Genomic DNA, 57,671 nt, shown 5'->3' with positions numbered 1-57,671 from the left:
TTCATCAATTTTTACTCGACCGACGATTTTAACAATGGCGAATACAAAGGTTATAAAATGGATATGCACCAAATGGCTAAACAGTTATTCCGTGAAAGTGCAGAACCTATCATGAATATTCCTGATGTATTGCAGTCAAGCAACTTGGGCTATGAGGCATATTACAAACCCGCTATTGGCTTGAAAATTTTGAGAGAACAAGTTTTAGGAAAAGATAGATTTGACTATGCGTTCAAAGAATATATCAAACGTTGGGCTTTTAAACACCCTACTCCTTATGACTTTTTCAAAACAATGGAAGATGCCTCTGGCGAAGATTTAAGCTGGTTTTGGAGAGGTTGGTTCTATGAAACTTGGAAATTAGACCAAGCCGTAAAAGATGTTCAGTATATTGAACAAGATCCTAAAAACGGTGCTGTTATCACTATTGAAAATCTTGAAAAGCTAGCAATGCCTGTCGAGGTCGAATTAGAAATGGTTGGCGGTACTAAAGAACGTATCAAACTTCCTGTTGAAATCTGGCAAAGAGGTAACTCTTGGACATTTAAAACCTCAACAACTTTGCCTTTTAAATCAGTGAGCATCGACCCAGACCATGTTCTTCCTGATTTCAACTCAAAAAATAATGTTTGGAAACCTTTGAACATAAAGGCTCAGAAACCAAATTAAGCAATAGCTAATCATGCTATATATTTTTAAAATATGAGTCATCCTGAATTTTTAGGATTGGGATTATTCTCCATAATTTTCATCAAAAAGCGGTCGAAAAATATTTTTCGACCGCTTTTTTGATGCTATTATACTAGATTTTATTCAGCTCAAGACGCAATCATTGCGTCTCTACTACTAGAATACAAATTGTAACATAATCACTCATCCGCTCAATCACTAAATTAGGGATGACTCATGGTTTTATTTGTGCCCTTACCTCATTTTTAAAGCATTTGTACAAAAAGTATTGCTATTTTCTCTAACTTCAACGATTCAGAATCTAATAATTTACCTCCCTTTTCAAATGAACAATCTAGATTGGCTAGCAATAGCTCAAAAACTCCAGTCAATTGCCCAAGCAGGTATTTTTTATGCAGCAGACAAACCTTATGACCTTGAGCGTTATCAAGAAATTTCTGATTTAAGCGTAAAAATCCTAGAGAAACTAACGGATGAACCTGTTGAAAAAATCATTAACCTATTTGCAAGCGAACGAGATGGTTATCAAACTCCTAAAGTGGATATTCGTGCTGTGGTATTCAATGAAGAGGGTAAGATTTTGATGGCTAAAGAAACAGTGGACGGTAAATGGTCTTTGCCTGGTGGCTGGGGCGACGTAGGATATACTCCATTTGAAGTAGCTGAAAAAGAAGCTTGGGAAGAAACTGGACTTAAAGTAAAAGCTGTGAAATTATTAGGCGTTTTTGATAAAAGAAATCATGCTCATCCTCCGCAAGCTTGGTATGTTTACAAGTTATTTATTTTATGCGAAATCATCGGTGGAGAACTAAATGCACATACACAAGAAACATCAGCAGTAGAGTTTTTTGATAGGAACAACATCCCTCCTCTTTCGGTAGACCGCGTTGTAGAAAGTCAAATTGCTAAAATGTTTGAGTACTACGACTACCCAGAACTACCTATTTATTGCGATTAGTGCATATCATTCCTAATTGAGTGAATGAGTGCTTATTCTTTAAATCTACATTTTAACAGTAGAGATAGAGACGCAATGCTTGCGTCTTAAGCCGAATCATAGCTAGCATGATAGTATCAAAAAAGCGGTCGAAAAAATATTTTCCGACCGCTTTTTTGATGAAAACTTGGAGAATAATCCTAGTTCCAATATTCAGGATAACGAATCTTTATATTTACGCTGTTATTTAGTACTAATAACAGGCACTTCTACCTGCACTAATGAACTAACTGTTGCACCTTTCGTAATAGCTGGCTCCCAATTAGGCATTTTGTTTAATGCGTCCAACACTAGTCCTGTTGTATTTATATCAGAAGCTTTCATAAGTTTGAAACGCTCAGTACGTCCATCTTTACGAACTACAAACTGTACAACAACCTTATCTTGTTTTTCAGCATCTGATAGCTTTTTAGAGGTTTTAAGTGTCTTATCTAAGTATTTCAAGAAAGACTCTGCTCCCCCTGGAAATACAGCGATTTGATCAGGTTTTGTAAAAACTGAATCGCTGTAGGCTTCTTCTTCCAACAAAGAAAGCACACGCATTCCTCTAGAATTATATTGTTTTTTCTCTTCCTCAGTTAAGGTCACCTCTGGAACAGCCTCTTTCACGACATACTCATATAACCCTCCTTCTGCTTTAGAGCTACTTGCACCGCTAACGGCAACAGACTTAGGCTCTTCTACTTTCGGTGCTGTTTTTGGTAAAACAATTGTTTCTTTAACCTTTGCTTTTTTATCCATAATTGAACGCAAAGCATCCTCATCATCCTCATCGTTTTCGTCATCGTATGAGACATCCGTAATGATGTAATCACGATTAGAGGAGCTAAGCTTCAAATCTGGGGTTTCGGATTTTACCGATTCGACTAAAGCAAACGATGATAACAATGAAGAAACTGACAATAAAACAGATACATCGCTTACACTCATGTAAGGATTGGCAGGTAACACAAAAGCTTGATTGGCGGGTAGCTTTAATGTAAACTTACTACTGTTTTTCTTTGAGGATTGAGCAAATGTATTGGCGGTATAAATGCTTAAAATACTTAGGACTAAGAGATACTTTCTTTTCATTTTTTTAAATAAATAGTCTTAACGTGTGGGTAATACATCTATACGTACAAATTTTATGCCATTCGACCATGAGGTTTATGAAATAAAAAAGGTGAAGCAAGCTTCACCCTTAAATCGTACTCAAATCTTTACTTAACTCATTATCAAGGATATTGTAATTTTATCACTGTATCCTTTTTAAAATATCGTTGTATGGTAACATCTAAGCTTCCTTCTTTTTTGATTAAGGTATTTTTAGGACTAACTTTATCCCAAAAGTCACCTTTCTCTTCAAACAAATCTATTACCTTTTTTTCCTTGGTGCTATCATTAACTACTTCGGTTATTTCGATTAAATAATGGATTCGTGCCGAATCAATTACGTTGGCCCATTTTTTGGTAATTTTACCATTCCAAGCCATCTGTTTAATATCGCCAGCTCCTGTAACAGGTCTATTTTTGCCACTGCTTGTTAAATAATCAATCCCATAAACCACCAGCACAACTAGAAAAATCAAAGGTGTGATTTTGCCATTTAGAGGATTTTTCTCTTGACCAGCCGAACTATTGCCTGATCCGCCCATCAAATCTCCAAAGAAAGGCATTTTTAACTTTTGACGAGGTGGACGACGGCGTTGAGGAGTTTGTTCCATGATATTCAATAACTTACCTATTCAAAAAGGCGTTTTAAATGATTTCTAAAATATGACAAATCGTTTTATTATGCAATATTAATTATAACGAAATTGTTTTTAAAAGGTTCTAATGAACTAAATTTGTAAGTAATTAATTTTCTGTAGGAATACCAATAGGAATTTACAGGCTTTGTGTTTGAAAAAATACCCTATTTTAAAACCTCATTTAATAATCTCTAAAGATTAACGAATACGAACAAAATGATAAATTATTTAACCAAGGCTGTTACAAAATTCTTTGGTACTAAGTCAGAGCGTGACATCAAAGAATTAATGCCAATTGTAGAAAACGTCAAAGTTGAATTCGCCAAACTTTCTAATTTGACGGACAATCAACTTCGTCAAAAAACAGTTGACCTTAAAGCTCTTATTCAAGAGCGCTTAGCCAGATATGATGCTGAAATTTCTGATTTCAAGTTAGAAATTGAAGGTAATCCTGAAATGTCGGTTGATGTTAAAGAAAATATCTTTAATCAAATCGATAAGTTGGAAGTTGATCGTAACAAATCGTTAGAAGTAGTTTTGATGGAAATTCTTCCTCAAGCATTTGCGATTGTAAAAGAAACGGCTAGAAGATATACGGAAAACAAAAAACTTGAGGTTACTGCAACTCCTTATGATATTGAGATGGCTAGCCGAAAGAAAAACGTTGAGATTGTTGGAGACACCGCCATTTGGCATAACAAATGGATGGCCGCTGGTAACGAAATCGAGTGGAATATGATTCACTACGATGTACAGTTGATCGGTGGTATTGTATTGCACCAAGGTAAAATTGCCGAAATGGCAACTGGGGAAGGTAAAACGTTGGTTTCTACGCTACCTTCATTCTTGAATGCTTTGGCTGGACGTGGCGTACACCTTGTAACCGTTAACGACTACCTTGCTAAACGTGACTCTGAGTGGAATGCGCCATTGTTTGAATTCCACCAAATTACGGTTGACTGTATTGACAAGCACGAACCAAATACAGATGCTCGTCGTAAAGCATATTTGGCAGATATTACGTATGGTACAAACAACGAGTTTGGTTTTGACTATCTACGTGACAACATGGCTCGTAGCCCAGAAGAACAAGTTCAACGCAAGCACCACTATGCCATGGTCGATGAGGTTGACTCCGTTTTGATTGATGATGCTCGTACTCCATTGATTATCAGTGGACCAATGGCTCGTGGAGATGAACAAGATTTCGAAATTTTCAATCCATTAGTAGCTCGTTTGGTTGATCAACAAAAACGTATCGTTCAGGAGTTATTGGTAGAATCGAAAAAATTAATTGCAGCAGGAAAGAAAAAAGAAGGTGGTTTGTCATTATTCCGTGCTTTCCGTGGTTTGCCAAAGAGCCGTCCGTTGATTAAATTCTTGGGAGAGGTTGGTGTGAAGCAAATCATGCAAGAAACAGAATCTATCTACCTTGCTGAAAACCAGAAGTTAATGCCTGAAGCAGATGCTCCATTGATGTTTACTATCGAAGAGAAAAATAATCAGGTAGAACTTACGGAAAAAGGTCTTGAATTCATGGCAAGATTGATTGACGATGCAAACTTCTTCGTTATTCCTGATTTGTCTGTTGATTTGAATACCATAGAGAAAGATGCAGAATTGAACGAGCATGACCGCTTGGTTAAAAAAGAGGCTTTGATTCGTGATTACTCAGCAAAAACTCAACGTATCCATACAGTAAACCAATTGCTCAAAGCTTATACTTTATTCGAAAAAGATGCTGAATATATCATCGATGAAGGTAAAGTGAAAATTGTAGATGAGCAAACAGGTCGTATCATGGACGGTCGTCGTTACTCTGATGGTTTGCACCAAGCAATCGAAGCAAAAGAAAATGTTAATATCGAAGATGCTACACAGACTTACGCTACGATTACTTTACAAAACTACTTCCGTATGTATCACAAACTTTGTGGTATGACGGGTACTGCCGAAACAGAAGCAGGTGAGTTTTGGACAATCTATAAATTGGATGTTGTAACAATTCCTACGAACAGAAAGATCTCTCGTAATGACCACGAAGATAAAGTTTACAAAACTGTTCGTGAAAAATACAATGCAGTAGCTCAAGAAATTCAAGAAATGGTAGAAGCTGGTCGCCCTGTACTAGTTGGTACTACTTCTGTCGAAAACTCTGAGTTATTGAGCCGTATGCTTACGATTCGTAAGATTCAGCATAACGTCCTCAACGCCAAACACCATGCTCGTGAAGCCGAAATCGTTGCTGAAGCAGGTCAAGCAAGCAAAGTGACTATTGCAACAAACATGGCTGGTCGTGGTACAGACATTAAGTTATCGCCTGAAGCTAAGACTTCTGGTGGTTTGGCTATTATTGGTACAGAACGCCATGAATCTCGTCGTGTCGACCGTCAGTTGAGAGGTCGTGCGGGTCGTCAAGGTGACGTAGGTTCATCTCAATTCTTCTTATCGTTGGACGATGACTTGATGCGTAAATTTGGTTCAGACCGTATTGCTAAAGTGATGGACCGAATGGGTATGGAAGAAGGTGAGGTAATCCAACACTCTATGATTACTTCGTCAGTAGAACGTGCTCAGAAAAAAGTAGAAGAAAATAACTTTGGTATTCGTAAGCGTTTGTTGGAATACGATGACGTAATGAACTACCAACGTAATGCTATCTATAAACGTCGTCAGAATGCTTTGTTTGGAGAACGTTTGTCATTGGATATTGCCAACACAACGTTTGACGTTTGTTCAGATATTATCCAAAACAATATTTCTTACGATGAAGTAGAGCTTCGTGTTATTGATATTTTGGGAATGGAGCCTCCATTCGATCGTGAGGAGTTTGCCAAGTTGAATACTCAACAGCGTACAAATCGCTTGTACGATGCAGCAGAGAAACACTATAACGCCAAAAATAAAGCGCTAGCAGAAAAAGTTATTGACTTTGCTCAAGAAGCTTTATCTCAAGGCTATCAAGGTATTCAAGTACCTATCACAAATGGCGTATTGGTAACAGGTGTCTTTGCTGATGCCAACGAAACGCTTGCTACAAATGGTAAAAAGGTTATCTCTGAAATGGAGAAATTCATTGCATTAAGCCTTATTGACCAAGAGTGGAAAGAGCACCTTCGTGATATGGATGACTTGAAACAATCAGTACAAAATGCAGTATTTGAACAAAAAGATCCATTATTGATTTACAAATTCGAAGCTGTTAAATTGTTCGAACGTTTCTTGAGTCGTATCAACGTAGACACTGTTAGCTTCTTAATGAAGGCCGACATGCCTGATTTTCAGCAAGCAGTAGAACAACCTGTGGTACAACAAGCACCAGCTCCACAACCAAAGCTACAAACACAAAAAGATGAGGCTATTTCATCATTAGTAGGTGGTTTGGCTGGTACTTTAGATTCAGGTCTTGATTATATTGATCCAAGCGCAGGTCAGCATGTTGAGAAAGTTGCTCCAAGACAAGCCATCAAAATTGCTGATCGCAATCAAAGAGTAACCGTTCAATATCAAGATGGTTCAATTAAGGAAAATGTAAAATACAAAACTGTTGAGCAAGATGTAGAGAAAGGCATAGCAGTTGTGATTGCATAACAAAAACAAAAAACGCCCGCAAAACGGGCGTTTTTTTGTAAATTAACCATTTTTATATTAAAATCTATATCAAAGAATCCCTTCAACAGGATTTTGAAATCGTAAATATTTTACAAAGGTATATTTTTTTCTACACGATTCAATCATATTATAGATTTTCGCACTTTATAACCGTTTAATCTATTTAATCCCCTAATTGAGCAATTTAAAAGTACTATTGCCCTTAGTATTAAATTATATTTAGTATTTTTGGATTCTATTAATACTTATAAGCATATATATCTTCCAATCAATTACGTTATCGATTGAAATACGTCGATAAGCGTACCTAATATACTTTTATACAACCACGTCACTTTTTAAACCTTCGTTAATAATAGTGAGTCAATTATTACTATTGGATACATTCAGCTCTGATGCAGGAGATTTAACTGTATTTGAAAAAATTCTTCCTGGACACATAAGACGCGTGTTTTATATTCAGGGAAAGGAAGACTCTGTCCGTGGGGGACATCGTCACAAAGAAACTTGGCAAGCCTTAGTATGTATATCTGGAAGTTGTCGTGTTCTCAATGACAACGGCCTTAAACAAGAAGAATTCTTACTAGATTCGCCTCAAAAATGTTTAGTCTTAGCACCAGAGGATTGGCACGTAATGGACCAGTTTTCTAGTGACGCTATCCTATTGGTCTTGGCCAATAAATTTTATGATAAAGATGACTACATTTATGAACCTTACCCACAATCGACAATTACACTTTTATGATTATCCCTTTTTTGAGTCTACAAAGTACCAATAAGCCTTATCATGATGATTTAAAAAGGATTTTCTCGGAAAAGCTTGAAAAAGGTTGGTTTATCTTAGGTCAAGAGTTAGTTGAGTTTGAAAATCGTTTTGCCTCTTATTGTGAAACCAATTTCTGCCTAGGTGTAGCCAATGGTTTAGATGCTCTTACCATTATCCTCAAAGCCTGTAAATATCCTCCACAATCTGAAATCATTGTACCTGCTAATACTTACATTGCTACGATTTTGGCTGTAATCAATGCTGGTCTAAAGCCTGTATTAGTCGAACCATCCCAGGAGACCTATCTGATTGACCCCAATCAAATAGAACTAGCTATTACAACCAATACTAGGGCTATCATGCTTACGCATTTGTATGGAAAATGTTGTGAGATGACAGCTATTCAAGCTATTGCAGAAAAATATCAATTACACATCTTTGAAGATGCAGCGCAAGCTCATGGAGCTACCTATTTAGGCGTAAAAGCAGGCAATTTAGGTGATGCAGCAGGTTTTAGTTTTTATCCTTCCAAAAACCTTGGAGCATTGGGAGATGGTGGTGCGATTACTTGCAATAGTGAATCGCTTGCTCAAGCTTATCGACAACTTCGAAATTATGGTTCATCTCAAAAATATGTCTTTGATGAAGTTGGACTCAATAGTCGTTTAGATGAAATACAAGCTGCTTTTCTATCTCTTAAACTAGAACATTTGGATGGAGAAAATCTGTATCGTCAAAAAACTGCTCGCCATTATCTAGAACAAATTCAAAACCCTTCAATTGTCCTTCCTCCATCTAATTCAATCGATGAGGATGCATGGCATTTATTTGTGATTAGAACATCCAATAGGGACAAATTTCGTTCCTATTTAGCAGAGAATGGTATCGGAACCGACATACATTATCCCATTCCTCCACACAAACAAAAGGCACTTTCAGAATTTAATCATCTCAGTTTCCCGATTACAGAAAAGATTCATCAAGAAGTACTCAGTATTCCTTTAAACCCTACTTTGCAAGAATTAGAAATTGAGTACATTATCGAAAAAATCAATAATTTTAAAGGTTAGAGAGCATTCTCTTGAAATCTTTCCTAAAAAGTTATCATCCTTTCATTTAAGATATGCTATTATCAGTTGTAATTCCTGTCTATAAAGGAGCGCAATCTATTGGTTCGTTGGTAAGTAAATTACATGAAACCTTACAAAGCGTTTCATTCGAAGTTGTTCTTGTAAACGACGGAAGTCCTGATAATTCTGAGGAAGTTTGTGCTGCATTGGCGCTCCGTTATCCGAGAGTAAGCTTTATTTCTTTACGTAGAAATTTTGGGGAATTTAATGCGGTAATCTGTGGGCTTAACCATACGAAAGGGCATTTTGCTGTAATCATTGATGACGATTTCCAGAACCCTCCTAGTGAAATACTAAAACTTTTACAGAAAGCTCAATCTGATAATCTAGATGTGGTTTATAGTTATTACGAAGATAAAAAGCATCATTATTTTCGCAATATTGGCAGCTGGCTAGTCAATCAAATGACAACATACCTTTTCGGAAAACCTAAAGATTTGTACTTGTCTAGCTTTAAACTTATTAAAAAAGAAGTGGTAACCGAAATCTGTAAATACACAGGACCTTACCCTTATATCGATGCATTAATTTTTCGGGTAACCAAAAATGTTGGTCGTGTTTTGGTTGAGCATCATGCACGAACCGAAGGACAATCCAGTTATACCGTTCAAAAATTAGTCGCATTATTCCTATCCATTCTTTTTGGGTACTCACTTTTACCTGTTAGAATCATCCTGAGCACTGGACTTATCACTCTCGGGTTAAGTTTTATACTTCTTTTGATACAACTTCTTGGTTTTATTGATTGTAGTGCCACTTTTTATGCCATTTCTATTTTAGGAAGTATTCAGATTACTGGACTAGGAATTATTGGCGAATATGTTGCCAAAGGCTTTTTGACCCAAAATAATCATCCACAATTTGTCATAAAATCAAAACATATCAACCATGCTGAATAGTAGTCACGAAGAATACAAAATGATGTTTGAGGTGGAGGAAAAACTCTGGTGGTATCAAACGCTACATCAAAGGGTATTGGAAGGTATTGTCGAGAATTTTGGACAAAATAAGGAAATTCAGATATTAGATGTTGGTGCTGGTACAGGAGGATTATTAACCTTTCTCCAAAGACAAGGATATACGAATATTCAAGGTATAGATTATTCGGAATCGTCTCTAAGTTTTTGTCAACAGCGTGGCTTAAACGTTCAGAAAATGAATGCTGCCGAATTGGGTAATCATTTTCCCAATGAATCTTTTGATGTAATTGTTTGCAATGATGTCGTATATTGTCTTGACTCAGAGGCTATTAAAAGTACTTTAGCGGGGATTGCAAAATTACTTCGACCGAAAGGCGTTTTTTTAACAAATAACAATGCCTTTGATATGTTCTTCGGGACTCATGATATCGCTGTGGGAGGTAAACATCGTTTTACCAAATCTACGTATGCACAGTATTTGCCAGCCACTCTAACCATAGAGAAACATACCTATTGGCCATTTTTTTTATCTCCACTCATCTTGGCAGTACGTAAGTTACAACAACTACAACTTAAATTAAATTTGATTGATAAAACTCAAATTGTATCAGATGTGTCTCTTCCCAATGCAGGCATCAATCAATTGTTTTATCAGTGTTCAAGGATAGAAAGAAGGCTATTCGATTCAACTCCGTTTGGTAGCTCACTATTCTTGACTATCAAAAAGTAATTATTTTTTCAAAAGGTATTTATCAAAAAAGCCATCTTTTTTCAAACAATACTCTTTAATTGCCGTAGAGTCGCCATAAGCACTTTCCTGAAAAGAGAGCATTGAGGTATAATTATTTATAAAAGGTTTTGCAATCGTAGTTTGAGGCTTACTTGGAGATATTGCTAAACCGAAATTACGTATCGAATGTAGCCCTCCTAATAAAATGTATATGGCTAAAAAATAAACGGTCCATTTCTTTTTTTTCCAATAATACATAATCCAAATACTGATACAACAAGACATGATAGTAAACGCTGGTATCACACCACGAATGTTCAAATCATTGTAGAGTCCTACTCGATAAATACCAAATATCATAATTAAACACATACACCCATAGATTAATGGGCTCCACTCGAATGGCTCTGTTCGAATAAAACAATACCAAATACCTACATTTGCGAGCACATAGATGGCATAGTAAACTATCCATAATGAACTGCCCGCTTGCCAAATAAAGCCTGTATTTCCGCTATTCACTCCTTCGGTACTGATGAAGTAAATCATAAGAGGTAGGAAAGCTGTCACTAACCCTATCATTCCGAATAATTCAGGCAGCCTCTCTTGAAGGAAAAGTGTCTGGAAGTCTTTTAAAAAAAGAATTAATACAAAAGGAAATAAACCGATACTCGCTAAAGGACTCCAATACATGGTTGAAAGTAGCATTAATAAGAGCTCAGGTCGGTTAATTTTCTTGCTTAAAAACGCCTCTAAAATAAAACAAGCCCCCAATACAGCGGGTAAAGTATGTTGAGGAGCCCAAGCCCAGTTATCTTCAAATTTGGAAAGCACAAGATAAAAATCGTTGATAAGAATAAAATAGTGCGGAAATACCTCTCGATGCCATCCTATCAAATCAATCAAGGCATATATTATCCAAGCATTTGGAAATATTATGACTAATACGACCAATAAACCTCCGTTCTTTTTTACAAAAGTGCTTATCCACAATAACGCAAAAAATAAACCTAAAACACTCCATGCCAAAGCAAAATAGCGGGCACTCTCCAAAGAGAACCATTTTGCAAGCTGCGCTACGGGTAGATAATATCCTAGATAATAGCACATGTGTACTTTGTAGTGAGCATAATACAAAGGCCAATCATGCTGAATCAAATCATAATATTTGAAATTATTAGCAACAAAGTCAGACTCTTGTCTCTTAAACTCTCCTATCCCTAATAATACATTCACACCTATGGCTAAAGCCAATATCCCCACGATATGAGCCCAACCATAATACTGAGCAGACACTTCTCTAATATCATTTGTTACATCTTTTTTCACATACCAAAAGAAATAGGTAATCATCAAGATACTAGCACTTAGCCCAACACTAAGATTGACCCAAGTCAATAAAAACAAGATGGATGGAATAAGAAGATAGATAAGCGAAGCGTACTTTAAGGTTCGAATCAAGTTCATAAGCAGGTAAAGAAGGCAAAGAAAAGGGCCTCTTCGGCCCTTCCAATTTTATAATAATACAATTTCGTCGGCATTGGCTACCTCAAAATTTTGGGTTTTGAGATTCTGTGCAATCACTAAAGATGACTCTCTCGCTCTTGCAATAGCTATTACGTTTGTAGCTTGGTCTAAGATTTCAAAAACTTCTCCTCTTTCAAATTCTCCATCAACTTCAGTTATACCAACCGCTAGTAAACTTTTTCGTTTGTTTAGCGCTTCTACAGCGCCTGCATCTATTACGACATTACCAGAAATAATACTTCCACTGCCTAGCCATTTTTGGCGAGCCGTCAAGCTAGCTTCTTGAGGTGCAAACACCGTTCCTATCTTTTCAGCAACCGCCTCGATAATCCCATTTGGCTTGTTCATCCCAAAAATTACCACTTTGATTCCCATGCGGGTAGCCAAACGGGTATAATTCAGTTTTGAAACCATACCTCCCAATCCTAAAGCAGACTTATCAGTATCTACAAACCCTAAGACCTTCTCATCAATTTGTTCAACAAAACGAATAATCTGTTTTTGGTCATCTAGTAAGCCCCCCACAGATGTACAAAGCAACAAAGCTGAAGCACCAAAACCTGTGGCGATTAATGTAGCCAATTCGTCATTATCAGAAAACTTCAACTCCAAATTACTTACTACGTCATTTTCATTGGCAATCGGAATAATGCCGTTATCCCACAACTCTTGATAGGTCTCTTTCAGTTGTAAAAACTGATTACGATTGGCAAAATGTTGTCGCTCGCAAAGGCTTTGAGCAATGGCAATGTCATATTGAGAAAAATAATTGGTGTATTTGGCCAACAACAAAGGATTACCAATAGCTGCCGCAGCCTTGCGCTCGGTGATTGTTCCTTTATATTCTTTGATAAAGCCTTTTCCTGCTCCTACTGCACCTGAGGATACTAATACGATATGATAATCCTGATGAAGAATTGCTACTTGTCGAGCAATTTCTTGCAAAACAGCCTCGTTCAATTCTCCACTTTTATGCGTAATGGAGGCTGTTCCAAATTTGATAACTAAAACTGGTTTTGACATTTTATATAAATTCTATCATACTGGGGTTAACAGAACAATGCGTTCTCATAATAACTGTTGACAGTTATACCACAAAGATAGAGGAATGAAAAAACAAAAGAATCATAAGCCTTGATTTTCATATCTCTCAACTCATTATCCTTCTGTCTGATTTGGGTCAAAATAAATACTAGGAGTGTCAGGGACGAAACTTCTAGGCTGTTGGATTCCCTTTCGTAGCAACAATAAATAATCTGCTCTAGGAATTTCAATAGCGCCATATCTTTTCACATTATCGTTGATAAACTGTGTATCGAGCAACTCATATTGTTGCTTTCGCAGATTTTCAATTAAATAGTGAAAAGCCACTTTCGAAGAATTAGGTTCTAGATAAAACATAGATTCACCAAAATACACTCCTCCTATTGCTACACCATAAAGCCCGCCGACAAGTCTGTCACCTATATAAGCCTCCACAGAATGAGCCATGCCCATTCGATGCAAATCACAATATGCCTGTATGATTTCTTCCGAAATCCATGTTTCAGGCTCGCCATTACGTGGTAGGGCACAATGGCGCATCACCGCTTCAAAATCTCGATTGATATGAATCTCAAACAAATTCTTATTCAAAATTGGTCGTAAAGACTTTGCGGGTTTATAGGTGTCGATAGGAATAATGGCACGTGGGTCTGGCGAATACCAATACAAAGAGCCGTCGGTATCGGCCATTGGGAATATGCCATTCATGTATCCATACATCAAATCTTCCGCTGTTAATTCATCCATTTTTAATATTTATCAATTGGCAAATCAAAGTGTTTTTCAGTGACAGAATAGATTTTTTTTCTAAAATTCTCCAGTAATTTCACTCAAATGCCTCTAGTTTATTAGTGCCTCTCAAATCAATTTTAGGGAATTATTAGCATATTTCCAAACTCAAACCTTTTAAGCTATTAATGGGTAGCTATAAGTATAAATACTCCCAAAAAACATTCAATAAGTCCAATAAATGGTACTCAATAGAGATGTGTAGTATTAAATTTTCAAACTATTAAAAAAAAATCTTGCATCTTACATTTTGTTTTGGTAAACTTTGCACGATTTTTAGTTTTAATACTTACAAAAAAATAACAGGTCGTCCTAAATTTAGTAAAAAAACACTTGAGCTTTCAAGCGATTTTCACACAACCTTACAATACCATAGTGAAAAACCTTTTTTTACATATCATCGTTGAGCCTACTGCGTTACCACGCAGGCGACCATTCTTTTTTAGGGTTTGACCCTAACTCTTCCTTTGCTTGCCTATGTGGCAGGTTATCTCATTATCTAGTTTATTTTCTGTTTTTATCGAATTAACTCCTTGAACCGTAGCAGGTTAACGCTATCGCTATCATTCAATGAATCAATATAAAGTTCAGGTCGCATCCGCTGAACACTTACATCTGGCTGAGGCTATTTGCCTTGAAATGGAAGAATCCGCTAAAGCTCGCGGAACAGGAATCGCTAAGCGTTCTCCACAATATTTACGTGATAAAATCAACGAAGGAAAGGCTATCATCGCTATCGATGATAACGGCGCTTTTGTTGGCTTTTGCTATATCGAAACTTGGGAGCACGGTAAATTCGTAGCAAACTCAGGTTTGATTGTAAAGCCCGAATGGCGTAAATATGGTGTTGCTAAGGCTGTAAAAGCCAAAGCATTTGAGTTGTCTCGTAGCAAATATCCTGATGCCAAAATCATTGGTATTACTACCTCGTTGGCAGTAATGAAAATTAACTCAGAATTGGGTTATGAGCCTACCACCTTCAGCGAACTGCCTGTTGACGATGCCTTCTGGAAAGGTTGTCAGTCATGTGTCAACTATGATGTACTTTCTCGTACCGACCGTAAGCATTGCTTGTGTACAGGGATGATTTTTGACCCAGAATGGGAGAAAAAAGCTAAGCAACGTGAAGCTGAAACCCTTGTCACAAGTGAATCTGAGCCTGCACGTGGCAATTGGGATTTCTTGAAAGATGTAAAAGTACTTGAACGTTTACTTTCTATTAAAGAAAAAATGTTCTTGAAAATGGCAGAAAGAAGCAAAGAACGTAAGTTAAGAAGAGGTATTGCCTAATAAAAAGCCAAAATCAAGCATTAATTGAAGTGTATCTTGATCATATAAACAACCAGAAAGTAAGGTACTGTTAAGCCATTCTTTCGAAATAAAAAAATGAGTAAACCAAAAGTATTATTAGCATTTTCAGGAGGCCTTGATACCTCTTTTTGCGTGAAATATCTTTCAGAAGACCGTGGTTATGAAGTACATTCTGCCTTGGTAAACACAGGAGGTTTTTCGGCAGAAGAATTGAAAGACATTGAAGAAAAAGCCTACGGATTGGGCGTGGTATCACACGTAACATTAGATGTAGTTGAAAAATACTACAATGATTGTATTCGCTATATGGTATTTGGTAATGTATTGAAAAACAATACTTATCCATTATCAGTATCTGCCGAACGTGTTTTCCAAGCTACTGCCGTGGCAGAGTATGCTAACCAAATTGGTGCCAAAGCCATTGCTCACGGAAGTACAGGCGCAGGCAACGACCAAGTACGTTTTGACGTTGTATTCAGAATTTTATCTCCAGAGGTAGAAATCATCACTCCTATTCGTGACCTTAAACTGTCGCGCGAAGCCGAAATCGAATACCTTAAAGAAAAAGGTGTGGTAAGAGAATGGCATAAAGCGGCTTACTCAATCAATAAAGGATTGTGGGGAACATCAGTTGGAGGGAAAGAAACACTTACTTCAAATGGATATTTGCCAGAGGAAGCTTGGCCAACACAAGTAACCAAATCAGGTGAAGAAACTGTAAAATTACATTTCGAGAAAGGTGAATTAGTAGGTCTTAACGGTGAAACATTATCACCAGTTGAAGCCATAGTTAAGCTTAATGAAATTGCTGCTCCTTATGGTATTGGTCGTGATATTCACGTGGGAGATACAATCATTGGTATCAAAGGTCGTGTAGGTTTCGAAGCAGCAGCACCATTGTTGATTATCAAAGCTCATCACTTGCTTGAAAAACATACCTTAACGAAGCAACAACTTTACTGGAAACAAAATATTGCTGAAATGTATGGCACTATGCTACACGAAGGGCAATTCTTGGAGCCAGTAATGCGTAACTTCGAAACATTCTTGGCAGATACCCAAGATAACGTTTCGGGTGTTGTTGAAATTCATTTGGCACCATACCGTTACTTTGTAGTAGGTATCGAATCACAGTATGACTTAATGTCTTCTGTATTTGGTTCTTATGGTGAAATGAATAATGCTTGGACAGGTGATGATGTCCGAGGATTCTCTAAAATTGTGTCGAATCAAACAATGATTCACCGTAAAGTTACAGACTTAGCCCAACAGCAATAAGAATATTTGTTTTACTTCATGCGACAAATTTTCGTGTTTAGCTTGGGCTACACACGAAAATTTGTCGCATTTTTTTATCATATAAAAAACATGATTAAAGTAGGAATTATCGGTGGTGCAGGATATACAGGTGGAGAGTTACTCAGAATTTTAATCAATCACCCAGAAGTAGAAATTACCTTTGTGAACTCAAAGTCTCAAGCTGGAAAACCTGTTTATGCTACGCACACAGATTTGTTAGGCGATACCGAATTGGTATTTACGGACGAATTGCATACTAATATCGATGTAGCATTTCTTTGTTCAGGACACGGTGAGTCGAAAAAGTTTTTGGAAGCTAATCCTGCCTTTAAGGAAATTAGCATTATCGACCTAAGCACAGACTATCGTGACCAATCTGAAGGATTTGTTTATGGTTTGGCAGAATTACAAAGAGACAAAATTAAAGGTGCCAAGCATATTGCGAACCCTGGCTGCTTTGCGACTTCTATCGAATTGGCCTTGTTACCATTAGCTTCAGCAGGATTAATTCAAGATGCTATTCATATCTCAGCAGTAACTGGCTCTACAGGTGCAGGACAGTCGTTGTCGGCAACAAGCCATTTCTCTTGGCGTAACAACAATATTTCTATTTATAAGGCTTTCACCCATCAGCACTTGACTGAAATTGGCATGACGCTCAATGAACTTCAAGCTGATTTTGATCAGCCTATTAATTTTATTCCGTACCGTGGCAACTTTACTAGAGGTATCATGGCAAACGTTTATACAAAGTTTGAGGGTACTTTAGCTGAAGCGAAAGAATTGTATAAAAACTACTATGCCAATCATTCTTTCACCACAGTAAGCGATGCGGCAGTAGATGTAAAACAAGTAGTAAATACCAATAAATGTCTGATTCACTTAGAATTACACAATGGCAATTTATTAATTTCTAGTATCATCGACAATCTTACAAAAGGAGCATCAGGTCAGGCAGTACAAAATATGAACCTAATTTTTGGGTTACCTGAACGAACTGGTTTGGCGCTAAAAAGTGTTGGGTTCTAAGAATGTGCTTTGCTCTGACTTAGAAATTCTGGTGTAGGTTCTATTCAGACTGATTTATATCATCTTTCCAAGTCGAGTGAATGCTTAATTTTGAATTTGGAGGTTACTCATCAAAAATTTCAACGATTGAGTCATATTCTCTTTACCAACAATTTAAACAATCACTCTCTCAAAAATGAAAAAGCTAGTACTATTACTTGGGCTTATTTTACCAACACTGAGCATCGCTCAAGAAAAACAACCGTATAGTCGCAAAGGACAAGGATTTGTTTATTGGGGATACAACCGCTCCACTTATACCAAATCTGATATTACGTTTATTGGTCAAGGATACAACTTTACGTTACATGATGTAGTAGCAAAGGATGCTCCTTCTCCACTTGGGCGCGAATATTATGACCCAGCGCTTTTTTCTATTCCACAGTTCAATATTCGTGGGGGATATTTTTTTAGCGACCACTGGGCGGTATCTATCGGTTGGGACCACATGAAATATGTGATGGTCAACGACCAACAGAGTACTATTACAGGAACCATCTCGGCACAGGTATCTAACCCTGCTATTACCGTAAATCCTGCTTATGTGGGGACTTTTGACCATAAGCCAATTACAGTTAACTCAAAAGACTTTTTAACCTTTGAGCATACTGATGGCTTCAACTTTGCCAGCGTTGACCTAGACCGTTATGATAGACTTTGGAAGGCAAAAAATGGTGTACAAGGGCTTGATTGGATTGTAGGTGGTAGCGTAGGAGCATTTGTTCCCCGAAGTGATGTTCGCTTATTTACAGTAGGTAAAAACAATTATTGGAATGTTGCTGGTTATGGATTTGCCTTAAAAGCAGGTTTACAGTTTGATATTACCAAACACGTTTTCTTACGCAACGACATCAAAGGAGGTTTTTCTCGTCTAAACGACATCCGTACAACAGGTCGTGACGGCGATTATGCTAAACAAAGCATTTGGTATTTAGAAGATTATTTTGTTTTAGGCTTCACTATCGGCAAAATGAAGAAGTAAGAATGTAGACCTAGTCTATCCTCTTCTTTGCTTTTGGGAGCCATTTTCACTATCTCAAAACTCACAAAGAAATGAATCTATTCAATGTTTATCCCCTATATGATATTGAGCCTGTAAAAGCAAAAGGCAGTTATTTATGGGATAAAAATGGTCAAGAATATCTTGATTTGTACGGAGGTCATGCCGTGATTTCTATTGGTCACTCGCATCCGTACTATGTTGAGAAGCTTACAACTCAATTGAATAATATTGGTTTTTACTCTAATTCAGTAAAAATTCCTATTCAAGAAGAATTAGCAACTAAATTAGGTGAACTATCAGGTTACGAAGATTATGCCTTATTCTTGTGTAACTCAGGTGCTGAAGCTAATGAGAATGCTTTAAAAACGGCATCATTTTTCAATGGTCGTAAAAAAGTAGTAGCATTTACCAAGGCATTTCACGGACGTACCGCTGGAGCTGTGGCAGTAACCGACAATAAGGCAATTGTTGCACCAGTCAATTATTCTGAGCATGTGACTTTCTTGCCATTTAACGACATTGAAGCTTTAGAGCAAGGTGTAACAGATGAAACTTGTGCCGTTATCGTTGAAGGTATTCAAGGAGTTGGTGGTATTCAGGTAGCATCAGAAGCATTCTTGAAAGCCGCACGAGCAATTTGCGATAAAACTGGTGCCGCATTGATTCTTGATTCTGTTCAATGTGGTTATGGTCGTTCAGGTAAATTTTTCTCTCATCAGTATGCAGATGTTCATCCAGACTTAATCACTACAGCCAAAGGAATGGGCAATGGATTTCCCATCGGTGGTGTGTTGATTTCACCAAAGTTTCAAGCAAAATTTGGGATGTTGGGTACAACCTTCGGTGGCAACCATTTGGCTTGCGCAGCAGCAGTTGCAGTTTTGGACGTGATGAAGCAAGAAAACTTGATTGAAAATGCGTCAAAGATGGGTGGTTATTTAATGAGTAATCTCCAGCAAATTCAAGGGATCAAAGAGCTTAGAGGTAGAGGACTCATGATTGGTATTGAATTTGAGCAACCTGTAGATGAAATCAGGGATACGCTTTTATTTAAACACCACATATTCTGTGGCTATGCAGGAAAACACACTTTACGTTTATTACCAAGTTTAGCCTTGGGACAAACCGAGTGTGATAGATTTTTAGAAGCACTTCAAAGTGTTCTAAAATAGATATATGTAGATACTGGAAGTGAGTAGTGTAAAGCTACTTGCTTCCTGATTGAACAGGCTCTTCTTCGGAAATAATCTTATCGATAATATTCTTCCACATTTTCTCCTCTTTTTGTGATTTACTCACAAGTAATTCACGTTTCGAACTTTCTTCCCAAACGCGCTCGAGTCGTAGATACGTCAGATTATTAATTATATTTTCATTCCGCCAGAGTTTTATTTCTTGTTCTTCATCTTTGGAGGCTTGACCTTCAAAGTGTTTAACTAAAAGTATATATTTTACTCTCAACATGTGGTGCGGGATAGTCGAAGTCAGAAATAGCCAGAGAGAAAATTCCAACTTTTACAACTAACTATCTTAAGGAGTTTAATAAATAAGTTCTATAAAATAATGATACCTGCGCATAGATGGCGACTACACGATTCATTATAAAAGACTGAAAAACAGTTCGGAAGTAACAATATAAACTAAAATTAATTCATAATTATTTTATTATTCTTTAGTTAATCTGACATAAATCAGTATTAAACCTTAGATGTCTTATATTTAATCAATCTATTAAACAAAACTTTGACAATCAAACGATTAAGCTTTGTGTATTATTCAAGTAAAGCTAGGTATTTTTCTATTACTTCGGATAGGAAAATTGAACAAAAAAAAGAAAAACTCATCTATCTTATTTAAGATGCCATAAAGCTATTTTGATATTACAAAGTATTATGATTATTTTGCGGTTCTTTTGTGCAGAATATTGTATCTCGTAATTGGTGAAGAACAACTGTCCCTTTTTACTACCAACCTACGAGTCTCGTTTCACCCATTAAAGCATAACGTTTTAAAGTACTAAATATGGCATTAATTACCAAAATCAGAGAAAAATCGGGAATTGCAGCGGCAGCCATTGCCGTGAGTTTAATTCTATTCCTATTAGGGAGCGACATTTTCCAAGGCAAATCTCGCTTCTTCGGTGGGAGTAGCGACGAGGTGGGAGAAATCGCTGGAGAGTCTATCAAATTTCCAGATTTTCAGAAAAAAGTAGAAGAAGCATCTCAAGCTTATTCAGCTCAAACAGGTCGTGGACCAAGCGAGCAAGAATTAGCCATGATGCGTGAGCAAGTATGGAACCAATATCTTTTGGATTTCGCTTACGGTAAAGAATATGAAGCACTTGGACTTTCTGTTTCTCCAGAAGAACTAGTTGATATGGTTCAAGGTAACAATATTCACCCTTCAGTTAGACAACAGTTTACAAACCCACAAACTGGTCAGTTTGATAAAAACTATGTTATTCAGTTTTTGAAAAACTTGAAGTCTATGCCAGCGGCACAACAACAAGCATGGGCTAACTTTGAGAAATCATTGAGTCAAGACCGTTTGAGATCGAAGTATGAAAGCTTATTGAGATTATCGACATACACAACTAATATCGAAGCTCAAAAAGACTATCAAGCTCAAACTGCTAAAGCTGATGTTCAATATTTGTATGTTCCTTTTTATTCTATTGCTGACTCTACCATAAAAGTAACAGACAGCCAATTGGAAGAATACTTAGCAAAACACAAAGACTTGTTTAAGGGCGAAAACACTCGTTCTATCCAATATGTAACGTTCCCTGTGATTCCATCAAAGCAAGATACAGCTTCTTTCTACAACGACATCAAGCGTTTGGCGAAGGATTTAGCAGTTGCTAAAAATGACTCTGCATTTGCTATGATGAACTCAGATGTTAAGACTCCATATTTGGTTTCATTGGCAGAAGTTCCAGCAGCAGTAAAAACACAATTAGGTTCAATGATTGCAGGTGGTATCTACGGTCCATTCAAAGAAAACAATGTTTACTCTATCTACAAATATGGTGGTATCCAGAAAGATTCTTTGTTTACAGTACGTGCTAGTCATATCTTGATTCGTCCAGAAAACACAAGCGATTCGTCAAAAGCAGCAGCTCGTAAACGTGCAGAAGGTATCATGGCGCAAATCAAAGGTGGTGCAAACTTTGAAGCACTTGCTCGTTTGAATGGTATGGATGGAACTGCTCAACAAGGTGGTGACTTAGGTTTCTTCAAAAACAACGGTTCAATGGTAAAACCATTCGAAAAAGCTGTGTTTGGATTTAGTGGTGCAGGTTTGATTCCAGGTTTGATTGAAACTGACTTTGGTTTCCATATTGTAAAAGTAACTGAGCCAAAATCAAATACTCGTTACAAATTGGCCGCTATCAACCGTACTATCGCTCCTAGCCAAGCAACAATGGACGAAGTTTTACGTAAGGCTGATAACTTTGCTGCGGCAAATACAAGTGCTGAAGCATTTGATGCTGCTGTGAAGAAAGATAAAAATATCTTGATGCTTCGTGCTGAAAGAATGTTGGAAGGTTCTAGCAATGTAAATAACTTGACTAATGCTCGTGACATCGTTCGTTGGGCATTTAATGATGATACTAAAGTTGGAACGGTTTCGGATGTATTCCAAAATGACAACCAATATATCGTTGCTATTTTGACAAATAAAACGTCAAAAGACGAAGTAAAAGTTGCTGACTATCGTGACGAATTAACAGCACGTGTTAGAGCTGAATTGAAAGCAGAACAAATTATCAACAAATTGGGTGGTATTTCAGGAAGCTTGGAGCAAGTGGCACAAAAATATGGTGCAGGTGCTTTAGTTGAAACTGCTACTGATATTACTTTGGCACAAGGCGTATTGTCAAGTGCTGGTGCTGATCCAACTGCATTAGGTAAAGCATTCGGTTTGAAAGTTGGTCAAAAATCAAAGCCATTTAAAGGTGAACAAGGTGTATTTATCGTTCAAGCGGTTAAATCAACTCCTGCACCAGCAATCGCTGACTTGACTATGTATAAAAACTCTGCTCGTATGATGGCTGCTCAAAGAGCTTCTTTCTATATCAACGAGGCAATCAAAGAAAATGCTAAAGTTGTAGACAACAGAGCTAGATTCTATTAGGATTTTTTCTTTTGAAAATATTCTGAAAAGCACCTCTTTTGAGGTGCTTTTCTTGTTTTATTAGTAGCTTTGCAAGAAAATCGCCTTGGCATCGTTAAGGAAAATATGAAAAACAAAATCATTCAATTTGCACTCGCATTAGGCTTTATTATTGGCCTCAACATACTAGCTAACTATTATTTCTTTCGTCTCGACCTTACTGAAGAGGGACGATACACGATTGCCCCTGCCACAAGAAATTTATTAGAAAATCTTGAAGGAGATATCAATATCAAAGTGTATCTCACGGGCAATGATATTCCTGCGGGATTTAAACGTTTGGAAAGTGCTGTAAAAGAAACGCTTGATGAATTCAAAATTTATGGAGGTACACATATCAACTATCGTTTTATTGACTTAAATGCTGAAATAAAGGATACTAAATTGCGCAACCAAAAAATTATGGAACTTGCCCAAAAAGGTATTCCTCCAACCAACGTTGTCAACTCTGAAGACGGAAAACGCACTCAAACATTACTTTTGCCAGGTGCTATTATTACTTATCAAGATAAAGAAATAGCAACACTTTTGTTGAAAGGAAATAAAATGTCTTCTCCGCAAGAGATTCTTAATCAGTCTTATGAGGGAGTTGAATATCAATTAGCTTCTGCTATTAAAGCCTTGACTTTACAGGAAAAGAAAAAAATTGGCTTCTTTACTAACTACACATCCTTACCTGAGGTCAATCAATTGAGTATGATTGGTGCATTAAAAAAATTCTATGCCCTCTATCCTGTCGACTTACGCAATTCTCCAACGTTGGATGGACTTGATGCAATATGTATCTTGAAGCCAGACCAAGCTTTTAACGAAGAGGATAAATACAAGATTGACCAATTTATTATGAAAGGAGGCAAAGCTGTTTTCTTCGTAGACGCAGTAAAAGTAGATTCAGCATCTCGTGAAGGTAATTTGTCAACTATTAATAATCTTAATCTCGACGATTTACTTTTCAAGTATGGGGTTCGCCTAAATCACAATCTAATTAAAGATGCGCAGATGTGTGCGGCTATCCCGATGGATATTGGCAATTTTGGAGATAAATCAAATATTCAATTGGTCCCTTGGCAATACTTTCCATTGATTAATACTTTTGGAAAATCGCCTATTGTTAAAAATCTTGATGCCGTTTATACCAAGTATGTTGGTAGCCTAGATACAGTTCGTGCAGATGGTATCAACAAGACACCTCTACTTATGACTTCACAGTACACTCAGTTATTGAGTGCACCAGCAATTTTAACTTATAATTTTGCTAGTAAAGATTTGGATGCGACTCAATACAAAGGAGGTGTACAAACCGTTGGCATGTTGTTGGAAGGCAAATTTGAGTCATTGTACAAAAATCGTATTCTACCAAGTGACCCACGTGCCAGCACATTCAAAGCTAATAGTGCTACCACCAAAATTGTCGTATGCTCCGATGGAGATATTCCTGTAAATGATTTTGATCAAAAGAACAACGCTCCTCTTCCCTTAGGTTTTGATCGTTTTTCAGGAAATACCTTTGCCAATAGAGATTTTGTATTAAATACCTTCGACTATTTATTGGATGATAACGGTGTTATTTCGGCTCGAAATAAGGTAATTACACTTCGTCCGCTCGACAAGTCAGCTCTTCAAAATGAACGCCAGTATTGGCAAGTCGTTAACTTGGTTGTTCCAATGATCATCTTGATTTTGGTTGGGCTTCTCCTTAACTATTCACGTAAGAGAAAATTTGCCTAATCCAAGTTTATTTCAAGGCTTATTCGTACTTTTGTAGCATAACTAAACATGTCTTTTGAGCTTGTAAATACACATTCTTTTGAATGTTTTTTACCTAAAGACTCCAAATAAATCAATCAGCACTAATGAAATTCGTCGTATCTTCATCAGTTCTATTAAAGCAACTCTCTACGGTAAATGGCGTTATCACAAACAACCCAATTGTACCAATTTTAGAGAACTTTTTATTCCAACTCGAACACAGTCAGCTAACTGTAACAGCTTCAGATTTGCAAACAGTGATGATTACTACTCTAGAAGTAGAATCTCAAGATACTGGTGCAATCGCTGTTCCTGCACGCTTGTTACTCGATACCTTGAGAGGCTTACCAGACCAGCCAATCACTTTCAAAGTAGATACTGAGACTTTTGGAACTGAAATTATTACCGAAAACGGTCGTTATAAACTTTCTGGCGAAAACCCTATTGACTTCCCTAAGGTTCCGCAAGTAAGCAAAAGCTTATCTGTAGAAATTGGAGCGGATATATTAGGTTCGGCTATTGCCAATACCATTTTTGCTGTTTCTAGCGACGACTTGCGTCCAGCTATGACAGGGGTATATGTTCAATTAAATTCGCAATACACCAATTTTGTAGCAACAGACGGTCACCGTTTGATTCGTTACCGTCGTAGCGATATTCAGTCAGAGCAAGAGTCAAGCATGATTATTCCTCGCAAGGCCTTGAACTTATTGAAATCATCATTGCCTTCTGATGACACCGTGGTAACAGCTGACTTTAGTTCATCGAACGCATTTTTCAGCTTCAATAATATCAAAATGATTTGTCGTTTAATCGACGAGCGTTTCCCTGATTACGAAAATGCAATTCCTCAAAATAATCCAAATGTATTGACAATCAACCGTCAAGAATTGTTGGGTTCTTTGAAACGTATTTCTATTTACTCAAATAAAACTACACATCAAATTCGTTTGAAATTAGGTCATAATGACTTAGTGATTTCGGCTGAAGATTTGGATTACTCAAATGAAGCAAACGAAAAGTTGATGTGCGATTATGAAGGAGAACCAATGGAAATCGGTTTCAATGCAAAATTCTTAATCGAAATGTTGAACAACTTGAGTTCAAACATGATTTCTATTGAAATGTCAGCTCCTAATCGTGCAGGTCTTATTATCCCTGCCGAAACAAAGGAAAATGAAAATATCTTGATGTTAGTTATGCCAGTAATGTTGAATAGCTACGCATAGTTATTTAGTGAATTGTGATTGAGTGATTATTTTTAATTGAATCTCAATCACTTTACCTATTGCATAGTAGCATTATTCAATAATAAAGGACATATATTGACTGTCACTTAAAGGCGTTCGAAAACTAGTTTCGAACGCCTTTTTTGATACTATATTTCGAGTGATAACTCTTTAGAAGCAAGCATTGCGCCGCTCATATTAAAAACATTCACTCATTCATTCTCTCAATATTACACACCTAGCTAAACTGATATTGCTTAAATGGAATCTTGGTCATACGGGTACTTGTTAAACTAGCAACTGCATTGGCAATTGCTGGTGCTATAGGTCCCATAGGGGGCTCTCCTACCCCACGAGGTGTATCACCTGATGAAAGTATTGAAACTTCAATATCTGGAATATCTCGTATTTGAGCCATTTGATACTGCAAGTATTGGTTGGGCATCACTTTGCCATCTTCGATATTCAGTTCTTCAAACATGCTTGCGCTCAATCCCATCGAAATAGCTCCTTCACACTGGGCTTTTACCCCATCAGGATTGATTACTAAGCCTGGGTCTATAGCACAATACACTTTAAGGACTTTAATTGCTCCGTTTTCAATTTTAACTTCAGCAACTTGCGCCACAGGAGTATTCACATCCGTTGCACAGGCGACACCCATCGCATGACCTTCAGAAAGTACTTTTTGACCAAAGCCACTGATTTTTTGTACTTCTTTTAAAACACCAATGAGTCGTTTACCACGTTCATCTTGCTTGATATGTGCAATTCTGAAACTAATAGGATCTTGCTTTGCTTTTTTGGCTAATTCATCAATAAAAGATTCAATAGCAAAAGAATTTGCCATTAGCCCCAATCCACGCCACCAACTTGTAAAAAAGGGCAATTGGCAACGCCAATATTTTACACTGTTATTCTGAATATTTTCGTAGTGAAACAAACCTCCTCGCCAAGCACCAAAATCGGCACCCAAAACGGTAGGTGCAAAGCTTGGCACTAAACTCGAACCAAATGCCACATCTCCACTTGCAATTTGGTGTTCAATGGCTTCAATTTTACCATTATTCAGCTTAGCACTCAGTTTATGATGAGTTGGTGGTCGTAAATACCCATTCTGAAACTCTTGCTCTCTTTCGAACAATACATGAACTGACAAACCTATTTCTTGTGACAAAACTACAGCTTCATAAGCATGTGGAGTATAAAGCCTACGTCCAAAACCACCTCCCATAAAGGTTGGGTGAATATCGATATCTTCTGCTCGAATACCTGTAGCTTCTGCAATTTCATTTCTGGTATTTTTGACAGACTGAGTGCTCATTTTGACCACTACCTTTCCATCTTTGTAATACGCTGCTACACCGTTAGGCTCCATTTGGGCATGCGTGCCCAAAGGCGTATGAAACTCTAACTTTATATTATCTTCACCTTCCTCAAGACACGTCAAATCGCCATTTTCCTGTACTACAGTAAGGTCTCCTTTACCGATTTGGACAATCTCATTTACTTCTTTTTGTTGAAGCAAGGGCGTAGGACTAGTCCACTCTATCTGGAGTTTCTCTTTTGCCATCAATGCTTCATATCTACTTTTTGCCACCACAGCCACAAAGTCAGGTTGCTCGACCACTTTTATTACTCCTAAAGATTTTGAGGCTTCTTGAGCATTTACAATGCCTCTAACGGCGCCGAAATAGGGTGAGCGTACCACAACAGCGTATGCCATATCAGGAAAAGTGGCATCTATCCCAAAAATAGGCTCAGCTTTTACCTTTGCTTCCAAATCTACTCTTGGTAATGGTTTGCCTATTACCTGATACTTTTCAGGCTTTTTCAGTGTTGGCTCTGTAGCTGGCAAAGACCATTCTGAAGTTTGTGCAACAATTTGTGCATAAGACAACTTTTTACCTTGACCAATTACATGACCATTCTGAGCACTAAGACCAGAAAGTGGAATTTCTAATAAAGCAACTGCACGTTCTCGCAACATTTCACGCATCAAAGCGGCGAGCATCGACAATTGAGAAAAGGTACTCGAAATAGAATCACTCCCTCCTGTAGTATTGGGGTCTATAGGTCCATGTGAAGTTGCGCTATGCACTACCTTAATTTGGTTTACCGAAATCTCCAATTCTTCTGCTACAATCTGTGCCAAAGCCGAAAACACCCCCTGCCCCATCTCAATTTTAGGAGAATGGAATAAAACGGTATTATCTTTCTGTACTTCAAACCAATATTGTGGCTCGGTATCGGTACTGAATTGTACTAAAGCACCCTTATCTGCTTGTTCGACAAAAAAACCTCTAATTGCTTTTTTTCCTACCCAACCCAAACCTAAAGCTAGTCCTAGACCAGCTCCAGTTTTTATCAAAAAATTTCTTCTCGTTGCTTTCCACATGGTCTTTAGGCTTTTTGATTTAATTGAGCAGCTTTATGAATAGCCTTTCGCATTCGATAATATGTACCGCAACGACAGATGTTAGTGATATTATCGTCAATATCGGCATCTGTTGGATTAGGAATTCTTTGTAGTAAATCTGCCGTAGCCATCATAAATCCAGGTTGGCAATAGCCACATTGGGGCACACCTTCTTCTATCCATGCTTGTTGTACAGCGTGTAATTGCCCTTGTCCAAGCCCTTCGATCGTTACCACTTTTTTATTTTGAACTTGTGAAACTGGTATTGAGCACGAGCGAATAGCATTGCCATCAAGGTGAACGGTGCAAGCCCCACACAAGCCTTTTCCGCACCCAAACTTGGTTCCTTTTAGTTGCAGTGTATCTCGAAGTACCCAAAGCAATGGCATATCCTCTGGAACGTCCACGCTCTGGCTTTTACCATTTAAATCAAATTTCAGAAGCATCGTAAGTTTGTTGATTTTTAATAAAACAGAATAGCAAGTGACCAAATTTAAGTTCATTTTGACTAAGTTTATCGGTCAGTAATAAGTCTACAAGATAAACAATTTCAGTGCTCGGAAGTTTGGCAACCCCGTGTTTTGTACAAATTTTTGTCAAGAATATTCAAATAAGGTTCGTTTGTAGCTTTTTTTAGGTACTTGAGATAAAATTCTTGCATCAGAAACTAAAAAGGTCGATTTTCACGTTAAATTAACAAACGCTTTAAATTTCATTACGATGCTCAAATCAAGATTTTTCGCGATTGTACTTACTTTATTTACAATCCACTCTTTTGCCGAAAATAACCCTACTTCTAAATCAAAGTCTGAAGGAACTACTGGTATTCAATTTTTCAGCGGTACTTTTAAACAGGCTTTAGCTAAAGCAAAACAAGAAAAGAAATTAGTACTTGTTGACTGTTACACTACTTGGTGTGGTCCTTGTAAATATTTGAAAACAAAAGTTTTTACAGATAAAGCTCTTGGAGACTTTATGAATAGCAAATTTATCAGTGTAGCTGTTGACTATGAAAGTGCAGAAGGTGAAGCTGTTGCGCAAATGTATCCAGTAGAAGGTTATCCAACATTATTCTTCATGGATAGCAATGGAAAAGTAAAGAAAACATTACTTGGTGTGCCACAAGGAGGAGCTAAAGAAATCCTTCAGACAGCTCAAAAAGTAAAATAATATTATCCAATAACAATTGTCAAAAGTCAGCCTTCCCAAAAGCGCTGGCTTTTGTTTTTTAGGAACCATCTTTGGGTATTTATACAACAAAAAAGCGAATAGAGTATTCTATTCGCTTTTTTGTTGAGATTGAAGCTGTTTAAATGTTCACCTAGCAGGTGAATAAATCCACCTGCTAAGGGAAATTATTGGTCAAGAACAAGTCATATTGTTGACTTTAACTCAAGCATTCTTTCTTTTGCTTAAACAGCTTCGTTGAAAAGTTTCAAGTCTTAATTGACCAATCTACCTTATTTTCGACTTATTTCTCATCTTCATCTTCCAACAAACCTTCTTTTTTAGCTTGCACTTTGTAATCATGCAACTGTACAGGTTTTGCTTTTTGAGTCTTCATATTCAAGAATTCTACTAACAATGAGAAGGCAATTGCAAAATATAAATATCCTTTCGGTACTGTACCAATTTCCGAAGCAAAGATTGACACGTGAGAGCCATGAGCACTTTCTGCAATCAACATAAAGCCAATCATAATCAAAAAGGCTAACCCTAGCATTTGAATTGATGGGTGGTCATTAACAAATTTGCCTACAGGACCAGAGAAGCCCATCATAATCAAAATTGACAATACAACCGATAAAATCATTACTGGTAAGTTATGCGTCAAACCTATGGCTGTCAAAATCGAGTCGATAGAGAACACGATATTAATCAGGGCGATTTGTAAAACTACGGCTGTCAACTTATCAGCAGCACTTCCTTTTGGACGATCTACGTGGTCTTCGTTAGGGTCTCCTTCTAATTTGTGGTGAATCTCAGAAGTAGCTTTGTAAAGCAAAAACAAACCACCTACAAATAAAATCAAACTTTGTCCAGAAATACCTGCTTTAAACCAACCCCAATCGATGTGAACAAAAGGTTCTTGTAAAGAAATGATAATCGACAAACCAAATAGCAATACTACACGGAAAATCATGGCTAATAACAAACCGATATTACGAGCTTTGGGCTGATCTTTTACCGCTAATTTGTTTGCAGCAATCGAAATAAAGATAATGTTGTCGATACCGAGTACAATTTCAAGAAATGTAAGTGTAATTAAACTGATGATAGCATCTGGACTTAATAGTTGTTGTATCATTTTTAAAAAGTTGGTTTAAGAAATTATTATTTAAAATTCTCCTCGAACAAAACAAGGAGTGATTGTCTGTTCTTGTTGTTACAAATCTATTAGGTTTTGTGAATTAAAAAAATCTTCTTTTCTATAGAAGGAAAGTTTTGCTTACAAGCCATTATTTTTATCGGTTTATTGGTAAAATTTGTTTATTAAATGGTTTCAGACGTTTTTTTGAAAATATTTTATTTTTCGTTCTACCTTTTAGAGGTAAAAGAAGAGGATTAAATACAATTTTTCTCTAAAAATTACGAATTTCAGAAAAGTCGAGTAGTTTTTTTGAAAAAAATGTAAAATTTTTTCATCATTTAACTCTCTGATAACAAAAACGTTACTAAAAACTTTTAAAAAAATGTGATTTTTTTTCGCAAAAGGACTTGCATAATACATTTCAACAGCGTAATTTTGCACCACGTTAAACGCAACAACAACGACACAAAGTAAAATGGTTTCATAGCTCAGCTGGTTCAGAGCACCTGCCTTACAAGCAGGGGGTCCTAGGTTCGAATCCTAGTGGGACCACCACTTTATTTTCATTTTAGGTTTCATAGCTCAGCTGGTTCAGAGCACCTGCCTTACAAGCAGGGGGTCCTAGGTTCGAATCCTAGTGGGACCACAAAAAAGCCCTCTTACGAAAGTTTGAGGGCTTTTTTATTGTTGTACAAATCAAAGAGCAAAGACCTTTTACCTTTGCTCCTAGTGATTTCATTCATTTCTCACTTACTTTGATTCACCTTTCAAGTTCCAAATTTTTAATTTTCTTACGTAAGATTTACCACTTTCCGTAAAAATCGAAAGTACTTTCCCTTTTTCGGATGGAAAAATTAAATCCGTTATTGTAGTTAGCCCATCATTAGCAAATACTTCGACAGACATTCTATCTACTAAAATTTGCAATTTTAACACTCCATCTTTCAATTCATAATTGGCCTGTTCAACACTCGGAAATTGAGGATGATGTTTTACCGAAGATTTAAGTCTATCCAAAACCAAGCTCTTCTTTTTAACATCATAATATACTTTTGTTTCAAGCTTGTTCTTTTTATTATCCAAAGAGTCTACTTCTTGTGCAATTTTAAAACCTACTTTACTAGCAGATTTTACTTCTATTTCAGCCTCAATCAAATAAGCATTATCCGCAAATAAGGTTCCTCCACTCAATTCTATTGAATTTTTAATCTTGAAATTTTCTTTTTCGAAAGAATACTGCTTCTCCAAAAACTTCGAAGAAATCACAGGTGCTTGAACCAGTCTCAATCCACCTGAGGTATTTCTCAAAGACAACTTTCTAGGAATCGTCATTTGTCCTCGCCAAGGGAAGGTGGGGTTATCACCTGTATAATTTAGGTTAGTCATCCATGCTACCAAAGTTGCTTGTTCTTTGGGTAATCCGTTGTAGGGAATACCTGCATACACATCTTTCCCGTAGTCAACATGCATAGCCTGTTGGGGAGCATTGAGGTTGGTGAAAGTCTTCCCATCAAAATCTCCTACAAAATATTGCATTCCTGTGTATCCTTCCGTCGAACCATTTGAAGATAGCATAAGAACCCATTTAGAGGTATTTGAGCCTTCTACGGGCAATTCTATAAGCGAAGGACATTCCCAAGGCTTACGTGTATCCCCTTGATTAGTAAATTCGCTTAATAATGACCAATCTTTAAGATTTTTCGAACCATAAAATAACACTTTGTATTCGAGTGGTAAAACCACCGTCATAACCCATTGTGAAGAACCAGCATGCCAAAATACATTGGGGTCGCGAAAGTCCTTCTTCCCTAAATCAACTACTGGATTCTTGGCATATTTAGTAAAAGACATTCCACCATCATTGGAGTATGCGATGTACTGTGATTGTTTCTTTCCATCAATATGAGCTGTATAAATCGCTACTAGACTACCTTCAGGAGAAGTTGCAAATCCAGAGGTGTTGCGCTCATCATGTACAAGACTACCCGAAAATATCATGGTTGTATCTTCTGGAATAGCCACAGGATGTTCGGTCCAATGCAACAAATCAGAGCTTGTGGCATGCCCCCAACTCATGTGTCCCCATTGGTTTCCAAAAGGATTGTGCTGGAAATAAAGATGATATTGCCCTTTATAAAATAGTAATCCATTAGGGTCATTCATCCAATTTTTTTGAGGGGTAAAATGGATAACTGGTCGTAGATGATTGGTTTCTTGTTCTTTTTTTTGGCCAAAGCTTACCAGCGGTAAACTGCCAATAGAACACAGCAATACATTTTTCAGAACGTTTTTCATAGATAAACTCGGGTGGGATAAATTGTAGATATTATAGAAAATTGTAAAATAACAAATTAGACAAGAGGTATTCTTATCTGTCTAATTGCTTTAAAACAAAGGTAAAATAGGTAATTATTTACTTACTATTGGGTAGAGACTTTTGTAATTATTTTTATGATTTCCATTTTCAATATATTCTATTGAAATATGTTAGCTTAGTCTATATAAAAATTTTCCCCAAGCCAGACAAAAATGTCAACGCTTGGGGAAAATTTTATTTAAGTTATACCTCTAGTGCCGACTCTATTTGCATATTTGTTCCGTTCCAAACAGCATAATGATAGCTCGTTTCGGCAGAATCATAACACCATTCACCAAGGTTGATATATTTGGCACCCGTTTCGCCAACCGCTAAATCAAGCAGTAAGTGGCGATGTCCAAAAATATAGTAGTCAAAATGTTGGGTTTGTTCCACTTCAAGCGCATGATTTAGCAACCACTCGTCTTTTCCTTTAAAAACCAACTCTCTATTGATACGTTCGGGGTCCTTGCGACTACCCGACCACCAGTGAGCTAAAGAGATACCTATATGAGGGTGTAACCAACTAAATGCCCATTGACAAACCTTATTTTCGAATACACGTTTCAATACCTTATATCCATTGTCACCAGGACCTAAACCATCGCCATGAGCGATATAAAGCTTCATAGGATTTGTTTGTCCAGAAGCTTGAATACTATATTGCTGTGGGTCGCGGTATACCCTAATCCCCATTTCTTTCGTAAAATAATCAAATATCCAAATATCATGATTACCTGTGAAAAGGATTAGTTCGATACCTTTATCTGACAATTCAGCTAATTTCCCCTGCAAACGAATGAATCCTTTGGGAATAGCATTTTTGTATTCAAACCAAAAGTCAAAAATATCTCCCACTAAAAAAATAACTTGTGCATTAGCACTGATTTGATCAAGCCAGCGAACTATTTTTTTCTCACGAGCAAGGCTTTCTTCTGGTGTGGGGTAACCAAGGTGAAAATCTGAAGCGAAATATATTTTTTTATTAGATTGAAGTTGAATAGAAATCATGCCTACAAATATCAAATACGAAGTTTTGTTTATGCGAAGATAAAGAAAGTAATTGTAACAAAAGATGATTTAAGTGGAAAGCCATTAAATAGAAAAAGCCCTTCACCGATGGCGAAGGGCTTTTTCTAAAACATATCTTAAGCAAGCGTGTCTTCTGTATCAGTAGAATCAACACTTGTTGTTTCTGAAGCTGAAGGTTGCTCTTGCTCAGCTTCTTGTTCTTTCTGACGCTCTAAAGCTTTTTCTTTTTCCTCCTCACCTTTAATAAACTCTTGGTAAGTTGTCAATTGTTCGAAAGGACGAGGACCTACTAATCTTTCAAGGTCACTTTGGAAAAGAACTTCTTTTTTCAATAATTCTTGTGCCAAAATTTCTAACTTCTCACGCTTATCGCTCAACAAGTCAACCGTACGTTGGTAAGCTGTCTGAATAATCTGGCGAACTTCTACGTCAATTTCACGAGCAGTTGTTTCAGAGTAAGGCTTATTGAAATTATATTCTGAACCTTTTGAATCGTAGTAAGAGATATTACCTAATTTGTCGTTCATACCATAGATAGTCACCATGCTATATGCCAACTTGGTAATACGCTCAAGGTCATTCTGTGCACCTGTTGAGATTTTTCCGAAGATAATATCCTCAGCAGCACGACCACCCAAAGTAACGCACATTTCGTCGATTAACTGCTCGGTACGATACAAGAATTGCTCTTTTGGCAAATATTGTGCATAACCTAATGCAGCAATACCACGAGGTACAATAGTTACTTTTACTAATGGATTGGCATGTTCCAAGAACCAGCCCGCAATCGCGTGACCAGCTTCATGATAAGCAACGATTTTCTTTTCTTCAGGAGAAATCAATTTATTCTTTTTCTCCAAACCACCAATCACACGGTCCATTGCTTCTTGAAAATCCTTCATATCTACCGCGGTCTTGTTACGACGAGCAGCGATAAGAGCAGCCTCATTACAAACGTTAGCGATTTCGGCACCAGCAAAACCAGGGGTTTGTGCTGAAAGCTCTTTAGGATCTACATCAGCAGCTAATTTCAAAGGCTTTAAGTGTACTTTGAAGATAGCCTCACGACCTACGATGTCTGGCTTATCAACCGAAATCTGACGGTCAAAACGACCTGGACGTAACAAAGCTGAATCTAGTACATCTGGACGGTTTGTTGCCGCCATGATGATAATACCTGAGTCAGTTGCAAAACCATCCATTTCAACCAACAAAGAGTTCAAGGTATTTTCACGCTCGTCATTAGCTCCTGGCATTGCACCACGTCCACGAGAGCGACCTACAGCATCAATTTCATCAATAAAGATGATACAAGGTGCTTTTTCTTTTGCTTGCTTAAACAAGTCACGTACACGAGCTGCACCTACACCCACAAACATTTCGACAAAGTCAGAACCCGAAAGTGAGAAGAATGGAACGCCTGCTTCGCCAGCTACTGCTTTTGCAAGTAAGGTTTTACCTGTTCCTGGAGGGCCTACGAGCAATGCACCTTTAGGAATTTTACCTCCTAGGTCAGTGAATTTCTTAGGATTTTTCAAGAACTCTACAATTTCCTGAATTTCTTCTTTTGCTTCGTCCAAACCTGCCACATCGTTGAAAGTGATTTTCACTTTAGCCTCACCATCAAAAAGCGTTGCACGTGAACGACCGATATTAAAGATTTGTCCACCAGGGCCACCTGCTCCACCCATACGGAAGAACATAAAGTAAATTCCGACAAACATCAAGATTAGTAATCCTGGTCCCATCAAGAATTCAAAGATTCCTGTTCTTTCTTCAGAAGTAGCGTGGATACGTTGCTCGCGAGGAATATCTTTTTGTAAATCGTTGAGCTCAGTTTCGAATGAGAAAGCGGAGTTGATAGGTAATTCAAAATGAGGACCTGAATTTTGACTCATTACTCCATTTCCTTGTTGGTCACCTAATTCAGATTTATATTTTGGTAAAGCCTCTTTTTTAAGCGTAATCTCTGCGATGTCTTTATTTTTGATAATGGTCAATTTTGCAATTTCTTTATGCAATACCATTTGTTCAAATTGTAGCGGCTCGATGGTTTTTAACACACGTGTTTTACTTAGGAAGTAAATACTCACCAAAGCAATAATTAAAGCTACTACTAACCAACCCTGAAATCCGCCGCTTGGAACGTTGGGACGACGAGAATTTTTTGGGAAGTCTGATTGTCTGTTATCTCCGCTATTATTTTCTGCCATTGTTTTTTTAATTACACTTTAAATTCATAATTCTGGTTTAGGATAATGACCCAAAAGATGTAGCCCTGATTTTACAAGGTTAGGCAATAGTCATAATCCTGAAATTTTACCACTCTACACATATCAACGTCTAGTTGAAGCAGATTGTTTCTTAAGCTGATGAATCGTGAGAAGTGGTAAAATACATTTATGAGAGGTTACAACTGCTGATTAAGCGGCTTCGTCGTCGATATAGGTAAACTGAGCGTCTCCCCAAAGTTCTTCAAGTTTATAAAACTCTCTTTTGTCTTTCTTGAATACGTGAACAATTACATCGTAATAATCCAATAAAATCCATTCACGATTTGACTTTCCTTCGATACTTTTAGGGTTTGTACGAGTAGCTTCCCATACTTCTTTATCAACTGAATCGGCTATAGCATCAATTTGAGTATCTGACGTACCTGCACACACTACAAAAAAATCAGCAAAGGCATTTTTTACTCCTCTCAAATCCATCACTACGATGTCTAATGCTTTCTTTTCTTGCATTCCTTTTACTACTAAATTGCAAAGTTCTTCTGAACTTGTTTCTTTTTCTGCTGTGATATCTACCATGCTAAATTCTTTATGTGTTATTCTCTTGTGGAGTAGGGCTAGTATATTTGCACAAATAATTCTGAAATATGGCTATGGATGCCCTTTTTTTCTTGTATTTAGAAACCTAAAATTACGAAATAACCTTGTACAAAATTCAACCCAATACTTTATTTACTGGCAAAATTATTAAATATCTGCCAACTTGTCATTCTACTAACGACATTGCGGCTGAAATGATTCAATCGCAAGAGGTTTTTGAAGGAACGATTATTATTACAGACCACCAAACTACGGGGCGTGGACAACGAGGAAATTCGTGGGAAGCTGCAATAGGCCAGAATCTTACTTTGTCATTGATACTCAAGCCTACATTTCTTCGTGCTTCAGATCAATTTCAGCTCAATGTAGCGGTGTCTTTGGGTGTTCATGAATTTTTGAGTCAATATCTGCCAGAGGGTTTAACGATAAAATGGTCAAATGATATTTATCATTATGACAAAAAATTAGGTGGTATCTTAATCGAAAATACGCTCCAAGGATACAATATTGGGTACTCTGTTGTTGGAATCGGACTTAATATTAACCAAACTCAATTTGGCGTTGCAACGGCTTCATCTTTGAGCTTGGCGGCAAAGGCTGCACAAAGCTATGATTTAAATACTTTGCTTGCTCAATTAGCTGAAAAAATTGAAAAATATTATCTGCAAATAAAACAGGGGTATTATGAATCTCTCAAAATACAATACCTCAGAGTAATGTACAGATACCAAGAATGGCATTACTTCAGAAAAAATGGCGAACTTTTTTTAGGGCAAATTATCGGAATTGACCAAACGGGTAAATTGGCGATTGAAACTGAGGACGAAGAGTTGTTGTATTTTGACTTCAAAGAAGTTCAATTTGTCATTAACCCTTAGCTAATGTCGTGGTATAAACGAAGCAAAACTCTGGAAAAAGATATATCCTAACAACATCGTTAGAAAACACATCAAAAGAACTCTTACGATAGCCTGCCTATTCATGACATCGGGGTTAGATATTGGTTTGTATTACGCCACAACTCTCACCAAAAAATTCAAACAAATATAATCAAAATTCAATTTTATTCTTAAATTGTCTTCAAAATTTCTAAAGAAACTGTAAAACAGGTTTTGTTAAGAGGTGCCCATAGTCACCTCAAATAATGCCTATTTAGCCTCAATTGCTATTTTGATATGAAAAGACAATTTAAGTCAATGGTTGAAAATTTTTGCCATTGGGAAACTCATACGCCAGACAGCATATTTCTAAAACAGCCACATGGCACCGAATTTAGAGATTTTAGCTATCAGGAAGCTGGGCAACAAATTCGGAAAATGGCACAATGGCTTCTTTCTCAGAACTTGCCTCCACGTAGTAATATTGGGATTTTGTCCAAAAACTGCGCCCATTGGATTATGACCGATTTGGCCATTAGTATGGCTGGGCATGTGTCTGTTCCATTTTATCCTACTCTTACCGACGAGCAACTTCGGCAGGTACTGGTTCATTCAGATTGTCAGGTTTTATTTGTTGGAAAGTTAGACGCTTGGGAATCTATGAAAGGTGGTATTCCCACGAGTATTCGTTGTGTGTCCTATCCTAGTTATTACGAAGGAGCTCCAAGTGAATTCGAAAATTGGGAATCCATCACAAAAATAACCCATCCTTTGGCTTCCTTCGCTTTAGCTAGTTATGAAGAGGTAAGTTCTATTGTCTATACTTCGGGGACAACAGGCGTACCAAAGGGTGTTATGCTCACACATCGAGGATTAATTTCGGCATTAGAACATACAAGGGAAGTGGGGCTATTAGACACCTCAAACGCTCGCTTTTTTTCGTATTTGCCACTTTGTCATATCGCAGAGCGAACTCTAGTGGAATCTGCGGGAATAGCCTCTGGGGGTACGATCTATTTTGCAGAGAGTTTGGACACTTTTGCATCTAATCTTCAGACAGCCAATCCTACCCATTTCTTGGCAGTACCTCGCATTTGGACAAAGTTTCAGTTGGGTATTTTATCAAAATTACCACAAAGTAAACTCGACCTTTTACTCAAAATACCTATTGTAAAAAGTATTATCCGAAATAAAGTGAAGAAGGGATTAGGTCTTGCAAAAGCAGAATTAATTTTGACTGGTGCAGCCCCAATGCCAAGTAGCTTGCTGGAATGGTTTCATAAGCTTAATATTCAAATCCGAGAAGCTTACGGCATGACTGAGAATATGGGCGTAGCAACAATTATGCCTCCAAAATATAAAAAGGGAACCGTTGGCAAACCTCATAATGGTGTTACTATCAAAATAGACCCGAATACTCAAGAGCTACTAATGAAGGCCCCATGGAACACTGTAGGTTATTACAAAGAACCCATTATGACTCAGGAGTTATTTAAAGATGGGTGGCTGGCTACAGGAGATATGGCTTCTATTGATGAAGAAGGCTATATTTCTATCATTGGTAGAGTAAAAGATATGTTCAAATCTGCCAAAGGCGAATATATTGTACCTACACCCATAGAGGGAATGTTGGCGGTAAATCCAATTATCGAACAGGTGTGTGTTGTAGGAACAGGTTTACCTCAGCCCATCGCATTGGTAGTTTTATCTGAGATTGGAAAAAATACAGAAGAGACACAACTACGTGAAGTTTTTCGGGAAATGATCAAAAGAGTTAATCCACATTTCAAAAACTATGAACATTTACGAAAAATAGTCGTTGTGAAAGAGGCGTGGTCAGTCGAAAACAATATGCTTACTCCTACCCTTAAAATCAAGCGAAATGTCATTGAAAAGTATTATCATGGGCAATTAGAGAAGTGGTTTGAAAGCCCAGAAGAAATAGTTTTTGAGAAGTAACATTTACCATAATATGTTGGCTTTCAGTGTTGAGAAGAATATATTTTTAATACTTTCTCAAAACTGAAAGCCAACACTTAATCACCAGCAATTAGTGCCCTGCACTCATACTTACCACTTGTCCTTCTTCCATTTTTTTGGATTTAATCAACATTGTGGCAGCCGCTGCTATTAGTAAAAATATCCCTGCAAAAGTTACAGCTTTACCAGAATCATTATCTAAGAAATGTTCAAGCACATAGCCAAAGGTTAAATTTTGGATAATCATCGGAATTACAATCATCATATTAATAATTCCCATATATACACCATAACGCTCCTTCGGAATTTCGGATACAACCATCAAATAAGGTATTCCCATCATACTTGCCCAAGCTATACCAAAACCTGTCATAGGAGCAAATAGCATATACTTATTCTCAATATGTGGAAAAATCAATAGACCCATACCTGCCATAATCAAACATAATATATGAACGAGCTTTGGACTACTCTTTTTGGCTAACCAAACTAAGCCAAAAGCTGACATAAACGTGGCAACATTATACCAGCCATTTACTAAACCTGTCCAACCTACGGCCTCTTGATACAAGTCTGGGTTTTCTTTAGGTGTTGTTTTCCAAACCGATAAGGCAATACTTTTAGAAGCATTTTGCCAATAACAAAATAAAGCATACCATTGAAACAAATACACCAAAGCCAATTGCCACATCACTTTCGGCATATCTTTGATAGCCGACAAAATCTCAATGATAGGCTCTAACAACCCTCCTTTATTCGCTCGTATTTTAGCTAATTCTTCCTCACTTGGCGGTATCTCTTCCGTTTTCGACATTGACCACAACACCGAACCTATCGAACATAATGAACCTAAAAAGAATGAACCAAATACCCAATATGGAATTTGTCCATAAGAACCTGTGATATTTTTTTGGAAAACGAATAAGGAGACGTTAGCTAATGTAATTCCTAGCCCTGTAAAGAAACTCTGAGTCAAGAAGCCTGTGGCTTGTTGTTCCTCGGGTAAAACATCTGCAATAAATGCACGATAAGGCTCCATGGCAGTGTTATTGCCTGCATCCAAAACCCACAATAGACCTGCTGCCATCCACAACGAACTACTAAAAGGATAGATAAAGAGCGTCAAACTACAAAGGAGCGCTCCTATAAAAAAGAAAGGCTTGCGACGTCCCCAACGAGGGTGCCAAGTCTTATCACTCAAAGCCCCAATAAGCGGTTGTATCAATAACCCTGTAACTGGACCAGCCAAATTCAATAGTGGTATTTCGTCGGGACTTGCCCCCAAAAAGTCATAGATAGGATTTACGGCACTTTGTTGGAGCCCAAAACTATATTGTATGCCAAAAAATCCCACATTCATATTAATGATTTGTGAGAAGGTAAGTGAAGATTTTAAGGATTTCATAAAAATGGCTAATTTGTGGAAATAGAAAACAATAATAAGAATAAATTAGCTTTATTTAAGAAACTTTTTCAATTATTTAAGTTTACCAAACCTAAGCCCCGAATTTGCTCGACAGCTTATTTCTCAAAGTATGTTTTTAGTAACTCTATTTTGTCATCTCCTTCATTTTTCACAACCTGTCGAAAGTGATTCATCCCTGATTGTTCGTCATATTTCTATTCAAGGAAATCAACGTACAAAGGCATATATCATTCAGCGAGAGCTAGACTTTCATGAAGGTGATACCATCAACACCCGCGATTTAGCAAAAAGAGTTGAATTAAATAGAAGAAAGGTCTTTAATACGAGCTTATTTAATTTTGTTGAAATTAAACATAACAAAGATAGCCTATCCAATAGTCTGGATATTTTGATTAAAGTACAAGAGCAATGGTATATACTTGGATACCCCAATATTCAAATTGCTGACCGAAACTACAATGAATGGTGGAATCGTGGTGGAAGACTAGACAGATTAATATTTGGGGCTAACATTACTCATGCCAATTTTAGAGGTCGTGCCGAAAAATTGATTCTGAATGCAGAGGTAGGATTTACGCAAAAACTAGAGCTTTTTTACAGAATACCCTATATCGACAAAGCACAAAAAACAGGTTTAGGGCTAGGTATTTCCTATTCTACCAATAAAAATGTAGCCTTTGGTACTTTGCACGATACCCTGAGTTATATCAAGTCAGATAATAGTCTGCGACAGAGAATTTATGCTTTTGCTCAACTCAAAAAGCGCTATCATTTCTACGATAATCACACCCTTGAACTTCGATACAATCAAAACTGGATAGCTGATACAATTCGAAAAGCTAACCCTAATTACTTTTTGGAGGGAGTTAATACCCAACGCTATGTTCAATTAAGCTATTATTTCAATTACGATTTCCGTGACAATGTAGTTTTTCCTTTACGAGGTTATCGGTTTGAGGTATATCTCAACAAACTAGGGCTATTACCATCAGATAATCTCAATCAACTAGATCTTACCCTTACCGCCAATAGATATTGGGCCTTAGCCAATAATCTCTTTTTGAATATTGGAGCTGAAGGAAAAATATCCTTTCCGAATAAGCAACCTTTCTTTAATACGAGGGGCTTGGGTTATGGTACAGACTTGGTACGAGGTTATGAACTCTATGTGATTGATGGACAAAAATATGTTTGGGCACGAATGAATCTAAGAACCAAACTTTTGGATAAGACCTTAACGATTAGATGGATTAAGTCGTCTCAATTTAATAGAATTCCTATTCAAATCTATCCAAATTATTTTGTTGATTGGGGATATGTACAAAACGAATATGCGTATAAGAACCTTAGTGCATTAGCAAACAAACCATTATATTCTACAGGATTGGGAGTAGATGCAGTAACGTATTACAATCTAGTTGTAAAATTGCATTGGGCTATCAATAGAGAAGGAAAATCTGGGATTATTTTCAATATTACTAGAGAATTCTAATGAAGGGGCTGTGGAAAAATCGTATTAAGAAGTATCTACTTATTGTTTGACAAATAAGTTCTTCATTTTTACAGGCTCTATTTTAAACACTTGGGAAGACGCAAGCATTACGTCTCTACAATCAGACATGATTCCCTCAATATTCTTGACCCATATAAAAGACAAAAGGAGACGTTAAGAACATCTCCCTGTGCAAATTAATAGTTCTACACCTATTATCTTAAATATTTTTTAGCTGGATTAGCTATTTTAAAAACATGGGGCGACAAGGGTCGCCCTTGTTTCCTAAATACCTAACCACTAATATTTTTTACTATGATTAGTTTTCAAAGTATTGACGTCTTTTTTCTAAGAAATCTTTTTTCTTACGGCGTGATACACTGATTTTTGCTCCACCTTTCAACTCCACATACATATCTTCTTTCACATCGTACTGAACAATGTAGTTCAGGTTAACCGCAAATGACTTGTGAACTCTCACAAACATTTCGGCATCTAATTTACTCAAAAAATCTTTCATTGTACGAGAAACTAGTAAGTTTTTTCCATTACTGAAGTAAAACTTGGTATAATTGCTCGTTGCTTCGAGATGAGTGATGTCTTTCCAAGCCACAGAGATGCTTTTTTTGCAGCAAACAGGCAAAGAAATAAAACCTTCTTTGATATTTTCACGTTTTACAACGTCAGAAATTTTTGGTAGACGAAGTGTCTCCAATGAGTAGGCATTGTATTCTGTTGATGGTACAGATACAGCAATAGAGGGCAAGTTAGAAATTCTTGATGTTACCATGATAGTTAATAAGTTACGTTCGGAAAATATATATATTTAAAGGGCTAAGTCATGGTTAGGTAAATTGGTATCACAAAATTCCTGATTTTTATGGTACCTGTCAATCACATCATGATGTGATACCTATCCCCCAATACCCCTAGCAATCACTAAATCCATCTATTTTCTCTTCGTAAAATACTACTTTCAGTATTTTGAACTATCTATGGTTTTCTACTCTTACACAATTCTTTCATGAATTGCCTTTGCCACTGCCTCTGTTTGCGAATGAACATGAAGTTTGTCATATATCTTTTTGATATGCGAACGTACAGTGTCCATAGTTATACCACATTTATCAGCAATCATTTTATAGCTATTCCCTTTTACCAGCAAATTAAGAATTTCGGTTTCGCGTTCTGTAAGCTTATACGATACATTATCTGCCACACGTGGTTGTTGTTGGGGCAACATTTGTAGTACTTTTCGGGCAATACTGGAAGTCATTGGTGCTCCACCATGGTGCGCATCAATGATTGCTTCAAGCAATTTGGTAGGCGGAGTGCGCTTGAGCATATATCCTACTGCTCCCGAGCAGATAGCTTCAAAGATGTTTTCGTTATCATCAAATACCGTGAACATCAATACGTTAACCTGTGGGGCTATTCTCTTTATTGTCTTCAGACCATTAATACCATTGGCAACGGGCATATCTATATCCATCAATACCACGTCGGGTTTGTATAGGTTTACTTGTGACTCTACGTTTTCGCAGTTCACAAAAGCTCCGACTAATTCAAAACCCATAGAACCTCTCAAGAGTACCGAAAGGCTCTCTCGAAGGTCTGGATTATCTTCATACACAACTATTTTGATGGGTGATGTATCCATGTTTAATTTTCCTTTATTGATTAATTCCAAGCAGTAATAGATGTTTTTGCTTTCAAAGGTGAATAAAACCCGTGATAAGCGTCATAAATATACAAAGAAAAGCTAGAGATAGCCTTCAATCAGAGGATAAAATGAGTTAACGCCACATCATCATGTGATATGTGTATATTTGCCATGAGCACAAAAGCTCATAAGCTATTTTTTTTCTGTTATTAATACGATTAATAACGGATTCATTCGGCAAGACGCTCATTTGTGGAGTATTAATAGAAACCTAACAAACGACTCAGAAAGTTTTCTTACCTTTGTCACAATACTTTTACTGCATATTTGTTAACCATACATAGTGTTACTCAATCATTCATTTATTGTGAAAAAACAAATACTTCTCTTCTGTTCTATTTTTCTTTTAGGTGGATTACAAGCTTGCCAAGAAAAGAAAAGTAACGACCAAATTCAAGTCAATAGTCTCGATGCCACTACTAACAATCAAGGCTCAGATTTGAACAACTACTCTCCTATTTTTCAGTCAATTCTAAAATCAGATGCTGGAATGGCGAGAGGTGTATCGTTAGGTGATACATTCGACGGTATCAAAGAAAGTACGCTTCCTTCTGAAACTCAACCAGACAATGGTCGTAGCTACACAGAGTATTTTGACAATACTGACCTTAATTTTGCCGACATTTTATATAGTAAGGATAAAACCAATAAAGTAAGCGAAATTGCGATTGATGTTTATATAGAAAAACAACCAACAGTTGACAGCCTTTTTCAAGAATTCAAATCGTACTTTAATAAAAAATACGGTGCTGGAACAGACAAAACAAAAACTACCTCTTGGGAAATTGCTGATGGAAAGCAATTGCTAGTGCTTCAAAATGTAAGCACTCAAAAAGACCCAGGTTTTAAAATTGTTTTTGCTAACAAATCTGACAAAGAAGTTCAATAAGGTAATTCCCATAACAAAAAGGAGTCATTCCAAATTTAGTGATTTGTGATTGAGTGAATGAGTGATTCTTTTAAGAAGAAATTCACCGGTAGAGACACAATAGTTTGTAGCTAAAGATGTATTCCTCTGAAATATAATATCAAAAAAGCGGTCGAAAATTGTTTTTCGACCGCTTTTTTGATATTCAGTTGGAGCATAACTCAAATACCCAAATTGATGATGTCTCCAATCTGTTATTTGAGAAAATGATTTTTGAATCACTAAACTTTATATACCCAACCTCTTGAATCTTCTTTCACACCTAAACGAATTGAGTTAATTTCTTCATAAACTCTTTTCGAGAAAGCATCTGCTGGACGCTCAGGTAATTCGTAGTCTTGTCCTTCAAAACCAATCGTTGAAATTGGAGCAATAACAGCCGCTGTACCAGCACCAAATGCTTCTTGTACTTTACCTGCTTTAATTCCTTCTACTAATTCAGCTACTGAAAGTTGGCGTTCTTCTACCTCCATACCCCAATCACGAGCGATTTGTAATACAGATTTGCGAGTCACACCATCCAAAATAGTATCGCCTGTTGGAGCTGTTACCAATTTGTTATCAACTACGAACAATAAGTTCATTGTTCCTGCTTCTTCTACATATTGGTGTGTAGCTGCATCTGTCCAAATAATTTGGTCATAGCCTTCTTGTGCTGCCAACTGCGTTGGGTATAATGAACCACCGTAGTTACCTGCATTTTTTGAGAAACCAACACCACCATGAGCAGCACGGATATATTGAGTTTCAACTTTCACACGCAAAGGCTTGCTGTAGTAAGCTCCTACTGGACAGTTGAAAATCATAAATTTATACGTTTTTGAAGGCGTAACACCTACGTATTCGTCAGTCGAGAACATAAAAGGACGAATATACATAGAACATCCAGGCTTAGCAGGAATCCATGCAGAATCGAGCTTTAACAATGCCGAAAGACCTTCCATGAAGATATCTTCAGGAATTTCTGGCATACACATACGAACAGCAGACTTGTTCAAACGAGCCCAGTTGTCATGTGGTCTAAATACGAGGATTTCACCTTCAGCATTTTTGTAGGCTTTCATACCTTCAAAAATTGCTTGACCATAATGTAGCGACATCATCGCTGGCGTATAAGAAATAGGACCATAAGGTACAATTTGAGGCGTTTGCCAAGCACCATCTTTGTAATCAACCACCAACATGTGGTCAGCAAACGAGCGTCCAAAAACTAGGTTGTCGAAATCAACCGCATCAATTCTCGATTTCTCAATCTGATGAATTTCGATTTGCACTGTATCTGTCATATTAATATTGCGTTATGCTATTTTCTCAACTAAACTCTGGCTTTCCAAGCCACTTCTGCCACACCGAGTTGTTTGGCCATAAAACGGCAAAGTATAAATAAATAATCGGATAGCCTATTCAAATAACGGATAACCAAGTAATCGGTATCGTTTTCTTCTGCTAATCGTACCACTTGGCGTTCGGCTCTTCGACATACGGTTCTGGCTACATGCCCAAACGATACATGCTGATGCCCACCTGGCAAAATAAAGAATCGCATAGGTTCTAAGTCTTCATTCATGACATCCATCGCTTTTTCCAAAGCTTCGATATCACTCTCGTGCAAATCAGGAATTTGTTTCTTTGTTTGCTCTGGTTCTGAAGCCAATATCGAACCAATGGTAAATAATCTATCTTGGATTTCTTTTAAAAGGGCTTTTTTATCTGTATTTACTTCAAAATCGCCCAATAATCCAATGTAAGCATTCAGTTCATCAACAGTTCCGTAAGCTTCAATTCGTAATTCTGCTTTCGAAATTCTTGTACCTCCTACTAACGAAGTTGTCCCTCGGTCACCACTTTTTGTATAAATTTTCATGAAGAACTTAACCGTCAAAGTTTTACAACTAACCTAATTTTTTACCTTTCGAAGCTAATTCATAGCCAATCAATTAGCCCAAATGCTTAACAATACAAAGCTATGTTTTTTTTGAGGATTTTTGCTTATAAAATTGCAAAAAATAATTGTTATAACAACAAAATTTTATTTGGCATAAATCCTTCAAACTCTAGTCAATATCCATTCGACACCAAACATCCTAATGCGATTAGTCAAGAACTGAAAAAAGTCAATCGAGAATTGTTTTCACAAAATTAGAAAACCTAAGCTTTCTGAAGTAATTTTGCAGTCTGAAAAATGGGGATTTAGTCGCTCAGTCTCATGTCATTGGTTCATAAAACGTAAATCTGACTAAATCACAACCCTACCAAAGATAAGAGACAGTCTGAAAAAATGAGTGTAGAATTATTTATCTCAAGAACGTGGCGTTATGCCTCTATGTTAGCATTTGCGCTAATATTGTTGTTTACCTATCGTGGTCTACCAGATTATACAGCAGTTCACTTTGGGCCAAATGGTAGAGGTGATGGCTTCTTACCTAAAGACCAAATTTTCTATCTCTTCTTAGCCATTTCTCTGGTTGTCAACATTTTGCCTATCTCCTTGGCAAAAATGATCAATAAATTACCAGATACATCTTTCTCGTGGATTCCTAATAAAAAATGGCAAGCCAATCGTAAAGACTTAAATGCTGCCATAGGCAACTGGTTGAACTTTCTTCCTGCTTTTATTAATACTTTTTTGATTTTAGTACTTCGTGCTATTTTAACACTCAACGACGACCGCAGCTTTAATACAAGTTATTCTTACTTGCTAGTAGTGGGCGTGGTACTGACATTGGCTTGGTTATTTTATTTGCCTATCAAATTGTTATATACCAGTCCAACTGTAGTAGAAGTAGAGGATTAATTTGACCAAAATTGCTCTAATTCCGAAACTAAAAGTATCGGTACAAATACTTAATTAACAATACCATGAACGAGCATTCTATAACAGATATTAAGTTATCTGATTATACTTATGAGCTTCCTGATGAAAGAATTGCCAAATTTCCCTTGACCGAAAGAGACCAGTCCAAGTTGCAGGTATATCATCAAGGTGAAATTACACATACTCAGTTTTATCAAATCACAGACTATCTTCCACAGGGTAGTCTGTTGGTTTTTAATAATACCAAAGTAATTCCAGCAAGAATTCATTTTCAAAAACCGACAGGAGCTACTATTCAAATTTTCTTATTACACCCCATTGCTCCAACAGCGGTCATCAATTTGGCTATGGAGGTAAGCGAAAGCTGCATTTGGGAATGTATGATTGGCAACAAAAAGCGCTTTAAGAAAAATGATATTCTTCAACGTACTTTACAAGTCAATGGTCATGAGGTTGTTGTATCAGCCAAACTAGCCGATGAAGAGCAAAATCATGTAGAGCTTTCTTGGCAAAATTTGAGTAATGATACTCCTATTCTATTCGTAGATTTGATTCAATCATTAGGTGAAATCCCTTTGCCTCCTTACTTGAATCGCGAAACAGAATCTTCTGATTATGAAACTTACCAGACTGTTTATAGTGAGAAAAAAGGAGCTGTAGCGGCACCAACCGCAGGATTACATTTTACAGAAAAAGTTTTACAAAAACTTCAGGAAACTGGTTTCAAACAAGATTTTTTGACCTTACACGTTGGCGCTGGAACCTTCCAACCTATCAAGGTTGAAAATATTGTAGAACACCGCATGCACAACGAGCAGATTGTTTTTTCCAGAAATAATCTTCAGACGCTAGTGCAACACGAAGGTCCTATTATTCCAGTGGGTACCACGTCTATGCGTGCGCTTGAAAGTTTGTATTGGTTTGGAGTAAAATTAGGAAAAGATGATTCTGAATTTTTCATTGAAAAACTCTATCCATATCAGCATACAGAGACTCTTCCTAGTCGACAAGAATCATTTGCGACTATTCTAAATTTCATGGAAAGCAATGATATTGAAGAGCTTACAGGAGAAACCGAGATTTTTATTTTCCCTGGTTATCATTTCAAGGTTTGTAGAGGAATTGTTACCAATTATCACCAACCTGAAAGTACTTTGGTATTACTTATCGCCGCCCTTATTGGCGAAGATTGGCGTAAAGTATATCAAGAAGCTATGGAGAAAGACTATCGCTTTTTAAGTTACGGCGACTCATCGCTGTTGTTGCCATAATAGTAAGTTGTGAATAATAGCATCTTATACTAACTCCTTACCAGTCGGCTATCAGCTTTTAAGTCAAAACGAAAAAGCATTTTTCATTTGCCCAAAGCTGATAGCCGAAATCCCAAAGCCCTCTTAATACTGATACCACTCTCCCCAATCATTCCGCAGTTTTTGACGGATTTTTTCTTCTGCTGAATTTTGTTGTGGTTCAAATAATTTAGTTTTTTCTATCTCTTTCGGAAAAAATTCTTGCTCGGCAAAGTTCCCTTTATAATCGTGAGCATACTTATAACCTTTGCCATAATCTAAAGATTTCATCAGTTTTGTTGGTGCATTTCGCAAATGCAGTGGTACAGGGAGATTTCCCGTTTGTCTAACCAGCTCTTGTGCCTCGCCGATTGCCAAATAAGCAGAGTTACTTTTGGGAGATGTCGCCAAATAAATAACAGCCTCCGATAAGATAATCCGAGATTCAGGCATACCAACCACCCGAATCGCCTGAAAACAAGTATTAGCCATCAAAAGAGCATTAGGATTTGCCAAACCAATATCCTCAGCAGCCAAGATAACCAAGCGTCTGGCAATAAACTCTATATCTTCGCCCCCTTCCAGCATACGAGCCAACCAATACACAGCCGCATTAGGATCTGAACCCCGAATAGACTTAATAAATGCAGAGATAATGTCATAATGTTGCTCGCCATCTTTATCGTACATCGCAATATTTTGCTGCAACTTATCCACTACCATTTCATTGGTAATCTTCAATGATTCTCCAGCCTGCTGGAAATTTGTTACCAATTCAAGGATATTGTATAACTTTCGTCCATCACCTCCCGAAAACTGAAGAATAGCATCGTATTCAACAATTTCTATATCTCTATTTTTCAGAAAACTATCTTTTAGTAAAGCTTGATTCAACATCAATATCAAATCATCTTTTTCCAAAGGTTTCAGTACATATACCTGACAACGAGACAATAATGCCGAAATTACCTCAAAAGATGGGTTTTCAGTAGTAGCACCAATCAGCGTCACCACTCCTTGCTCCACAGCACCCAATAGAGAATCCTGTTGTGATTTTGAAAAACGGTGAATCTCATCAATAAACAGTATGGGTGAAGGCGTATCAAAAAACTTTTGTTTTTTGGCAGAATCGATGGTTTCGCGAATGTCCTTTACCCCCGCACTAATCGCAGAAAGTGTATGAAAAGGGCGCTTAAGGGTTTTGGCAATGATACTCGCCAAAGTAGTTTTACCAACCCCAGGAGGTCCCCATAAAATAAAGGAAGGAATCCGCCCAGCCTCAACAGCTCTGCGCAAAACAGCTTTTTCTCCAACCAAATGGTCTTGACCCACATAATCATCAAGCGTCTGCGGACGCATCCTTTCGGCTAATGGTTGCATGATTTCTATCTTTTTTATTCAAATAAAACATTCTCAGCTTCAAAATAAATCCAAAACAAATTGTTTATCAAAAAAAATAGCCTAATTTTGTAACCATTGTATAAGGTTAAACAAGGTGGTTATGGATGATTTTTTAACACTAAATGAGGCGGCTGAAATAATAGGCAAAAGTAAAGAAACTTTGAGAAGATGGGATAGAGAAGGTAAACTTCAAGCCGTACGCGAACCAATGAGTAACTATCGTGTGTATTCTCGAGAGCAATTAAATATTTTTAATGATTTTATCAAATCAAAAGAGGATAAAGAAATTTCAAACTATGAAAAACCATTATATCCTTATTCAGTAGTAGAGCTTTTTGCGGGTGCAGGAGGGTTAGCCATTGGTCTCGAACAGGCTGGTATAGAGTGTACAGCTTTGAATGAAATTGATAAATGGGCTTGTGAAACACTAAGACGTAACAGACCACACTGGAATGTATTAGAAGGAGATATAAAAAGCTTTAATTTCTCAGAATACCATAATCAAGTCGACCTGGTAACTGGAGGATTTCCTTGTCAAGCTTTCAGTTATGCAGGAAAGAAGCTTGGGCTAGATGATGCTAGGGGTACGTTATTTTACGAATTTGCCAGAGCTGTGCAAGAAATCAACCCATTGATTTGTGTCGGTGAAAATGTGCGTGGTTTACTAAGTCATGAGAATGGAAAAACACTTCAAGGCATGATTTCAATTTTGAATGAAATTGGCTATAATGTAGTACCTATTCAAGTATTAAAAGCTGTTAATTATAAGGTACCTCAAAAACGTGAACGACTTATCTTAGTTGGAATCAGAAAAGATATAGATATTCCATTTGAGTATCCTAAACCTTATAAAAAGATATATAACCTTGCTGATGCTTTAAAAAAGGGTGAGCTTTTTGACACTGACGTACCTGAGTCTGATGGAGCCAAATATCCCAAATCAAAGAAAATTGTATTAGATCTAGTGCCTCCCAAAGGATACTGGCGTGATTTACCTTTGGATGTTCAGAAAAGTTATATGGGTAAAAGCTTTTATTTAGGGGGTGGTAAAACTGGAATGGCTCGTAGAATTGGATGGGACGAACCTAGTCTTACACTAACTTGTTCTCCTGCACAAAAGCAAACGGAACGTTGTCATCCAGAAGAAACTCGACCATTCACCGTACGTGAATATGCAAGAATTCAAACATTCCCAGATGACTGGAAGTTTGCTGGTTCTACCTCTCAACAATATAAACAAATTGGTAATGCAGTACCTGTTAATCTTGGCAGAGAGGTAGGTTATTCAATTGTAAAATTTTTAAATCAGTATTACAGTTTATCAAAACCCAGATAATACTGGTAGTTTTCATACGTAATTTCATTAAGGATGGTTCTACCAGATTTTTGAGACCCATCCTTAATTTCGATTAGTGCAGAGTTTTGCTTTTTCTCAGACTCTCCAGCACTAATACTTTTCAGATAATCCTCTATCACTTTTGGTAAGACACTATATAATTGAAATAGTGCATTATCAACTCCAGTAAGTAGTTTATAAAATTGGTCTCCCGATATTTTATAGACTCTACTATGGCTATATTCTTTACCATTAATAATACTAGTCCATTTTTCGCAAAAACTTTGTGTAGCTAATATTTGTACCCAATAGCACTTTGCTTGTTTATGATCATCTGCATATCGTTTTAACTTCTGAAATAGACTTTCAGCAGCACTACTATTCATCGTATTATGCTTATTTTTAATATCAGCAAATAACGTGTTGTCAATAGCCTTAATATCAAATCCACTCAAATTTCCTTTTTCGTAACCAGCTATTCCTCCAAGTATTTCTTCATGAAAAGTTCCGATTGAATTATTGATTGATTTATCTATTTGACGTAAAATCTCAGCCTGAATCAATGCTTCCTCATCCATATTATTGAATTTTACATCAAAAACCATTTTAAAAGCATCAATTTTATTACTATAGAATTTCTTTTTATTAATATCATTTTTTGCCTTTTGATAGGATTTATAAAGATTAGCAACACAATTCAATAAGTGCTCGTCGCTAATAAATGATAAATAGGTATTTGCCATAGATGTTATTTTTAAATTTTGGATCAAAAATAAAATTTAAAAATAACAAAGCCTTCTATTTTCAGAAAAACTCCTGAGAATAGAAGGCTTATTGTTTAAAAGATTTTAGTCTTCTGCCTTTTCACGACCGTCGGCCATTCGAACGATTTTTGGACTAAACTGCGCTATTACATGTACTAAATCCGTTTGGGCATCCATGACCTTCCGAATATCCTTATATGCTTGAGGAGCTTCATCCAAATCGGCACCAATGAGTTGCACTTGTGCTTTTTTTAATTCTGATTGCAAATCATCCTTTGTCAACATACCAAGTGCTTTGGTTCTTGACATTTTACGACCTGCACCATGCGAAGCAGAATTTAATCCGTCTGGTATCCCTTTACCACGAATCACATAGCCGGGCTGAGTCATCGAGGCAGGAATAATCCCTAAATCTAGGCTACCAGCAGGCGTAGCTCCTTTTCGATGCACAATCACAGGGGTTCCATCAGCAAGGCGTTCTTCCCATGCAAAATTATGGTGGTTCTCGATTCGCTTCAGTGGGTTTTGATTGAGAGCAGCAGCAATTTTATTGTGAATCTCATGATGATTGGCTGAGGCATAATCACCTGCTAAATTCATGGATAACCAATATTCTTGCCCTTCATCACTATTCATATCTAGCCAAGCCAAATGTTTAGCTTCTTTAGGAAGCCTAGTTTTTTCCATAGCTATCTTTGAATAATGATTGGCAATAGCCCCCCCAAAGCCTCTTGAGCCCGAATGTGATAACAAAGTAAGGTATTTTCCTACGGGTAAATCCATCAGCTCATCCTGTGCTAAGACTTCCAATACCCCCCATTCAACAAAATGATTTCCCGTTCCTGAAGTTCCTAATTGTCGATATGCTTTATCTTTTAAGTCTCGAATCAATTTTGTCGCAGTCCATTCCGAGCGGTCAAAAAGTGTATCATCATATTTCTGCTTCGACTCTGATCCCATCCCAAAGAAACTATGGTATTCAAGCATTTTTTTCAACAATTTATCTTCTCGTTGAATCATCGACACAGGTAAATCAAATACGCTCATACACATACGGCAGGCAATATCGACCCCAACAGCATACGGTATAACAGTATCTGCTTTAGTGGCTAAAACCCCACCAATAGGCAATCCATATCCTTGATGTGCATCGGGCATCAATGCCCCTGCTAATGAAATAGGCAACCTCATGGCTGTTTGCATTTGGTCCAAGGCGCCTTGCTCAATGTAATTTCCTCCGTAAATTCGGTAGGATAATGCTTCTTCTCTTAAGTCAAAGTAGTTTTCTGCCTGACGACCAGTCTTAGGTAATTCATATTTAGGTTTGTTTTTCTCTGCCTCCAACAAAGATTGTCCATACTCTGATAAAACAAGTTCCTGACCTAATTCTTTCAAATGCTTGGTGTAAAGTGCCAAATTGGTGAGTTTGTTTTTGGAAAAACTAAACTTCTTTGGCGAATCTATCATTTGAGCAAACAACAACAATATATGTGACTTGGGATAAACACCATTACTTAACAAACCATTGGCTACCCTTAAAAATTTTGGATAGGCTTCTTCATGATGTACACCCAATTGTTGTAAATCTTCTTGGGTAATGATTTCTGTTTCCATTTTTTTAGAATTTGTGCAATTGTTTTAAAAGATGTAGAACTATTTTAAAAGGGATTGAAGAGGTAACAGACAAAAAGCGACATTAATAATTTGCTCTACCACTGAGCTACTGTACAAGACAGGTAGGAGTCGAACCTACGACACAATTAGCCGAAGTAGCGCTTTTTTACGACACTCTTCAATATCTTAATAAACCAAAGGCAATGAGCAAAAAGCGATGATAAAAGGAGTCGATTACATTCGAAGTATCGCTCTTTTACGGCACTCTGGTAGTTTTTTGTAAAAGCAATAGACAGGTCGAGAACGGGGCATTGCATTGCTGGAGTCGAACCAGATGACCTCATTGTATTACTCAATCACGCCATTCCTCCCCTATATTGGCTGCGAAGTATCTCAACCTTACGGCATTTTACAAAATCTTCAATATGATAGCCTGATGTTTTGAACTTAACACATCAGTATTTATAATTCTATTGATTGAATAAAGTCCACAATACTCTGTCCATTTTCTAAGGCATCGAGTACTTCAAAAACTTTATCCGACCAGCCCGCCAACAAATACACATCTCCTGATTCTACTCTCAAGGGACTTTGACCATAACCCGCCAAATCAAAGAGATATAATTTTGCTTTGGGATATTTACTCTTATACTTTTGCCAAGTCGTTTGAATGCTATTTATATTCCTATTTTGGCTATTCCATAACTGTGTATCTGTAAAAATCATGACTTTGTCAGCTTGATACTCACGTTTTAGCAAATCCTCAATTACCAAGTGTGCATTCGTCGAATATCCTACTTCGCCTTCACGTCTATGAAATGCTTCCACATTTGATAATATATTTTTGTTGGGTACAGGTATAACCTTCCAAGTATCTCCAAACATTCCTGTAATTACATTTTTGCAACGACTTTGTAAAATCATAGCTAATAACAAACCTATATCGAAATACATAAGGCTGCTTTTGGCAGATAACTTTTGCTGCATCGAACCAGAGACATCACAGGCCAAAACAACTTTAGTATCAGCACCAAACCCCTTCATATTTTGAGCACTTACCAGCATTGCTTTTTCTAACGTATCAAAAACGCCAGAAACCCGACCATCAGTTAAATTACTCAATTCTCGATAAGCAGACCAATATCTAAATGGCAATTGCTTAGCACTCTTGATGGCGCTTTCATCAGCTAAATACGTTAAAACAATCTCTAAACACTCATCTGAAATATTACTTTCCAGCATATTTCTCAGATTTCTTAGCAAAGCCATATAGCCTACTTTCTTGCTCAGAATTAGCTCTTCCCACTTGTTTTTGAAGGCTTTATTTTTTGCATTTTTACTTTCAAAATGAAGCTGTCCAAGCGCAGAAAGTTCAGTTTCCCATGTATATGGTGTTGATAAAGTATCTTGGGTGATTTTATCAAAAACTGCTTGTTGTGCTAAATCCTTAGGTTTCGGATGAACCAAGAACAAGGCATCTCTTAACTTTACCTCCGTATTTTGATTATACTTTGCAAACTGATATTCATCAAATTGATTAAAAGCCTTTGCTAAACCTTTTTGAATTTGCTTCGAAAGTCTATTCAATCGCTTTGTACCTGTTCTTTGATTAGTTTGCTGATAATAGGCTAATATTTCTGTGATCTCATCTGGTCGCATAACTACTTGCTCAATAGCTTTTCCGACCCATGCTCCTGCCTCAGCTTTTTTCGCTAACTCTACCGAAAGCACAATTGGCACAGAGCGCAAGTTCATCGAACGACGCGCATATACGGCTAATTTAGCGCAATATTCTGGCGATACTTTTTCAATCAATTGTTGTAGGCGTATTAATCGGTCTTCAGCTTTTTCGTAGAAACTGTCATGAAGCAGGCTCGAAACCGTAGCACTATATAATTCCATTTCTGGACTCAATTGATACGAAGGTACTCCTTCATAATTTTTGAGAATAGTATTAGTCTTCTTTAAGAAATTGAATTTCATGACATTAGGTTGTTTTAAATTTCTAATACAAAATTGCATGGTGTCTACGCAGTCTTTTTGCGTAGTTCAATTTATTTTTACTTTTTTGTAAAAAATATCTCAAAAATCTATAAACAGATCGAATCTAGTATGCCTACTAATAGAAATGCCCTTATCCGTTACAAAACAATCGATGCTTGTTTACAAAATCGTCAGCGGAAATGGACCTTGGAAGATTTAATAGAAAAAGTATCAGATGCGCTCTATGAATACGAAGGAATTGATAAAGGAATCAGCTTGCGTACCATTCAAGCAGATATTCAAGTTATGCGTAGTGATAAATTAGGTTATGAAGCCCCAATCATCGTTGTTGATAAAAAGTTTTATACCTATGCTGATCCTAACTTTAGTATCACAAAATCACCTATTACACAAACAGACCTTATTCAAATGAATGAAGCGCTGTCGTTATTGAAGCAATTCAAAGGTTTTTCTCATTTTGAACAATTGAGTGAAGTGGTCAATAAGCTGGAAGAACATGTTTATAGTGCTCAAGAAAAACGAAGTTCAATTATTGATTTTGAAAAAAATGAGAACCTGAAGGGACTTTCGTATTTAGACGATCTTTATCATGCAATTTTAGCTAAAAAAGCTCTTGTTATAACTTACAAGTCATTCAAAGCACGACAGGAGGGTGTTTTTATATTTCACGGATGGTGGTTAAAAGAATTTAAAAACCGTTGGTTTCTGGTAGGTAAAAGAAGAGCAAATGAAAGTATTTTACATCTTGCACTAGATAGAATCCAAAGCCTTCACATCTCCGAAGACATTACTTATCTACCAAATGATACCATTGTTCAAGAAGAATACTATAAAAATACCATTGGAGTGACTGTAAATAATCTTCGTCCACAACAAATAGTATTAAAGTTTACTCCTTTGCATGCTCCTTATGTAATTACCAAACCTTTACATCACTCACAAAAGGTTATTGAGGAAAATGAGAGAGGACTCACCATTGAATTAGCTTTACAAATCAATTTTGAGTTAGAAAAAGAAATTTTAGGTTTCGGTGATGGAGTTGAAGTTTTAGCTCCTCTAAAGCTAAGAAAGGTCATTCAAGGTAGACTAAGCCGTGCTTTAAATTATTATTAATTCGAAAAAGCAACATGATTTTCAGCTTTACTCCATCTTGTCGGGTCATTAAAATATCTATTGAGTCTTGTAAAACGAAAAAGCCACTCTTTTGGAGTGGCTTATCTACTTTGTAATATTTTGGAGCTTTTTTACTTTCCCGCATTTGATTGCAGTATCATCAACGGTACTGGGCTTAACTGCTCT

46 protein-coding genes and 2 tRNA genes (1 of these 48 running past the window's edge) are annotated in these 57,671 nt (G+C 37.0%); 26 read left to right on the top strand and 22 right to left on the bottom strand.

The features are described 5' to 3' along the window. A protein-coding gene (locus GVN22_RS07695) for a M1 family metallopeptidase (protein ID WP_166550454.1) crosses the window boundary here: on the top strand, positions 1–669 show its 3' portion. The gene continues 1,293 nt to the left of window position 1, outside the view; 669 of the gene's 1,962 nt are visible here — the last part of the coding sequence; its start codon lies beyond the left edge, outside the window; the stop codon is at positions 667–669. 346 nt (positions 670–1,015) lie between these two features. Continuing rightward, complete coding sequence (locus GVN22_RS07690; protein ID WP_166550453.1) at positions 1,016–1,648, top strand: NUDIX hydrolase; 633 nt, start codon at positions 1,016–1,018, stop codon at positions 1,646–1,648. A 222-nt stretch (positions 1,649–1,870) separates the two neighbouring features. On the opposite strand, the gene GVN22_RS07685 is transcribed toward GVN22_RS07690, so the two are convergent. Next, positions 1,871–2,761: a hypothetical protein gene (locus GVN22_RS07685; RefSeq protein WP_166550452.1), complete on the bottom strand. Its 891-nt coding sequence runs from the start codon at positions 2,759–2,761 to the stop codon at positions 1,871–1,873. A 143-nt stretch (positions 2,762–2,904) separates the two neighbouring features. After that, a complete protein-coding gene (locus GVN22_RS07680; protein WP_166550451.1) occupies positions 2,905–3,393 on the bottom strand; it encodes a hypothetical protein in 489 nt (162 codons plus the stop codon). Positions 3,394–3,639: 246 nt separating this feature from the next. Here GVN22_RS07680 and secA point away from each other — a divergent pair, with 246 nt between their 5' ends. The 5 genes from secA to GVN22_RS07655 all read left to right on the top strand — a co-directional run bounded on the left by secA (position 3,640) and on the right by GVN22_RS07655 (position 10,578). Continuing rightward, entirely contained in the window at positions 3,640–7,011 is a 3,372-nt protein-coding gene (gene secA / locus GVN22_RS07675; RefSeq protein ID WP_370520401.1) for a preprotein translocase subunit SecA, read from the top strand. A 379-nt stretch (positions 7,012–7,390) separates the two neighbouring features. Further along, the gene (locus tag GVN22_RS07670) at positions 7,391–7,777 is read left to right on the top strand and encodes an FdtA/QdtA family cupin domain-containing protein (protein WP_166550449.1); all 387 of its coding nucleotides are present in this window, start codon (positions 7,391–7,393) and stop codon (positions 7,775–7,777) included. Next, positions 7,774–8,868 (top strand): DegT/DnrJ/EryC1/StrS aminotransferase family protein, encoded by a 1,095-nt coding sequence (locus GVN22_RS07665; RefSeq protein WP_205690813.1) that lies wholly within the window; start codon positions 7,774–7,776, stop codon positions 8,866–8,868. The genes GVN22_RS07670 and GVN22_RS07665 overlap by 4 nt, the downstream gene beginning before the upstream one ends. A 53-nt stretch (positions 8,869–8,921) precedes the next feature. Further along, on the top strand, positions 8,922–9,827 hold the full coding sequence (locus GVN22_RS07660; protein WP_166550448.1) for a glycosyltransferase family 2 protein: 906 nt from the start codon (positions 8,922–8,924) through the stop codon (positions 9,825–9,827). After that, complete coding sequence (locus GVN22_RS07655; protein ID WP_166550447.1) at positions 9,817–10,578, top strand: class I SAM-dependent methyltransferase; 762 nt, start codon at positions 9,817–9,819, stop codon at positions 10,576–10,578. Before GVN22_RS07660 ends, GVN22_RS07655 begins: the two co-directional genes overlap by 11 nt. Here GVN22_RS07655 and GVN22_RS07650 read toward each other — a convergent pair whose 3' ends face one another. The 3 genes from GVN22_RS07650 to aat form a co-directional block, all read right to left on the bottom strand. Beyond that, on the bottom strand, positions 10,579–12,045 hold the full coding sequence (locus tag GVN22_RS07650; RefSeq protein ID WP_166550446.1) for a hypothetical protein: 1,467 nt from the start codon (positions 12,043–12,045) through the stop codon (positions 10,579–10,581). A 48-nt stretch (positions 12,046–12,093) separates the two neighbouring features. Beyond that, entirely contained in the window at positions 12,094–13,128 is a 1,035-nt protein-coding gene (gene proB, locus GVN22_RS07645) for a glutamate 5-kinase (protein WP_166550445.1), read from the bottom strand. 135 nt (positions 13,129–13,263) lie between these two features. Then, complete coding sequence (gene aat / locus GVN22_RS07640) at positions 13,264–13,896, bottom strand: leucyl/phenylalanyl-tRNA--protein transferase (protein ID WP_166550444.1); 633 nt, start codon at positions 13,894–13,896, stop codon at positions 13,264–13,266. 612 nt (positions 13,897–14,508) lie between these two features. Here aat and GVN22_RS07635 point away from each other — a divergent pair. The 5 genes from GVN22_RS07635 (at position 14,509) to GVN22_RS07615 (ending at position 19,791) form a co-directional block, all read left to right on the top strand. After that, a complete protein-coding gene (locus GVN22_RS07635) occupies positions 14,509–15,228 on the top strand; it encodes a GNAT family N-acetyltransferase (protein ID WP_095161987.1) in 720 nt (239 codons plus the stop codon). A gap of 96 nt (positions 15,229–15,324) precedes the next feature. Then, a complete protein-coding gene (gene argG / locus GVN22_RS07630; RefSeq protein WP_166550443.1) occupies positions 15,325–16,527 on the top strand; it encodes an argininosuccinate synthase in 1,203 nt (400 codons plus the stop codon). A 90-nt stretch (positions 16,528–16,617) separates the two neighbouring features. Then, positions 16,618–17,577, top strand: coding sequence for an N-acetyl-gamma-glutamyl-phosphate reductase (gene argC, locus GVN22_RS07625; RefSeq protein WP_166550442.1), 960 nt, complete (start codon positions 16,618–16,620; stop codon positions 17,575–17,577). A gap of 175 nt (positions 17,578–17,752) precedes the next feature. After that, positions 17,753–18,598: a hypothetical protein gene (locus GVN22_RS07620; protein WP_166550441.1), complete on the top strand. Its 846-nt coding sequence runs from the start codon at positions 17,753–17,755 to the stop codon at positions 18,596–18,598. Between the two features lie 71 nt (positions 18,599–18,669). Beyond that, positions 18,670–19,791, top strand: coding sequence for an aspartate aminotransferase family protein (locus tag GVN22_RS07615; RefSeq protein WP_166550440.1), 1,122 nt, complete (start codon positions 18,670–18,672; stop codon positions 19,789–19,791). A 34-nt stretch (positions 19,792–19,825) separates the two neighbouring features. On the opposite strand, the gene GVN22_RS07610 is transcribed toward GVN22_RS07615, so the two are convergent. Beyond that, positions 19,826–20,083 (bottom strand): hypothetical protein, encoded by a 258-nt coding sequence (locus GVN22_RS07610; protein WP_166550439.1) that lies wholly within the window; start codon positions 20,081–20,083, stop codon positions 19,826–19,828. 558 nt (positions 20,084–20,641) lie between these two features. Here GVN22_RS07610 and GVN22_RS07605 point away from each other — a divergent pair. The 3 genes from GVN22_RS07605 to dnaN all read left to right on the top strand — a co-directional run bounded on the left by GVN22_RS07605 (position 20,642) and on the right by dnaN (position 25,773). Further along, positions 20,642–22,756, top strand: a complete 2,115-nt coding sequence (locus GVN22_RS07605; protein ID WP_166550438.1) for a SurA N-terminal domain-containing protein — start codon at positions 20,642–20,644, stop codon at positions 22,754–22,756. Positions 22,757–22,861: 105 nt separating this feature from the next. After that, positions 22,862–24,523 (top strand): gliding motility-associated ABC transporter substrate-binding protein GldG, encoded by a 1,662-nt coding sequence (gldG, locus tag GVN22_RS07600; protein ID WP_166550437.1) that lies wholly within the window; start codon positions 22,862–22,864, stop codon positions 24,521–24,523. Positions 24,524–24,648: 125 nt separating this feature from the next. After that, on the top strand, positions 24,649–25,773 hold the full coding sequence (gene dnaN, locus GVN22_RS07595) for a DNA polymerase III subunit beta (RefSeq protein ID WP_166550436.1): 1,125 nt from the start codon (positions 24,649–24,651) through the stop codon (positions 25,771–25,773). 238 nt (positions 25,774–26,011) lie between these two features. Here the strand turns inward: dnaN and GVN22_RS07590 are convergent, their stop codons facing one another. Then, complete coding sequence (locus GVN22_RS07590) at positions 26,012–28,171, bottom strand: xanthine dehydrogenase family protein molybdopterin-binding subunit (RefSeq protein ID WP_166550435.1); 2,160 nt, start codon at positions 28,169–28,171, stop codon at positions 26,012–26,014. A 5-nt stretch (positions 28,172–28,176) separates the two neighbouring features. Continuing rightward, on the bottom strand, positions 28,177–28,638 hold the full coding sequence (locus GVN22_RS07585; protein ID WP_166550568.1) for a (2Fe-2S)-binding protein: 462 nt from the start codon (positions 28,636–28,638) through the stop codon (positions 28,177–28,179). A gap of 274 nt (positions 28,639–28,912) precedes the next feature. On the opposite strand from GVN22_RS07585, the gene GVN22_RS07580 reads away from it, so the two are divergent. Next, positions 28,913–29,362 (top strand): thioredoxin family protein, encoded by a 450-nt coding sequence (locus tag GVN22_RS07580; RefSeq protein ID WP_095162007.1) that lies wholly within the window; start codon positions 28,913–28,915, stop codon positions 29,360–29,362. A gap of 301 nt (positions 29,363–29,663) precedes the next feature. Here GVN22_RS07580 and GVN22_RS07575 read toward each other — a convergent pair whose 3' ends face one another. Further along, positions 29,664–30,500 (bottom strand): TerC family protein, encoded by an 837-nt coding sequence (locus GVN22_RS07575; protein ID WP_166550434.1) that lies wholly within the window; start codon positions 30,498–30,500, stop codon positions 29,664–29,666. Positions 30,501–30,980: 480 nt separating this feature from the next. Here GVN22_RS07575 and GVN22_RS07570 point away from each other — a divergent pair. Both GVN22_RS07570 and GVN22_RS07565 read left to right on the top strand, forming a co-directional pair. Further along, a tRNA-Val gene (locus GVN22_RS07570) sits at positions 30,981–31,058 on the top strand. A gap of 16 nt (positions 31,059–31,074) precedes the next feature. Continuing rightward, positions 31,075–31,149, top strand: a tRNA-Val gene (locus tag GVN22_RS07565). A gap of 104 nt (positions 31,150–31,253) precedes the next feature. On the opposite strand, the gene GVN22_RS07560 is transcribed toward GVN22_RS07565, so the two are convergent. The 4 genes from GVN22_RS07560 to rsfS all read right to left on the bottom strand — a co-directional run bounded on the left by GVN22_RS07560 (position 31,254) and on the right by rsfS (position 36,701). Then, positions 31,254–32,798 (bottom strand): glycoside hydrolase family 32 protein, encoded by a 1,545-nt coding sequence (locus GVN22_RS07560; protein WP_166550433.1) that lies wholly within the window; start codon positions 32,796–32,798, stop codon positions 31,254–31,256. A gap of 265 nt (positions 32,799–33,063) precedes the next feature. Next, complete coding sequence (locus GVN22_RS07555) at positions 33,064–33,870, bottom strand: UDP-2,3-diacylglucosamine diphosphatase (protein WP_166550432.1); 807 nt, start codon at positions 33,868–33,870, stop codon at positions 33,064–33,066. 137 nt (positions 33,871–34,007) lie between these two features. Further along, positions 34,008–36,104 (bottom strand): ATP-dependent zinc metalloprotease FtsH, encoded by a 2,097-nt coding sequence (gene ftsH / locus GVN22_RS07550; RefSeq protein WP_166550431.1) that lies wholly within the window; start codon positions 36,102–36,104, stop codon positions 34,008–34,010. Positions 36,105–36,314: 210 nt separating this feature from the next. Continuing rightward, positions 36,315–36,701, bottom strand: coding sequence for a ribosome silencing factor (rsfS, locus tag GVN22_RS07545; protein WP_095167965.1), 387 nt, complete (start codon positions 36,699–36,701; stop codon positions 36,315–36,317). A gap of 125 nt (positions 36,702–36,826) precedes the next feature. Here rsfS and GVN22_RS07540 point away from each other — a divergent pair, with 125 nt between their 5' ends. Further along, entirely contained in the window at positions 36,827–37,600 is a 774-nt protein-coding gene (locus GVN22_RS07540; RefSeq protein WP_166550430.1) for a biotin--[acetyl-CoA-carboxylase] ligase, read from the top strand. Between the two features lie 297 nt (positions 37,601–37,897). Next, complete coding sequence (locus GVN22_RS07535) at positions 37,898–39,559, top strand: AMP-binding protein (protein WP_166550429.1); 1,662 nt, start codon at positions 37,898–37,900, stop codon at positions 39,557–39,559. A gap of 91 nt (positions 39,560–39,650) precedes the next feature. Here GVN22_RS07535 and GVN22_RS07530 read toward each other — a convergent pair whose 3' ends face one another. After that, positions 39,651–40,985 carry an MFS transporter gene (locus GVN22_RS07530; RefSeq protein WP_166550428.1) on the bottom strand — a complete coding sequence of 445 codons (1,335 nt, stop codon included), beginning with the start codon at positions 40,983–40,985 and terminating at the stop codon, positions 39,651–39,653. A gap of 130 nt (positions 40,986–41,115) precedes the next feature. Between GVN22_RS07530 and GVN22_RS07525 the strand changes: the two genes are divergently transcribed. Beyond that, on the top strand, positions 41,116–42,498 hold the full coding sequence (locus tag GVN22_RS07525; protein WP_166550427.1) for a BamA/TamA family outer membrane protein: 1,383 nt from the start codon (positions 41,116–41,118) through the stop codon (positions 42,496–42,498). Between the two features lie 319 nt (positions 42,499–42,817). Here the strand turns inward: GVN22_RS07525 and GVN22_RS07520 are convergent, their stop codons facing one another. Both GVN22_RS07520 and GVN22_RS07515 read right to left on the bottom strand, forming a co-directional pair. Next, positions 42,818–43,288, bottom strand: coding sequence for a LytTR family DNA-binding domain-containing protein (locus GVN22_RS07520; RefSeq protein ID WP_166550426.1), 471 nt, complete (start codon positions 43,286–43,288; stop codon positions 42,818–42,820). Between the two features lie 219 nt (positions 43,289–43,507). Continuing rightward, positions 43,508–44,158 carry a response regulator transcription factor gene (locus GVN22_RS07515; RefSeq protein WP_166550425.1) on the bottom strand — a complete coding sequence of 217 codons (651 nt, stop codon included), beginning with the start codon at positions 44,156–44,158 and terminating at the stop codon, positions 43,508–43,510. A gap of 370 nt (positions 44,159–44,528) precedes the next feature. Here GVN22_RS07515 and GVN22_RS07510 point away from each other — a divergent pair, with 370 nt between their 5' ends. Then, a complete protein-coding gene (locus GVN22_RS07510) occupies positions 44,529–45,110 on the top strand; it encodes a hypothetical protein (RefSeq protein WP_166550424.1) in 582 nt (193 codons plus the stop codon). Positions 45,111–45,370: 260 nt separating this feature from the next. Here the strand turns inward: GVN22_RS07510 and GVN22_RS07505 are convergent, their stop codons facing one another. Both GVN22_RS07505 and GVN22_RS07500 read right to left on the bottom strand, forming a co-directional pair. Further along, positions 45,371–46,435, bottom strand: coding sequence for a branched-chain amino acid aminotransferase (locus GVN22_RS07505; RefSeq protein WP_166550423.1), 1,065 nt, complete (start codon positions 46,433–46,435; stop codon positions 45,371–45,373). A 29-nt stretch (positions 46,436–46,464) separates the two neighbouring features. Beyond that, complete coding sequence (locus tag GVN22_RS07500; RefSeq protein WP_095167950.1) at positions 46,465–47,013, bottom strand: cob(I)yrinic acid a,c-diamide adenosyltransferase; 549 nt, start codon at positions 47,011–47,013, stop codon at positions 46,465–46,467. A gap of 414 nt (positions 47,014–47,427) precedes the next feature. On the opposite strand from GVN22_RS07500, the gene GVN22_RS07495 reads away from it, so the two are divergent. Both GVN22_RS07495 and GVN22_RS07490 read left to right on the top strand, forming a co-directional pair. Further along, positions 47,428–47,943 carry a hypothetical protein gene (locus tag GVN22_RS07495; protein WP_166550422.1) on the top strand — a complete coding sequence of 172 codons (516 nt, stop codon included), beginning with the start codon at positions 47,428–47,430 and terminating at the stop codon, positions 47,941–47,943. A gap of 65 nt (positions 47,944–48,008) precedes the next feature. Beyond that, entirely contained in the window at positions 48,009–49,235 is a 1,227-nt protein-coding gene (locus GVN22_RS07490; RefSeq protein WP_166550421.1) for an S-adenosylmethionine:tRNA ribosyltransferase-isomerase, read from the top strand. Between the two features lie 123 nt (positions 49,236–49,358). Here GVN22_RS07490 and GVN22_RS07485 read toward each other — a convergent pair whose 3' ends face one another. After that, positions 49,359–50,636: a replication-associated recombination protein A gene (locus GVN22_RS07485; protein WP_370520400.1), complete on the bottom strand. Its 1,278-nt coding sequence runs from the start codon at positions 50,634–50,636 to the stop codon at positions 49,359–49,361. 118 nt (positions 50,637–50,754) lie between these two features. On the opposite strand from GVN22_RS07485, the gene dcm reads away from it, so the two are divergent. Then, complete coding sequence (dcm, locus tag GVN22_RS07480) at positions 50,755–51,990, top strand: DNA (cytosine-5-)-methyltransferase (protein ID WP_166550419.1); 1,236 nt, start codon at positions 50,755–50,757, stop codon at positions 51,988–51,990. Here the strand turns inward: dcm and GVN22_RS07475 are convergent. From GVN22_RS07475 to GVN22_RS07465, 3 genes are all read right to left on the bottom strand, one after another. Continuing rightward, entirely contained in the window at positions 51,966–52,733 is a 768-nt protein-coding gene (locus GVN22_RS07475; RefSeq protein WP_166550418.1) for an Eco47II family restriction endonuclease, read from the bottom strand. The genes dcm and GVN22_RS07475 overlap by 25 nt on opposite strands. A 105-nt stretch (positions 52,734–52,838) precedes the next feature. Further along, on the bottom strand, positions 52,839–54,368 hold the full coding sequence (locus tag GVN22_RS07470; protein WP_166550417.1) for an RtcB family protein: 1,530 nt from the start codon (positions 54,366–54,368) through the stop codon (positions 52,839–52,841). A gap of 462 nt (positions 54,369–54,830) precedes the next feature. Beyond that, positions 54,831–56,351 (bottom strand): TROVE domain-containing protein, encoded by a 1,521-nt coding sequence (locus tag GVN22_RS07465; protein WP_166550416.1) that lies wholly within the window; start codon positions 56,349–56,351, stop codon positions 54,831–54,833. 129 nt (positions 56,352–56,480) lie between these two features. On the opposite strand from GVN22_RS07465, the gene GVN22_RS07460 reads away from it, so the two are divergent. Further along, on the top strand, positions 56,481–57,485 hold the full coding sequence (locus tag GVN22_RS07460; RefSeq protein ID WP_166550415.1) for a YafY family protein: 1,005 nt from the start codon (positions 56,481–56,483) through the stop codon (positions 57,483–57,485). Positions 57,486–57,671: the final 186 nt, after the last annotated feature.

It is taken from the genome of Cellulophaga sp. BC115SP, from assembly GCF_009905545.1.
GTDB classification, from domain to species: Bacteria; Bacteroidota; Bacteroidia; order Cytophagales; family Spirosomataceae; genus Flectobacillus; species Flectobacillus rivi.
Note: the sequence above shows the minus strand (reverse complement) of the source record. Positions and strands in the feature narration are given on the sequence as shown.

What these genes read in the sequence shown, in the direction of transcription:
- GVN22_RS07505 (WP_166550423.1), bottom strand. Translation starts at nt 46,435, where the DNA reads ATGACAGATACAGTGCAAATCGAAATTCATCAGATTGAGAAATCGAGA.
- GVN22_RS07465 (WP_166550416.1), bottom strand. Translation starts at nt 56,351, where the DNA reads ATGAAATTCAATTTCTTAAAGAAGACTAATACTATTCTCAAAAATTAT.
- GVN22_RS07470 (WP_166550417.1), bottom strand. Translation starts at nt 54,368, where the DNA reads ATGGAAACAGAAATCATTACCCAAGAAGATTTACAACAATTGGGTGTA.
- GVN22_RS07665 (WP_205690813.1), top strand. Translation starts at nt 7,774, where the DNA reads ATGATTATCCCTTTTTTGAGTCTACAAAGTACCAATAAGCCTTATCAT.
- GVN22_RS07500 (WP_095167950.1), bottom strand. Translation starts at nt 47,013, where the DNA reads ATGAAAATTTATACAAAAAGTGGTGACCGAGGGACAACTTCGTTAGTA.
- GVN22_RS07680 (WP_166550451.1), bottom strand. Translation starts at nt 3,393, where the DNA reads ATGGAACAAACTCCTCAACGCCGTCGTCCACCTCGTCAAAAGTTAAAA.
- proB (WP_166550445.1), bottom strand. Translation starts at nt 13,128, where the DNA reads ATGTCAAAACCAGTTTTAGTTATCAAATTTGGAACAGCCTCCATTACG.
- GVN22_RS07690 (WP_166550453.1), top strand. Translation starts at nt 1,016, where the DNA reads ATGAACAATCTAGATTGGCTAGCAATAGCTCAAAAACTCCAGTCAATT.
- argC (WP_166550442.1), top strand. Translation starts at nt 16,618, where the DNA reads ATGATTAAAGTAGGAATTATCGGTGGTGCAGGATATACAGGTGGAGAG.
- gldG (WP_166550437.1), top strand. Translation starts at nt 22,862, where the DNA reads ATGAAAAACAAAATCATTCAATTTGCACTCGCATTAGGCTTTATTATT.
- GVN22_RS07530 (WP_166550428.1), bottom strand. Translation starts at nt 40,985, where the DNA reads ATGAAATCCTTAAAATCTTCACTTACCTTCTCACAAATCATTAATATG.
- GVN22_RS07580 (WP_095162007.1), top strand. Translation starts at nt 28,913, where the DNA reads ATGCTCAAATCAAGATTTTTCGCGATTGTACTTACTTTATTTACAATC.
- GVN22_RS07650 (WP_166550446.1), bottom strand. Translation starts at nt 12,045, where the DNA reads ATGAACTTGATTCGAACCTTAAAGTACGCTTCGCTTATCTATCTTCTT.
- GVN22_RS07685 (WP_166550452.1), bottom strand. Translation starts at nt 2,761, where the DNA reads ATGAAAAGAAAGTATCTCTTAGTCCTAAGTATTTTAAGCATTTATACC.
- GVN22_RS07585 (WP_166550568.1), bottom strand. Translation starts at nt 28,638, where the DNA reads ATGCTTCTGAAATTTGATTTAAATGGTAAAAGCCAGAGCGTGGACGTT.
- GVN22_RS07495 (WP_166550422.1), top strand. Translation starts at nt 47,428, where the DNA reads ATGAGTGTAGAATTATTTATCTCAAGAACGTGGCGTTATGCCTCTATG.
- GVN22_RS07655 (WP_166550447.1), top strand. Translation starts at nt 9,817, where the DNA reads ATGCTGAATAGTAGTCACGAAGAATACAAAATGATGTTTGAGGTGGAG.
- GVN22_RS07605 (WP_166550438.1), top strand. Translation starts at nt 20,642, where the DNA reads ATGGCATTAATTACCAAAATCAGAGAAAAATCGGGAATTGCAGCGGCA.
- GVN22_RS07525 (WP_166550427.1), top strand. Translation starts at nt 41,116, where the DNA reads ATGTTTTTAGTAACTCTATTTTGTCATCTCCTTCATTTTTCACAACCT.
- ftsH (WP_166550431.1), bottom strand. Translation starts at nt 36,104, where the DNA reads ATGGCAGAAAATAATAGCGGAGATAACAGACAATCAGACTTCCCAAAA.
- GVN22_RS07615 (WP_166550440.1), top strand. Translation starts at nt 18,670, where the DNA reads ATGAATCTATTCAATGTTTATCCCCTATATGATATTGAGCCTGTAAAA.
- GVN22_RS07660 (WP_166550448.1), top strand. Translation starts at nt 8,922, where the DNA reads ATGCTATTATCAGTTGTAATTCCTGTCTATAAAGGAGCGCAATCTATT.
- aat (WP_166550444.1), bottom strand. Translation starts at nt 13,896, where the DNA reads ATGGATGAATTAACAGCGGAAGATTTGATGTATGGATACATGAATGGC.
- GVN22_RS07620 (WP_166550441.1), top strand. Translation starts at nt 17,753, where the DNA reads ATGAAAAAGCTAGTACTATTACTTGGGCTTATTTTACCAACACTGAGC.
- argG (WP_166550443.1), top strand. Translation starts at nt 15,325, where the DNA reads ATGAGTAAACCAAAAGTATTATTAGCATTTTCAGGAGGCCTTGATACC.
- GVN22_RS07520 (WP_166550426.1), bottom strand. Translation starts at nt 43,288, where the DNA reads ATGGTAACATCAAGAATTTCTAACTTGCCCTCTATTGCTGTATCTGTA.
- GVN22_RS07515 (WP_166550425.1), bottom strand. Translation starts at nt 44,158, where the DNA reads ATGGATACATCACCCATCAAAATAGTTGTGTATGAAGATAATCCAGAC.
- rsfS (WP_095167965.1), bottom strand. Translation starts at nt 36,701, where the DNA reads ATGGTAGATATCACAGCAGAAAAAGAAACAAGTTCAGAAGAACTTTGC.
- GVN22_RS07610 (WP_166550439.1), bottom strand. Translation starts at nt 20,083, where the DNA reads ATGTTGAGAGTAAAATATATACTTTTAGTTAAACACTTTGAAGGTCAA.
- GVN22_RS07575 (WP_166550434.1), bottom strand. Translation starts at nt 30,500, where the DNA reads ATGATACAACAACTATTAAGTCCAGATGCTATCATCAGTTTAATTACA.
- GVN22_RS07475 (WP_166550418.1), bottom strand. Translation starts at nt 52,733, where the DNA reads ATGGCAAATACCTATTTATCATTTATTAGCGACGAGCACTTATTGAAT.
- GVN22_RS07590 (WP_166550435.1), bottom strand. Translation starts at nt 28,171, where the DNA reads ATGTGGAAAGCAACGAGAAGAAATTTTTTGATAAAAACTGGAGCTGGT.
- GVN22_RS07460 (WP_166550415.1), top strand. Translation starts at nt 56,481, where the DNA reads ATGCCTACTAATAGAAATGCCCTTATCCGTTACAAAACAATCGATGCT.
- GVN22_RS07535 (WP_166550429.1), top strand. Translation starts at nt 37,898, where the DNA reads ATGAAAAGACAATTTAAGTCAATGGTTGAAAATTTTTGCCATTGGGAA.
- dcm (WP_166550419.1), top strand. Translation starts at nt 50,755, where the DNA reads ATGGATGATTTTTTAACACTAAATGAGGCGGCTGAAATAATAGGCAAA.
- GVN22_RS07560 (WP_166550433.1), bottom strand. Translation starts at nt 32,798, where the DNA reads ATGAAAAACGTTCTGAAAAATGTATTGCTGTGTTCTATTGGCAGTTTA.
- dnaN (WP_166550436.1), top strand. Translation starts at nt 24,649, where the DNA reads ATGAAATTCGTCGTATCTTCATCAGTTCTATTAAAGCAACTCTCTACG.
- GVN22_RS07635 (WP_095161987.1), top strand. Translation starts at nt 14,509, where the DNA reads ATGAATCAATATAAAGTTCAGGTCGCATCCGCTGAACACTTACATCTG.
- GVN22_RS07490 (WP_166550421.1), top strand. Translation starts at nt 48,009, where the DNA reads ATGAACGAGCATTCTATAACAGATATTAAGTTATCTGATTATACTTAT.
- GVN22_RS07555 (WP_166550432.1), bottom strand. Translation starts at nt 33,870, where the DNA reads ATGATTTCTATTCAACTTCAATCTAATAAAAAAATATATTTCGCTTCA.